Source organism: Microbulbifer pacificus, from assembly GCF_002959965.1.
Taxonomy (GTDB): Bacteria; Pseudomonadota; Gammaproteobacteria; order Pseudomonadales; family Cellvibrionaceae; genus Microbulbifer; species Microbulbifer pacificus_A.
Window position 1 is genome coordinate 353,529 of the sequence record NZ_PREV01000026.1, and the last position, 57,671, is coordinate 411,199.

A 57,671-nucleotide genomic window follows, 5' to 3' on the forward strand; every position below is an offset into this window, starting at 1 on the left:
TTTCGCGCAGAGTGGCTTCACCATTACCGAAGAACAGGTCACCGGTCTGGAACGTGGTATCGAAGTCGCCTTCGGTGAGTCCGTGGTAATTCAGTTGCAGATCCGGCACCTGCTCACGTGCCATCAAGCCCAGTGGATCGAGAGTGGCCTTCTTGTGGCCGCGGTGACGGTAGGAATTGATCAGCTGCAGAACTTTGATCTGCTTGCGCTCGTGCTCGACATTGATAGAGCCGGCGCCGGGAGCGGATAGCGGGCGGGTACGGTTTTTCGCCAGCAGTTCAAAATGCTGACGAATGGCAGCATGTGAGACATCACCGCCATTGACCCGCGGCAGGCTGTCAAAGTAATTGCGCCATTCTTCCGGTACACCACTGGGGTCGTGCAGATAGGTCTCGTAGAGGTCTTCCACGTATCCGGCGTTACCACCGGAGATGTGCGAAGTCCGCCAGAGCTCCTCCATAGTGCTTTCGTGCATTAATGCCTACCTCAATTGACGACGCGCACCCTTGAATTTCGCGCCGCTCTTTCCTGTCTTTTCACTCACAAAAGGGGAGGTGCTGAAAAGACACCTCCCCTTCTTCGTATAGGCCTGACACCTGCGCTGTTGTCGGCCTAATTGTGATTATTTTTGGTGGGGTAACCCACGCTATACGGCGCGGGTTATCAGCATATTGCGGATATGGCCGATGGCCCGGGTGGGGTTCAAACCCTTCGGGCACACGTTCACACAGTTCTGGATGCCGTGGCAGCGGAATACGCTGAAAGGATCATCCAGTTTTCCGAGGCGTTCGTCGGTGGCGGTATCGCGGCTGTCCGCCAGGAAGCGGTACGCCTGCAACAGACCCGCAGGGCCGATGAACTTGTCGGGGTTCCACCAGAAAGACGGACATGCGGTGGAGCAACAGGCACAGAGAATACACTCGTACAGGCCGTCCAGCTTTTCACGCTCTTCCGGCGACTGCAGACGCTCAATGGCCGGAGCCGGCGTGCTGTTCTGCAGATAGGGTTCAATCTTCTTGTACTGGGTGTAGAACTGCTCCATGTCCACCACCAGGTCGCGGATCACCGGCAGACCGGGCAGCGGGCGCAGTACCAGCTTGCCTTTGGGGGCGGCCTGGGAGATCGGCATGATACAGGCAAGACCGTTCTTGCCGGAAATATTCATACCGTCGGAACCGCACACGCCCTCGCGGCAGGAGCGGCGGAATGCCAGAGACGGATCCTCGGCTTTCAGCAGTTCCAGCACATCCAGCACCATCAGGTCCTTGCCCTGAGTGTCCAGTTCATAATCCTGCATGTAGGGTGCAGAATCGGTTTCCGGGTTGTAACGGTAGATGCTTACTTTCAACATTGTCTTTCCGCTCCCGAATTAGTAGGTACGCGCTTTCGGCTCGAAAGCTTCCACGGTGTTGGGGGCAAAGTTCACCGCACGCTTGCCAACACGCTTCTCCGTCGGGAAGAACATGGAATGGCACAGCCAGTTTTCGTCGTCACGCTCCTGGAAGTCTTCGCGGGCGTGGGCGCCGCGACTCTCGGTGCGCACTTCCGCAGCGATCGCAGTGGCTTCGGCCACTTCCAGCAGGTTCTGCAGTTCCAGCGCTTCGATACGCGCGGTGTTGAATGCGCGGGACTTGTCGTCCAGACGCACGTTGGCGATGCGCTCGCGCAGGCTTTCCAGCTTTTTCACGCCTTCGGCCATGTAATCGCCGCGGCGGAATACACCGAAGTGATTCTGCATCACGTTCTGCAGCTCGGTACGCAGGCTCGCGGCAGATTCGCCGTCATTCGTGGTTTCCAGACGGTTCAGGCGGGACATGGCCGCTTCGATATCGGAATCGCTCGCCTCACGGGCCTCGATACCTTCGCGCAGCGCCTTCTCGATGAACAGGCCGGAAGCGCGACCGAATACCACCAGGTCCAGCAGGGAGTTGCCGCCCAGGCGGTTGGCACCGTGCACGGATACACAGGCCACTTCGCCACAGGCGAAGAAGCCGTCGACGATCTGATCGTTACCGGAGGCGTCCTGGGTCAGAGCCTGACCGTGAATATTGGTCGGGATACCGCCCATCATGTAGTGACAGGTGGGTACAACCGGAATCGGCTCCTTGACCGGGTCTACGTGAGCAAAGGTCTTAGCCAGCTCACAGATGCCCGGCAGGCGGCTGTGCAGCAGCTCTTCGCCCAGGTGATCCAGCTTCAGGAACACGTGGTCGGCGTTGGGGCCGGCACCGCGGCCATCGAGGATTTCCAGCACCATGGAGCGGGCAACCACGTCGCGGGATGCCAGGTCTTTGGCGTTGGGCGCGTAGCGCTCCATGAAACGCTCGCCGTCCTTGTTGATCAGGTAGCCACCTTCACCGCGACAGCCCTCGGTGACCAGTACACCAGCGCCGGCGATGCCGGTGGGGTGGAACTGCCACATTTCGATGTCTTGCACCGGGAAGCCCGCGCGCAGGGCCATGCCCACGCCGTCACCGGTGTTGATGTGCGCGTTGGTAGTGGACGCGAAAATACGGCCGGCACCACCGGTGGCGAATACGGTCGCCTTGGACTTGATGAAGACCACTTCGCCGTCTTCGATACAGATGGCGATCACACCTACAACCACGCCGTCCTGGTTCTTCACCAGATCCACCGCGAACCACTCGTTCAGGAATACGGTGTTGTGCTTGACGTTGTTCTGATACAGGGTGTGCAGCAGGGCATGACCGGTACGGTCCGCCGCCGCGCAGGTGCGCGCCGCCTGACCACCGCGGCCGTAGTCCTTGGACTGACCACCAAACGGACGCTGATAGATTCGGCCTTCTTTGGTGCGGGAGAACGGCAGACCCATGTGCTCCAGTTCGAACACGGCTTCCGGGCCCACGGAGCACATATATTCGATCGCGTCCTGGTCACCGATGTAGTCGGAGCCTTTAACGGTGTCGTACATGTGCCAGCGCCAATCGTCATTGGGGTCATCACTGGCGATCGCACAGGTGATACCGCCCTGGGCGGAGACCGTGTGCGAACGGGTTGGGAATACTTTGGTGATGACCGCGGTCTTGAAACCGGACTGGGCCATCTGCAGGGCCGCACGCATACCCGCGCCGCCGCCGCCAACTACGATACCGTCAAAGGTAATTGTTCGCATATTCGACATGTCTTACACACCCCACAGAATTTCAATGCCCCACACCGCGTAGAACACGGCTACAGCGCCCAACAGCACCTCGACCAGAATACGCAGCACGGTGGCTTTGCCACCCATCATGCGGTTGGTGAGGTAGTCGGTCACCACGGACCAGAGACCGATCCAGGCGTGAGCAATTGTGGAGATCAGAGCCACCAGACTGAAAACGCGTACCCAACGCTGTTCAAACAGCGCGGACCAGCTGGCGTAGCCGAAGTCTTTGGAGAGAAAAATGAAACCCACTATAAAGAGGGTATAAGCCACCAGCACCACGGCACTGACGCGCTGAATGAACCAGTCGTAGAGACCACTGCGACCGAAACCTGTAACTGCCTTTACCATACGAAGACCCCCGCCAGCAGAATGAGCGCTACAGAAAGCACCAGCACGATGATGGCACCGCGGCGGCCACCTTCCAGGCTTTCACCAATACCCATATCCATGATCAGGTGACGCACACCAGCGATCAGGTGATAGATGAGCGCGGCGAGTGAGGCCCACAGAACGAGCTTTGCCGGAACGCTGGTAAAAAACTCAGTTACTTTCTGGAAACCCTGCTCGGATTCCAGACTGGAATCCAGCATGCACAGGAGAAGTGCAACGACAGCAAAGAGCACCACACCGGAAATACGGTGCAGGATCGAAACCAACGCTGGTGCAGGGAGCTTAATAGTAGAAATGTCTAAATTGACAGGTCTGTTTTTTTTCACAGGAAAAACACCTTGTTGCCCTGAAAGACGGGGCGCCCGTTAAATTTGTGTAGTCCGGGCGAGCTTGCTGATCACTATCCACACAACCTGTCGAGGTCTTGTACAAAGTGGCCTTACCACGGCGCAAGCCGCGCGGATTATAGGCATTCAGATTTCAAAACACAACGAACGGCGCCCGCTCAACGCCGGCTTTATACCAGCTGCAATTCGCGCCACTCTACAGACCAAGGTATGAAGCGCACTTCTCATTCCCACTGAGGGCGAGCCGAATTTAGACGCCAGAACTCCCCCCCCCTACAGGCAAATTCCCTGCCACCTGAGCCTGGCGCAACAGATCCTGCGGCCCGCTCATGGGTCAACCGATCCGATTTGGTTTGACAATTTGGGGCGCGGCACTTAAGTTTGGCCGCGCTCAAAAGCCCGCTAGCCCCATATCCGCGTCCGGATGCTGCCAAAGAAGGCCCTCCGAGCCCGCAGAATCCGGCACTTCCCGGGTTTTGCCTGTGCACAGATAACGCCTGGGATACACCTTCCTATAAAAAGGTGATCACAGATGAGCGCGGAGCACGCCCCTCCCGGGCCGTAGAATCGCTGAATTGATTCAGTGATTTGTGTGGAAATAAAAAGCTGGCAACAGAATAGTTTTTAGGAGTCCACAATGTCCGACAAGAAAGCTCAACTCACGGTCGACGGTATCGACGCCCAAATCGACCTGCCGGTCTACTCCGGTACCGTCGGTCCCGACGTTGTCGATATCAGCAGCCTGGCAAGTAAAGGTCTGTTCACGTTCGACCCGGGCTTTATGTCCACCGCCTCCTGTGAGTCCAAAATCACTTACATCGACGGCGCCAAAGGTGTACTCCTGCACCGCGGCTACCCCATTGAGCAGCTGGCGGAGAAATCCGACTACCTGGAAACCTGCTATCTGCTGATGAATGGCGAATTGCCCACCGTCGAGCAGAAGAAGGAATACGTCAACGGCATCATGAACCACACCATGGTGCATGAATCCCTGGTCAACTTCTTCAAGGGCTTCCGCTACGACGCCCACCCGATGGCCATGATGTGTGGCGTTGTCGGCGCCCTCGCCTCCTTCTACCACGACTCCCTCGACATCACCGACCCCGAGCACCGCAAGATCTCGGCGGATCGCCTGATTGCCAAGATGCCGACCCTGGCCGCCATGTGCTACAAGCACAGCAAGGGCCAGCCGTTCATGTACCCGGATAACAGCCTCAGCTACTCCGAGAACTTCCTGCACATGATGTTCGGCAACCCCTGCGAACCGAGCAAGATCGATCCGATTGTGGCGAAGGCCATGGACGTGATCTTCCTGCTGCACGCGGACCACGAGCAGAACGCCTCTACCTCCACCGTGCGCCTGGCAGGTTCATCCGGTGCCAACCCCTTCGCCTGTATCTCCTCCGGTATCGCCACCCTCTGGGGGCCGGCGCACGGTGGTGCCAACGAAGCGGTTCTGAACATGCTGGAAGAAATCGGCGACGAGAGCCGTATCGACGAGTACGTCGCCAAGGCCAAGGACAAGAATGACCCGTTCCGCCTGATGGGCTTCGGCCACCGTGTATACAAGAACTTCGACCCGCGCTCCCGTGTAATGCAGGGCATCTGCGACGAAGTCCTGGGTGCGATGGGTGCCGAGAACGATCCGCTGCTGCGCATCGCCAAAAAACTGGAAAAGATCGCACTGGAAGACGAGTACTTCGTCGAGAAGAAACTCTACCCGAACGTGGATTTCTACTCCGGTATCATCATGAAGGCCATCGGCATCCCCACCGACATGTTCACCGTGATCTTCGCCACCGGCCGCACCGCAGGCTGGATTGCGCACTGGAACGAGATGATCTCCAATCCGTACAAGATCGGCCGTCCGCGCCAGTTGTACACCGGCTACGCCGCACGCGACTACGTGGCCCCTCAGGACCGCTAAGACGGACCGTTGTCCGGCTCCGTCTAGAGCGCGTAAAACCCGGCAATTGCCGGGTTTTTTGTGCCTGCCGTTTTATACCCCTGTATCTCAGGCACAACAAAACCCCCGCACCTTTCGGCGCGGGGGTTTTGCGTCTCTTGTCAGCGGGCGTTACGGCAGATTGTGCACGTGGCTACCCACCGGTCCCGAGAAAATGCCACCGTCGTTCATATCCCAGTTGATGGACCAGGTCATCACACCGTTAAAGGTGGGATAGGCCTGACTGGGGGTCAGGGTGGCGCAGTTCAGCTGTTGGGTCAGACAATCCAGCGCGCGATTGATATTCGCGGTGGTCGCAAATCCGCTGCTTGCCGCACTGGGCCCGGAGGGGAGTGCCAGCCCAACCTGATCCGGGCGCAGTCCCTCAAAGAAGCCTGCGCTTCCGTAGCCCAACGGGAAGCCCTCAATCAACATCAGCGCGGAGGCCACCATCATGTCCACCGAGCCCGCCGCATAGGCAGAGCCACTGTACGGTGTAGAGAGACCGCCATTGTTGTAGAGCTGCACGTGGAGCAGGTCCAGATCGTCGCGCAACTGGTCGATCATTGGCAGGTAAGCACCCCAGATACCGGTGTAGGAAACATACCCACCCTGCACATAGGGATGCTCCGGCGCCATGGACAGATACATACCCGGGTAGAGCTGCTTCAGCTGCTTGACCGCTTTCACCATATTCTGGATCACCGGTGCGCCGTGCATGACACCGGCACCGGACTCCAGATCGATGTCGATACCGTCAAAACCGTATTCATCAATCATCGCTGCAGTGCTGCTGACGAAGTTGGCTACGTTCTCGTCGGTGTTCAAGGTCACGGTGCCTTTCTCACCGCCGTATGACGCCACCACGATTTTTCCAGCGGCACGCTTGGCGGCGACGTCAGCAATAAATTGCTGCTTGTCGAGACCGGGATCCAAATTGAACGCAATACTGCCGTTACCCGCGTCGTCCACAAAGGCCACCACAATCACATCCCACACATCGGATACTTCACTGATGCGGTACAGGCCGGAACCATTGTTGAAGTTGTGCCAGTAGCCCACCAATGCATGTTTCGGCAGCAGACCACTGTTGCCACCAGACGAGCTACCGGAGGAGCCGGAGCCACTGGACGAAGAGCCGGAAGACGAGCTGGCTCCGCTGCTGGAAGAAGAACTCGAGGAGGAGCCACCGCAATCCCCTACCTGACTCCAGGCATCCTGCCAGTGCATGCCGACTCCCGGCTCATAGGCCCAGGCTGCGGCGGAAGAGCACCAGCCGGCGATATTGCATTGGAATTCCAGCCCCACGTTCTGTACCACTTGCCCCGCGGTATAGCTGGTGCCGGCAACATACTGCAACGAGGTACAGGAGCCGCCGCCAGATCCGCCACCAGAGCTGGAAGAAGACGAACCGGATGAGGAGGAGCTGGAAGATGAGGATGAGGACGAACTCGAGGAACTGGAGGAAGACGAGCTGGAAGAGGACGAGCCGCCATCACAGGCACCATCGTAGGCCCACACATCCCAAGTCCCCGAGTGAGTGGCCGGGTTTTCGTTTTGTGTCCACCACTTTGCGGTATACGCATTGCCCAGATGCTTGACCGTATCATTCCCAACATAAATTCCGGCACTCTGCCAGTCCGGACGCGCACTGCAGTCTATGGCTGCCACCTCGACAGAAAACACCCCGAGTGCTAGCAGACCTATTAATTGCCTTTTCATAACGTTTCCCTAAGTTATTTTTATGAGGCTTATCGAAAAGAGCAGAGGGCGCCGTAGCGCCCTCTGTTTACTGCTGTAACACTTAATTACAAGTTGCGTCGCCGATTTCTTCCCAATCGGAAGAAGTACTCGGCTCCTGGCCTTGGGTCCACCACTTGGCGCGGTAACGCTTGCCGTTATGGTTGACCTCGTCACCACCGTTGTAGGCCGTGCTGGCATTCCAGGGTACTTCCACGTCACTGATCAGCTTCCAGTCCGCGGCGCTGAAGCCCGGTTCCTGCTGGGTCCAGTACTTCGCTTCCCAGACCAGGTCGTCGTGGCTGACCTGATTACCGCCGAGGTAGGTACTGCCGGACTGCCACGCAGGATAGTTACCCGCATTCGGGTCGGTCATGTCGCAGCCGCCACTGCCAGTGTTGTTGATTACACTTACGGTCACATTGGCACTGGCACTGTCGATCCCATCGCTCACAGTTACCGTCAGGGTAAAGTCCGTATCTGCTTCTACCTGAGGTGCAGTGATGGTAATGGTGGCACCAGACCCAGTAGCCATACCGCTCCAGGTGTAGGTCAGTGAATCGCCATCGGCATCGGTACCCACTGCGGTGATCGAGTCAGTGGCGCCTTCCTGAATGGTAACCTGAGCCGGAGCGGAGACTTCTGGAGGCGTATTAGCATCCGGCGGCAGCAGGAAAATACTGACTTGATCCGGGGTGTCATCACTCAGCAAGCCATCACTTACGTTCAGCTCAAAAACCAACTCCTGCTCAGCGGAAACCTCGGCCGCAGTGAAACTCGGAGTCGCAGCAGACGTATCGCTCAAAGTTACTGGCGTACCCGCGATCTGAGTCCAGCTGTAGCTCAATGTGTCTCCATCCGGATCACTGGAAGCACTTCCATCCAGGACAACGCTTGCCGGCGTAATAACGATCTGATCAGCTCCCGCGTCGGCACTCGGTGCCTGGTTGGGCTGATCGGCGAGCACAGTCACCGTTATCTGGTCGGTATCGCTGGCGCCACTATCGTCGGTAACCGTCAATTCAAACACTAGCGCCTCATCGACGGTCACATTCGGAGCCGTGAAACTAGCGAACACCGTATTCGCATTCTGCAGGCTTACACTGGTACCGGAAATCTGGACCCAGCTATAGGTCAGCGGATCGTTGTCCAAATCACTGGATGTACTGCCATCCAGCGTAACACTTGCACCACCATCAACAGACTGATCGCCACCGGCGCGCGCGGTTGGCGTGCGGTTGTTCTGGCCACCGCCGTGTCCCAGGCCTTCGTGCATGGCATTGAGAATGTCCCCGTTGTCTGCATCGATTTCCCAGGAAAACAGGCCTGCCAGGCTGTGTGCTTGGACATAGGCCCCCTTCGCCACCACGGAGCGATGGTTGTCGTAGGTGATCAGGTCACCAGTGCCTGGCTTGAACATATACGGCGCTTCAGCGGTTTCATCGTAATACTCCTCCCACTCACCGGTGGCAAGGCGTGCAACAATATCGCGATAGTCCACCACACCAGCTTCCCAAGTGCCGTTAACCGCACCAGTAGCCGTACCCGTCATGTGATCGCCACCGGTCCAGCCGGAAACACCGGTCCAGCCACGACCATACATGGCAGCCCCGACAACCAGTTTTCCCGGATCAACACCGAGACTCAGCATATTCTGGACACCGTTATTGGTGGTGTAGTCAGTGTCCGGGCGCCACGTCGGTGCATATAACGCTGTCTGGTGACCCAGTACGTCGTTGCTCCAGCCGCCATAAAAGTCGTAGGTCATCATGAAGAAGTAGTCCATGTACTGCTGTACAGCGAGGTAGTCCACATCTTCGATCTTGTCTGAGCCGGCGCCGATGGCGGAGGTCAACTCGTACTGACGTCCGGTGTCCTGCTCCACCTCGTCCAGCATCGCACGCAGATCGCGCATCAGCAGACGATAGGTTTCGCCATCAGTAGCAGTATTGCCAAGGTTCGGGTTCGCCCCCTGGCCACCCGGGTATTCCCAGTCGATATCCACACCATCGAAGAATTTCCAGGTGCGAATAAACTCTTCGACAGAGTCTACAAATGTTTTTCTCTTGGCCGCATCACCGAAGAAAAAGAAGGGGTCAGACAGTGTCCAGCCGCCGATAGAGGGGAGAATTTTCAGATCCGGGTAGGCTTGCTTCAGCGCCATAAGCTGGCCGAAGTTACCTTTGTAAGGATCGGAATAGGTTTGCCCATTCTGGGATTTCTGCACCGCGGCAAACGGATCGTGCAGGGAAACCTTAAAGTCTTCACGGCCAGCGCAAGAACGCTGCAGCGCGGCGAAGCTGCCTTCGATTTCTTTCAGGCTGTCATTAATACCGTCACCGCCACAGATGGGCACAAAGCCATAAATGATATGGGTCAGGTTGTAGGCAGGAATCTTGTCCACGGAGAATTTACGCCCGTACACTCCCCACTCCACAAAGTAAGTACCTACGACCGAACCCGAGGTATTAGTGTACGGCTGGTTGTTTTCACCTGCGGTGAGAGTAATCGGATCCAGATGGCTGCCGTCGGTGTCCGCCACCACGATATCCACCGCGGTGGAAGTAGCGCAGCCATCGTCATTACAAAGGGCAACCTGGAGTTCATACTGACCGCCTTGGGCGACTTGCAGTGTCGCGCTGCCGGTCTGAGTGGCCCCACCGCTGATACTCTGCTCCAGCACAACCTGGCCATTTAACAGGTACTGAGCGGTAGTGGCAGGATCGCCCGACCATTTAGACCAGGACACCGGTACTTCGGCATAGTCGTTTACAGTAATCAGCTGCTCGTAGGCAGTAGCCGCATCGTCCACTTCAATGATGGCAAAGCTGGTGTCCATCCAGTCGATGGTGGGAGCGCCTGGTGCGGCGATTGCGGAGGAACTGGTAAGACCGAGCGCTAACAGCGCACGACACCAGTGGCTTGGTGTGAGCCCTTTCATTGATTGTTCACCTTGTCGTTATCTTTTATTGATCAGGATCTATATCAACGGGGGCTGTTGATTGTTTGTTCCGCCTTACCTCGACGGGCTTCTCTCGCCCCCGATTGAACGGCATACAACTACTAATGCCGGTACTTCTTGTTGTTATTTAACTCATCACTTTGGAACAGGGTACTTCAGGCGCCCGGCTGGGATACGGGCATATGACATCGCTGTCATTTCTTCATAAAAAGATGACAGCGATGTCATATGATGTTCACATTACTCCGCTAGGGGCTGTCTTTACCAGAGCCGTAAGACATCAATGAGAGTTTAGTCACAATATACCCTGATATTTTGGCGCATTTTGCTGCGTGCAACACACTTTGCGCCGGCGTATAAAGGGAGAAATTAGAAAACTGCAGAGTCAATAACCTGGCGAAACGAAGAGCGGCCGATAAAACATCGACCGCTCACCCCACAATACCCAATCAAGCTGACTGAAACTTCCCGCTCGTACACTCGCTGAAATCAATCTCAGACCAGTGGTCACCCGCTGTGGGCCTATTTACGGTATATGTTCAGCCTCCGTTACGGACCGCTTCTTCTTGGCACTCCGCCTCGTCTCGCGATGGGGGAGTCTTCCCGGGACAGTTACCAGTATAGTTTCAAGCCTTCACCGTCCAAATAAAGAAGAGGAACTATACTGAACCTAAAGCGACTGAACCTAATATGTGCGCGAAAGAGCGCCTGCAGCTGCATTTCACAGATAACAAAATTTTAATAAAAGGCAAGGAAGCCATGTCATTGACCGTATTACTCGCTCGCACGTATCTGGCATTGGAACAAGAGCTGTCCAAACTGCGTCCGCCTTACACTCTCTATTTTTCACTTTGCGATGCTAAGAGCAGAGCCAGGGTTGTTCACGCTCAGGGGCAGAGTTTTATACAAGCCTGGGAAGCGTGCAGAGTGCAGGCGCTGAAGATTGAAAAAACTGAGAAGCTGGATATCTGCTGGCTTAGGATTGACTGGGTGTTCGCCAGCAAAGAAAGCTCTTGGGAAAAGTTAAAAAAGGAACTCGCGCTTACCAAACGCAACTATTTCCGTCGCGGCCTCGCTCTGGACCCCGAATTCAAAATCAGCTTCCTGGAGCAGGAGTTGAACGCCAATGCGATGCTCTACGGAGGAAATCAAACTTCTCACGCCGTAGTAAACGAGAAAAATTTTTCTGCTTTTGCAAGAAAACGTTATGGAAGCTCCGTAAGTCTGGATTTTTCCCCAGACAAACCTGTTTACATCCTGCACACCAAAGGCATTTTTTCCAGTCGCACGGAAGGGCCTTTGATACTTAATGGTCCTGGCCGCGATATGGGCCGAAGAACCATTCAGGCACTTGATGAATATAACGTATACGAGTTGATCCACAACAGCAGCAATTACCTGGCCAGCCAGGTAACACAAAGTGGCCAGTTCCACTACGGCTGGCACCCTTGCTTTGACCGGCCAATCAGAGCCTATAACAACCTTCGACACGCCAGCAGTATCTACTCGATGCTGGAGGCCTGGGAGGTCACTGCAGATGAACAACTTGGGGCTTCCATACATAAAGCTCTCGACTACCTCATCAGCAATCTGATCAAAAAAACTAAACTCCCAGATGGCGCTACTGCAGCATTTTTAGTAGAAACCAATAATGAAATAAAGTTGGGTGGGAACGGTGTTTGCTTGCTCGCACTTTCGAAATACACTGCATTGACTGGCAAGGATCAGTATCTTTCTCTCATGGAGCAATTGGCGCTGGGCATCTGTCACATGCAAAACCCGCAAAACGGGAAGTTCGTACATGTGCTGGAATATCCTTCACTCAGAGTAAAAGAAAAATTCAGAATCATCTATTACGATGGAGAAGCTGCCTTTGGCCTGATGCGCCTATATGGACTTACCAAAGACAGCCGCTGGCTTAGCGCAGTAGAAAAAGCATTCGATCACTTCATCAATGCCAAACACTGGCAAGCACATGACCACTGGCTCAGCTACTGCGTCAATGAACTAACCCTTTACAAACCAGAAGAAAAATACTTTAAATTCGGTATCGATAACTTTTCTGACCATCTAGATTTCATTCTGAAACGCATCACTACATTCCCAACCCTTCTGGAATTAATGATGGCTGCAGAAAAAATGATAACAAGGCTAAAGAACCAGAATAGATTCAAGCATCTTATTTCCAGAATTGATTTGCAGAAATTTTATGAGGCTCTCGAATTTCGTGCCCACTACCTTCTAAACGGCCATTTTTGGCCGGAGTCTGCGATGTATTTCCAAAACCCAAAAAGAATACTGGGTAGCTTTTATATACGACACCACGCCTTTCGAGTCAGAATTGATGATGTAGAGCATTATTTATCAGGGTTTGTTTCCTACCGACAATATCTTCTTGAAAAAAAGAAAGTAATTGCAGTCGAAGCACCCGCGCATACCATCCAGACGGAACCTGCAGCTTTATCCGACAACTGGGACGCAGAGAGCCTCGTGCACGCCACATCCGGGGCATGGATCATCCCGCCCAAGACACCCAACTGGCGCGCCACTGGATTATGTATATTTCCACCGGGAATGCGCCCGGGAAACATAGTCGTAGTGAGATCCCCAAATGGAGACAGGTTTATACCACCAAAGCAACTGGGCTCATTGCCGTACATCCCCCAGGCTATCATCACTGACGATCCAGAATTCAAAGCGAACCCTTCAATACCAGTACTGAAAGTATCAAAACTCCGCAATGCTATTCTGGGAATGGGACGGTATGCCCGAAGCCGAAATCAGGGGACGATTATTGGCATTACCGGAAGCTCGGGAAAAACCACGACAGTCGCACTCCTTCATCACTTGCTGCGTCCTTGGGGTAACATCGGAAAAACAGAGCACAATGCCAATCTTCCTCTCGGCATTTCCTGGAATCTGGCATCCATGCCATGGGGTGCACCTTTCACGGTACTTGAAATGGCCGTTGGCAATATGAAGTTGAATAGCGAAATCGCAAAACCGGATATCGCCATCATAACCAATATTCATCCTGCCCACTTGGAATATCACAGCAGCACGGAAGAAATAGCCAGAAAAAAAAGCAGGATTTTCTCAGGAATGAAGCCAGGAAGCATAGCTGTCATCAATCGAGACATACCGGAATGGCCAATCATAGAAGCCGAAGCGAACAGTCACAGCTTGAAAATTGTGACATTTGGAGAGCACCCACTTAGTCAGTACCGACTGAAAGAATATGCAGCGGATACCGGACGAACAGTTACTGATGTGAACGGTATCGATGTCGAGTTTATATCTGGAGCACGGGGCCAACATATGGCCATGAATTGCCTTGCATGTATCGCAGCGATCCACTCACTCGGCCTGGGATTAGAACCTGTACTACCCCTGATCCCCCTCTTCAAGCCACTGTTAGGGCGCGGCAATTCTTCGACAGTCCAGATACATGGAAAGCGGGTTCGGCTTATTGACGAAGCCTACAACGCCAACCCTGCGTCCATGAAAGCAGCCCTGCTTCTCGCAGGGGAAACCACTCTCTCCAGTAAAAATGCGAAGAAAATACTGGTGCTGGGCGATATGCGAGAGCTCGGAGAAAATTCTCAAAAATACCATGGAGACCTTGTTCCCCACATCAAGAAAACGGGGGCAGCCAGGGTTCTTTTACTTGGCAAGGAAATTGGAAACATTCATGAAAATCTCGTTAAAGAAGGAGTAAACAGTTCCGTTCATCCGGATTCATCACATATCAAGAGGGAAATACTGAATTCAATTGAAAACGAGGATCTTCTTTTTTTTAAAGGATCTCACGGCAGCGGCTTGCATTTGCTCGTTAAAGAGTTACTCGAACTATGTAGCGAACCCAGCACCTGAACTCTCGGCCAACCCCCAAAAAACTGTTACAAAAAGCAAAATTACCCTATAAAAAATTGGTATTTTGAAAACATCATCCAACAGCTTTCCGAAAAAAAATTCGAGGAAACCATCACACGCTAGAAATCGGTTGGAATCATGTTTGGCTAGGCACATCAGAGTTCGGAGGCCTACCAGCCCAGAAACCCTTTTCATTGAAAAATGATGAAATGGATGCGCATTTATAATCACACAACTGTAGCAATGACGCTCACTCTTCAGAAATCGGTTTTTTTTAAACTAGAGACCTGCAGCTCCTGGAACTTCAATTGAATACATCCTCCCCTACTCACCCTATAGATCTAACAGCAAAAAGCGCAATTTGCGTTCTTTTGAGTAAGGGGGCAGATAAACCATTCCTGTCCATTTATGAAAAGCACGCAGATTTAGCAATCACGCCAGCCTCAATCACAAAATTGTTGACTGCATTAACCGCCATTAAAATAGCAAGCGAAAACAAAATACCAACATCCTACAATTTGACAGTTTCGCACTCCGACAATGCAGGAGGATCTGGAAGAAATTTGGTACCTGGAGATAAAATTTCATTCCTGGATGGAATAGCCAACCTACTACTTACTTCTTCCAACATAACTGCCAACGTCATAGCAAGAGAGTTTGGATCCATTCTTCAAGTCATGAATCCAAAAACCTTATTAAATCCAGTCAATCGTTTCGTCGAAGAAATGAATTCAGTGTCAAATCATCTTCAGATGAAACACTCAAAATTTTTCAATCCTCACGGGCTAGACACCAAGGGACAAAGATCAACTGCTCGCGACATTTCTGTTTTGACCGCAATCTGCCTAAAACAGAGGTTAATCAATGACACATGGGGAAAAGAGCAGAAAATCATCAATATATCAGGACCAAATAAACGAAAATTAGTAGCAAGATCTATTTTCAGGGAGTCCACTGCCAGAGTCATACCAGACTTCTCCATACCACAGTTCTTGGGCGGAAAATCCGGAACGCTCTACCCATCACTATTCAATTTGGCAGCTGTTTCTGAGATAAATCCAGATGACAATATAATCTCTGTGATCATTGGCTCACCATCACCGACCGATCGCTATTCGGACTATCTCAAACTGGTTCAGCTGGCAAATTCAATATTGCGACCATGAGCTCAATATTCAGTTACCAAAGTACTGAATAGACATAAAAAAATGCCGGGCTCAATGGCCCGGCTTAACAAATGATCAGTCTAAGACATCAGACAACCTGAATACCCGTTTCCACCCAAAGCTCTTTATTGGGATCGTCTACAGAAATATAGATGCTGTAGTCAATTCCATGTGCCAAGCCGGTCTCCAGTTCAGTCCATGCACCGAGTATTTCTACGGTATCTTCCCCATCACCATTGATGTAGAAATTTTCATCACCACTCGAGATGGATACCAAGTCTTCCAATCCAAGGGAAAGCGTAACCGCGTTTTCCTGGTCAAGATCAATCGCATCAATATCGGAAAACTCGCCTACGTAGTCGCTCAGAGTAATGACGGCTTCACCACCTTGCCAGTACAGTGTTTCAAGGCCAGATTCAGAGCTTTGTACAACAAACTCGCTATCCGCAGATTCCTCAACATCTTCGCTAGACTCCGCTGCAAAGGAAGTCATTGCAAACCCTTCCGACATGCTTTCAACACCTGCACCCGACGGTTCTAACGTGATCGTCAGGGAGCCACCTACAACTGCGCCCGTCACCGGGTGTACCAGCTGATAATTAAAGACTTCTTGAGAAGTCATGTCGAAGAATGTTCCATCTGGGATGTAGGTGTAATTACCGTCAGCATCAATTGTCAGTGAGCCAAAGTCACCGTCAACAACCACTGAATCGGTTACATCTACAAAGCCCATACCCGCATCTATCTGAAGTGTGCTGAACTCGGAACCTTCCACATCGTTATCGAACAGGTTACCAACGGCGTTAACGGCACTTTCGATCTCGAATTGGTCGAGGTGAACGACATCAACGTCAGTGGCAACATTAAGTGTCACTGAGGCCAGACCGGATTTGGTCGCACGCACTCGATAATCCCCTGCCGTGAAATTCACGGTAGAAAGGTCAATCGAAGCCACCGTACCAAGCCCCCCGATGACGATGTTGAAGCTATCGCTGGCCACCGTCTCCCAGCTACCAGAGCCCGGTGATGTCTCCCTCTCCAAGAATACCTCTCCACTCGCCAGAGCCGCGAGAAGTACCTCGACTTCGATGCTTCCGGAAACTTCCATATTTTCGGAGATAGTAAACGTGTCACTGATATATTCTTGAGAGCCGATTCCCAGCAGCTCACCATCGGAGTCAGTGAAGTAACCCTCCGTGACTGCATTGGCCCACACAACCGACGCCTCCGCCACATCATCCGACGCAGAGAACTCCATCGTCGCCGGCATAGACGGGTCTTCCTCATCCCATGTCATTTCGACGCTTTCACTATCGATCTGGACATACAGTGTCGCCATCGCAGTGGCACCACTGACTGGATCGACAAGCGTGTACTCAAATATATCTACCTGGCCAATACCGGAACCGTCGCTGTCAAATGGTGTGTAGGTGTAAGAACCGTCCTGGTCGATCTGAAGGGTACCGTATGTCCCGACGATGCTGGACCCGCCCATGACAACGGTCTCACCATTGACACTTACTACGGAGGTTCCCGCTTCGTCGTTATCCAGGACATTACCTTCAACGGCTATCCCTTCGTAACCGGTGATAACGGTATTGTCGAAGTCGGTACCACTCACGGACAGTGAGCTGAGCACTGTCGCCACAACGCCGTCAGCAGCTATGAATGCGCGATACTCACCACTGCCCAATCCCTCGATCGTAACGCCGTCACCGCCACCTCCCAGCAAACCGATTTCAAGTATCGAGGCCTCATCCTCGGAGTTGTCAACGGCAGTCCACATTCCCGTGGCTTCGTCCCATTTCTGCACAACGATGCGAAGATCCCCGAGCAGCTCCAAAGACAGAGTGGAGTCAAATTCAAAGGTCAGATCCTGGGTGTGCCCCGGTTCGATTTCGAACTCCAGGGCCGATGTGCCAAGCACACTCGCCTGCAAATCGAGTCCGATCAGATTCAGATAGAAATCGAGTAAACCGTAATCGGCAGAGCCATGATCTGCGGCCGACTCGGCGCCCAGAATATTCAGCAACGCCGTAGCTACCTCATCGACACCATCCAACGACTCAACACTCACCGGACCGAGCGATCCTTCGGCGCTGGTATTGCCCGCTTCGTCGGTTTGACGAACCAGGACATCGCCGTCTTCGTACTCCCCTTCCGGCAGAGTGAAGCTGTTGCCGGTGCCGGTGTTCCAGGTATCCCCACCGTCGGTGGAGTATTCCCAGGTGGCGTCGGGTTCCAGGCCACCGACGGTGACACTGCCATCGCTGGTGATGCCGTCGCTGTCATCGACCCCGGTGTCGCTGGTCAAGTTGGCGGTCGGCGCATCCGGTGCGGTGGCGTCGATGGTGACCGGACCGAGCGATCCTTCGGCGCTGGTATTGCCCGCTTCGTCGGTCTGACGAACCAGGACATCGCCGTCTTCGTACTCACCTTCCGGCAGAGTGAAGCTGTTGCCGGTGCCGGTGTTCCAGGTATCCCCACCGTCGGTGGAGTATTCCCAGGTAGCGTCGGGTTCCAGGCCGCCGACGGTAACGCTGCCATCGCTGGTGATGCCGTCGCCATTGTCGGCGCCGGTGTCGTTGGTCAGGTTGGCGGTCGGTGCATCCGGTGCGGTGGCGTCGATGGTGACCGGACCGAGCGATCCTTCGGGGCTGGTATTACCCGCCTCGTCGGTCTGACGAACCAGGACGTCGCCGTCTTCGTATTCCCCTTCCGGCAGAGTGAAGCTGTTACCGGTACCGGTGTTCCAGGTATCCCCACCGTCGGTGGAGTATTCCCAAGTGGCGTCGGGTTCCAGGCCGCCGACGGTGACACTGCCGTCGCTGGTGATGCCGTCGCTGTCATCGACCCCGGTGTCGTTGGTCAGGTTGGCGGTAGGTGCATCCGGTGCTTCGGTATCAGAATCAGCGTCGGCATCAGCGTCCGCATCCGCATCCGCATCCGCATCCGCATCGGCATCGGCATCGGCATCGGCATCGGCGTCAGCATCGGCATCGGCATCGGCATCGGCATCCGCATCAGCGTCGGCATCCGCATCAGCGTCGGCGTCGGCGTCGGCGTCGGCGTCGGCGTCGGCGTCAGCATCCGCGTCAGCATCCGCGTCAGCATCCGCGTCAGCATCCGCGTCGGCGTCGGCGTCGGCGTCGGCGTCGCCATCGTCTGGCACGACTTCCTTAGTCACTTCAATGATCAGGTTTGCAGAGAGCACCTCATTAGTCTCGGTATCCACAACGGTCACAACAAAGCTGTCTACACCCACACTGCCTAGTTCCTCGTCCGGCGTATAGATGTAGCTACCATCGCTCTGGATTACCAAAGTTCCATATTCACCCTCAATTTCTATCTCACCGCCGGTGGGTGTAACCACGTTACCGTCGAAGGTGACCGACTGGATTTCAAGATTGTTAGTGTCCCCACTAGCAGACTGATCAATGAAATTTCCTTCCGCGTTCTGACTACCTACGATCGTCTCAACTTCCACTAGATCCGTGGCGGTCACGTCGATAGTACGGGTGATGGCAACACCAACACTGATCAATCCAGGATCAGGAACCAGTGTTGCACGGTATTCACCTGCATCCAGATTCTCCAGCGTTACCTGACCAGAAGTACCGCCCAAGCCAAGTACACTGAGTGAAAGCAGACCGCCATCGAGATTATTCTCACTACTCTCAACTCGGACCCATTCTCCATCTTCAAAGCGTTCGACAATCAAGACATAGTTGTCCAGAACACCGATACCCAGTGCTCCGTCGATTTCAAGGTCGAACACCGTCTCGTTTGTATCTTCACTCAGTTCGAACTCAACAAGCGGTTGGCCTGAACCGATATCGAGACTCACAAGGTCTGCAATGCTGATCCCAAGTAGATCGAACTGACTGTCGCTGTCTGTATCAGGCTCAGCTTCCGGATCCAGGCTCAGTTCACACTCTAGAACCGCATCATCATTAACATCGACTAGCTCGAAGTCGGCATCCGCGTCAGCATCGGCATCAGCGTCGGCATCGGCGTCGGCGTCAGCATCCGCATCGGCGTCGGCGTCGGCGTCGGCGTCGGCGTCGGCGTCAGCATCCGCATCGGCGTCGGCGTCGGCATCGGCATCGGCGTCAGCGTCGGCGTCAGCGTCGGCGTCGGCGTCGGCGTCAGCATCCGCATCGGCGTCAGCGTCGGCGTCGGCGTCAGCATCCGCATCGGCGTCAGCATCCGCGTCGGCGTCAGCATCCGCGTCGGCGTCAGCATCCGCGTCGGCGTCGGCGTCGGCGTCAGCATCCGCATCGGCGTCGGCATCGGCGTCAGCGTCGGCATCGGCGTCCGCATCTGCGTCGGCGTCCGCATCGGCATCCGCATCCGCATCGGCGTCAGCATCGGCGTCAGCGTCGGCATCGGCATCGGCATCAGCATCGGCATCGGCGTCAGCATCGGCATCCGCATCCGCATCCGCATCGGCGTCAGCATCAGCATCAGCATCAGCATCGGCATCGGCATCGGCATCGGCATCGGCATCGGCATCGGCATCGGCGTCAGCATCGGCATCTGCGTCGGCATCGGCATCTGCGTCGGCATCCGCATCCGCGTCGGCATCGGCATCGGCGTCGGCGTCGGCGTCGGCGTCGGCGTCAGCATCGGCATCTGCGTCGGCATCCGCATCCGCATCCGCGTCGGCATCCGCATCGGCGTCAGCATCGGCGTCGGCGTCAGCATCGGCATCGGCATCGGCATCGGCATCGGCATCGGCATCGGCATCAGCGTCCGCGTCGGCATCGGCATCCGCGTCAGCGTCCGCGTCGGCATCCGCATCCGCGTCGGCATCCGCATCCGCGTCGGCATCCGCATCGGCGTCAGCATCGGCATCGGCATCGGCATCGGCGTCGGCGTCAGCGTCAGCATCGGCGTCGGCGTCGGCGTCGGCGTCGGCGTCAGCGTCAGCGTCAGCATCGGCGTCGGCATCGGCGTCGGCGTCGGCATCGGCATCGGCATCCGCGTCGGCATCCGCATCGGCGTCAGCATCGGCGTCGGCATCCGCATCCGCATCCGCGTCGGCATCGGCATCGGCGTCCGCATCTGCGTCGGCGTCAGCATCGGCATCGGCATCGGCATCGGCATCGGCATCGGCGTCAGCGTCCGCGTCGGCATCCGCGTCAGCGTCGGCGTCGGCATCGGCATCGGCGTCAGCGTCGGCGTCGGCGTCGGCGTCGGCGTCAGCATCCGCATCGGCGTCGGCATCCGCATCGGCGTCAGCGTCGGCGTCAGCATCCGCATCGGCGTCGGCGTCGGCATCGGCGTCGGCGTCGGCATCGGCGTCGGCGTCGGCGTCAGCATCCGCGTCGGCATCGGCGTCGGCGTCGGCGTCAGCATCTGCGTCCGCATCCGCATCCGCATCCGCATCGGCATCGGCATCGGCATCCGCGTCAGCATCGGCGTCGGCATCGGCGTCGGCATCGGCATCGGCATCGGCATCGGCATCGGCATCGGCGTCAGCATCGGCGTCGGCGTCGGCGTCAGCATCGGCGTCGGCGTCAGCATCGGCATCGGCGTCAGCGTCGGCATCGGCGTCAGCGTCGGCATCGGCGTCAGCGTCCGAGTCATTGTCGAGGTCGCGGTCATCGACAGACGGAGGCTCACCGACGGGGGTTGGTGTATCTACAGGATCAACTGAAGGCGGGGAGGACGGGGGAGGAGGCGGAGGAGCCTGGATTACATAGGTCGGAATATTCGAGTCATCATCGACACTATCTTTAATTAGATATATTCCGAGCGCCGCCAAGCCTGCCCAGAATACGGGAAGCAAACAGAAGCCTTCACTTCCCTCGCTATTTAACGTCTGTGCAATTTCAGAGCCGCTGGCCAGCGCTAGCGAGAAGCTTGAACCATCCTCGTTATAGTGCGCAAGTTGGACTTCACCGGTATCAGGATTTTCCAGGAAAATGTCACTCTGGACCCCCTCTGAATTGGCGGCAAAAAAATTCGCGATGGTAATTATCTCACCCGACTTCAGTTGGACGATGAGATCTGTACCCGACCTGGAAAATGAAATTACATCTTCTTTTGCTAGAGGAAGCCTGATCAGCCCCGGTGAATTTAACAAAATATTGCTAGAGTAAAACTCACTCAAAGAGCCATTGAATTTATCAATGATGTGGCCGCTCATCCTGCTCATCTAACTATTACCTTTCCTTGTCCTTCTCAGGCACCTTCGTGATCTGAAGGCGCTATTTCCCTTCGCCAACCATGGCTACACTGACGTCAGATCAAACTGCCATTACCAGGCACAAGCCCGGTGTAACTGGCATGTATTTCACTTCGCGGAATACAAAGGACAAGCAATCCAGAACGGATATTTCTTCAACTGCAAGAAAATACAGAACCCCGTCTACCCTTGCTTCCGGAATGACCTTCATCCCAAAGGTAGACAGGATTCGTAAAAGTGATGGAAGAATTGGGCAAGACTCTGAAATTTGGCGCAACTTTCTTGCTGATCGGCTCAACCCGCTGACTGATCATTCAAAAAAATCAGGCCCCCACCTCTGAACATGTGAAATATGTGAAAAACATGCGTCTTACCTGTTTCCACGAAGTATCTGTGAAGAGAAACAGCGCCACCATACACTCCATCAGCGAATCAATCGGATATGTAACAACTGGAGTTACTTATGCAGTTCCGGGTAATGAAACGTATTGCTGTTTTCTCTGCGCTAACGCTCTCCTTAACCACCGTTGGCTGCGCCAACATGAGTGATACCGACCGCCGTGTCGGTACCGGTATTGGTATCGGTGCGGTAACGGGTGCGCTGGTTACGGGTGGTGATATCGGCGGCGCCGCAGTGGGTGCGGCCCTGGGTGGTGTCGGCGGTTGGCTCTACGATCGCGAGAAGAAAAGACGCTACTACTATGACAGCCGCGGTCGTCGCGTTTACGAGCGTTGAAAACCTGTTGACGTTCTTTGGCAACCAGGTTTTTCAGCAACAATGGGTCCGGGAGTCGGGCCCATTGTTGCTTTCGGAACAACGTATTGTGCTCACTTGAGAGGCTTGATCAACCCGTCCAGTCCTTCGATCTTGATTTCCAGCGTCAATGCCATCAGTTCTCCAAGCCTGCCACTGGGAAAGCCCTTTTTCGCGAACCACAGCAGGTATTCCTCCGGCAGATCGATCAGCGACCTCCCCACATACTTTCCAAAAGGCATTGGCGTACGGGCAATATCCAGTAAATCCTGCTTTTCAAACACCGCCCTCTCCTGATTTCACCGGCACAAATTGCTGCACATTCTACACTTTGCTTGGCTTATCCCGACGACTTCGCGGTTTGTTTCAGCAAGGATTCGTATGCCCGGGGTTCTGTGGCAACATGCCGGTCACATGGCCGCCGATTGCGGCCGTTTGTTTTTTGAGCGAGACATATAAGAGAAGACTCTAGGTCTAAGGAAATACCGTGAAAGACAAAATATTCGCCCACCGTATGGGACTGGCTTTGGCCATAGCTCTACTCACCGCCTGCGGTAAACCCGCCACCAACGCCACGCCCGAGGCGACCACAGCCGACAGCATGCCCGCAGCCAGCGTATCGGGGACTGATACATCTGGGACCGACAGTGTTTCCACCGAAGGTATGTGGATGCCGCGCCAACTGCCGGAGCTGGGCGACAAGCTGAAAAGTCTGGGCCTTGAGCTTGACCCGAAGACCATGACGGATCTCACCCAGTTCCCGATGAATGCGGTGGTGAGTCTCGGCGGCTGTTCCGCGAGCTTCGTTTCCCCGCAGGGTCTGGTCGCCACCAACCACCACTGCGCCTATGGCTCCATTTCCTATAACTCCACCGAAGATAACGACCTGCTCACCAATGGCTTTCTCGCCAAGTCTTTGGAGGAAGAACTGCCCGCAGCACCCGGTTCGCGGATCTATGTCACGGTTGACATGAACGAGGTCACCGACAAGATCAACAGCAAACTCAGCGACGACATGGACGGCGCCACCCGTTTTAACGCCATTGAAGATGCGGAAAAGGCCCTCGTGGCCGAGTGCGAATCCGATCCCGGCCACCGCTGTGAGGTCTACAGCTACTACGGTGGCGCCAGCTATTACCTGATCAAGCAGCTGGCCATCCGCGACGTGCGCCTGGTACACGCCCCCGCCTCTTCGATTGGCAAGTTCGGCGGCGATATCGACAACTGGATGTGGCCGCGCCATACCGGCGACTACTCCTTCCTGCGCGCCTATGTGAGTCCCGACGGCAAGCCTGCAGACTTCTCCAAAGACAATGTGCCCTACAAACCCAAACATTTTCTGAAAGTCGCCACCAAGGGCCCACAGGAGGGGGACTTCGTTATGGTCGCCGGCTATCCCGGCAGTACCAACCGCTACCGCACCGCGGAAGAAGTCAGCAACAATTTCAGCTGGTACTACCCCACCATGCAGAAAGTACTGGCGGAGTGGTCCGAGGTCATCGGCAAAGCAACAGAAAACAACAAGGACGCCGCGCTCAAATACGCGAGCCTGGTAGCCGGCCTCAACAACTACTCGAAGAATTTCACCGGCATGATGGAAGGTTACAACCGCAGCGATCTGCTACAGCGCAAACAACAGCTGGAAAAAGACCTGCAGGCATGGATCGAAGCCAATCCAGAAGCCAATAAAAAATACGCGTCCGTCATCAGCGATCTGCAGAAACTGGTGAGCGAACAGCAGTCCACGCAGGAGCGTGACCTGCTGCTGGGCTATATGAATCGCTCCGCGATGCTGAGCACCGCCCAGCGTCTATATCGTCTGAGCCTGGAAAAACAGAAGCCAAATATGGAACGTGAACCGGGCTATCAGGATCGCGATATGACGCGCTTCACGGAAAGCCTGCAACGCATTGAGCGCAACTTCGAACCGTCCGTAGATCAGGCCGTGTGGACCTACTTTATCGAGCGCTATAACGCCCTGCCCCAGGATCAGCGCCTGAAAAGTTTCGACGACTATTTCTCCGGCAGTCTGAGTGGCGACGCGCTGCAGAAAAAACTCTCAGCCATGTATGAGAGTACCGGTCTTACCGACACCAAAACCCGTCTGGCATGGATGGATAAATCTCCCGAGGAGTTCCGCGCGAGCGACGATCCCTTTATCCAGCTGGCAGTGGCCACCTACGACGACCGTCTCGCTATCGAACAGCAAGACAAAGCGATGGATGGCAAGTTCGCGGATGTACGCCCGAAATACATGGACCTGCTGATCGCCTACTACAACGAACAGGGCAAACCGGTATACCCGGACGCCAACAGCTCCCTGCGCCTGACCTATGGCCTGGTAAAAGGTTATACGCCTCCCGCCGGCACCATCAAAGGCCCTGCCGACGGTAACGACGGCAAGAACGGCTTTGTCCCCTTCACTACTCTGCGCGGTATCGAGGCCAAGTACACGGGAAAAGATCCCTTTGATGCGCCGAAAGCCGAACTGGAAGCGATCAAGAACAAAAACTACGGCCGCTTCTATGATGAAAAGCTGGATTCCGTTCCGGTCAACTTCCTCACCACCGTGGATATCACCGGCGGCAACTCCGGCTCCGCGACCATGAACGGTAAAGGTGAGCTGATCGGGCTGGTATTTGACGGCACCTACGACAGCATCAACGCGGACTGGGACTTCAACGACAACACCCGCGCCATTCACGTGGATGTGGAATACATGCTGTGGGTAATGGAAAACATAGACCACGCCGAGAATCTGCTGGAAGAGATGGGCGTGGCGGCACCGGCGAAGGGGAATAAACAGTAATACTGAATCCACCCTCCCGGGTAGCACCGGGAGGGTAATCGGTTCGAACAGATTATCGACCGGCAACACCTCACCGGTCGCCAGCATCAGCGTCCGGCCCGAAAATTACAAAAGCTGCGTCTTGGTTTTACCACAGCGCTGGCAACAATACTCCGTTACCAGCTTTCCCTGTTTCACATCAAACTTGCGTTCGGTCACCACCTTCCACTTGTGGAAACCATCGCGACACAGGCTACTGCCCTTGTGCTTTTCCCAGGCCGTCTTGCGCTTGAATGGCAGTACATCACCCATGATTTTCCTATACCTCACCGCCAGCCGCATGGGCGGAAGCCCAGGCCCACTGGAAATTGAAACCACCGAGCCAGCCGGTCACATCGAGTACCTCGCCGATGAAATACAACCCCGGCTGCTTCATACTCTCCATACTGCGCGAGGAGACTTCATCGGTGTTCACCCCACCGAGTGTCACTTCCGCGGTACGATAGCCCTCGGTACCCTCGGGGATCAGCGTCCAGGTCTGCAGCTTTTCCCCGACCTCCCGCAGCTCACCGTCGCTGTACTGCTTCAGCGGTTTGCTCTGTAGTTCATTGCGCTGCAGGAAAAACTGCACCAGTTTTTTGCTCCAGAACTCGGCCAACAGCGTGTGCAGAAAGCTCTCCTGCTTTTTACCGCGCTGCCCGATCAGCCACTCGCACAAGTTCAGCCCCGGCACCAGATCAAATTCCACGGGCATGCCTTCTTTCCAATGGCTGGAAATCTGCAACACCGATGGCCCCGAGAGGCCTTTGTGGGTAAACAGCATCTGCTCGTGAAAGCTGCCATCGCCACAGCGGGCGGTGACCGCCAGGGAAGTACCCGGTAACTCCTTCTGACGCTCCAGCGAACGTTTTTTCAGGGTAAAAGGCACCAGCGCCGCACGGGTGGGCACGATGCTGTGGCCGAACTGGCGGGCTATGTCGTAACCAAAACCGGTTGCGCCCATGGTGGGAATCGACAGGCCGCCGGTGGCGATCACCAGGGATTCACACACCACTTTTCCGAGAGACGTGTGCACTTCAAAACCTTTCCTCCTGCTCTCATTCGCAAGAGGTTCGATACGCTGAATTTCACAGCGGGTACGAATCTGAGCTTTGGCCTCGCGGCACTCGGCGAGCAACAGATCGACGATATCCCGGGATTTGTTGTCGCAGAACAGCTGGCCGAGGGTTTTCTCGTGGTAGGGGATTCCGTGCTTTTCCACCAGCGCAATAAAATCCCACTGGGTGTAGCGGGCCAGGGCGGATTTACAGAAGTGGGGATTTTCGCTGTAGAAATTGTCCGGTGCGGTGTACAGGTTGGTGAAATTGCAGCGGCCGCCGCCGGACATCAGGATTTTTTTGCCGACCCGGTTCGCGTGGTCCAGCACCAGTACACTGCGGCCGCGCTTGCCCGCCACCGAGGCGCACATCAGGCCGGCGGCGCCGGCGCCGATGATCAGTACATCGGCCTGGGTGGGGAAGTCGGTCATTGTCGAGTATCAGATCAGGTCTTCGGCAGAGTCACACCGCGCTGGCCCTGGTATTTGCCGCCGCGATCCTTGTAAGACACATCACAAATCTCATCAGACTCGAAGAACAGCATCTGCGCCACGCCTTCGTTGGCATAGATCTTCGCCGGCAGGTTAGTGGTATTAGAGAATTCCAGCGTCACATGCCCTTCCCACTCCGGTTCCAGCGGGGTCACGTTGACGATGATGCCGCAGCGCGCGTAGGTGGACTTGCCCAGGCAGATGGTCAACACCGAGCGCGGTATACGGAAGTACTCCACGGTACGGGCGAGTGCAAAGGAGTTTGGCGGAATAATGCAGTAGTCGCCTTCCACATCCACAAAGCTGTCCTGGTCGAACGCCTTGGGGTCTACGGTGGCGGAATGCACGTTGGTGAAAATCTTGAACTCGCTGGCGCAGCGCACATCGTAGCCGTAACTGGACGTGCCGTAGGAAATCAGCCGGTCGCCGGATTGCCCGTGACGAACCTGGCCCGGCTCGAAGGGCTCGATCATGCCCTCGTTCTCAGCCATGCGGCGAATCCACTTATCGGATTTGATGCTCACCCTGCCCCCTCGCTTCTCACAAATGTCTGGTCATAAAAAAGAGGCGGAATCATAGCCGTTTTGCCCTGTGCAAAAAAGTGTCAGACATTGCGACCACCCCCTCGCCCCGCCCCATATCCACGCTTGCCGACCCTGGATAACTACTGTATAAATTACCAGTACACACTGTATAGGTAACCAGTGGTCCCGAGTTGAACAGCCTGTTAAACAGCCAGCGCGGAGCGAACCGATCGTGAACAATGCCGAAAACCTTATGCAAAACAAGCAGTTGAGTGAGCAGGCCGCCGGCCAGCCGGCACAGCCACTGCAACAGCTGCTGACCCGGCCGGATATCTGGCAGCTGGCCAACCGTCAGCGTCAGCCCCGTACCGGCATCAGCACCGGCTACCGCGGTCTCGATGCATTGCTCGCCAGTCACGGCTGGCCCCGCGGCGCCAGCACCGAGCTGCTGGTGGACAAGGCCGGTATCGGCGAGATCAACCTGATCCTCCCCGCACTGGCAGAGATGACCCGGCAAAACCGCATGGTGATCCTGATCAACCCGCCCCACATCCCCTACGCACCCGCTCTGGCGCAGGCCGGGGTACAGTTGGAAAAACTGTTGCTGCTGCACCCCCGCGGCCAGCGGGACCAGCTGTGGGCGGCAGAACAGGCCCTGCAGTCCGGCGCCTGCGGTGCACTGGTCAGCTGGCAGGGCAAGGAAGTACTGGCAGACAAGGATCTGCGACGTCTGCAACTCGCCGCCCGCGAAGGGGATTGCCTGCACTTCCACTTCCGCCCCGGCTCCAGCGCCAGCAGCCCCTCCCCCGCCGCCCTGCGCCTGCAACTGCACAGCGACGGCGAGCAGCTGGCCCTGCAACTGTTGAAGCAACTGAACGGCAAGTCCGGCCAGCGCCTGCACCTGGCCCGCAACCCGGACCTGACCCGCAGGGATCAACCCCTGCACTGACCGCCGGGAACATCAAGCCCCCGCTGCCCCAAACCACCCGTAGGAGCCTGCTTGCAGGCGAACAGGAGAAGTACGCAGTAGCCTTCGCCTGCAACCAGGCTCCTACAAATGCGAATCAGGAATCGACAATGCTCTGGCTCTGCATCCAACTGCCCAAACTCCCGCTGGAAGCCCTCACCCGCGCCCACCGCGCCGGTGACACCGCACCCGTGGCCGTTTCCCAGAGCAACCTGATCATCGAATCCAACCCTGCCGCCAGCGCCCTCAACATAGAACCGGGGCTCAGCATTGCCACCGCCTGCGCCTACTGCCCGGGCCTGCAACTGCTGGAGCGGGATACCGAACGCGAGGCACAGCTGCTGCAACAACTGGCCCAGTGGGCCTACGGTTTTACTCCGGTGGTCTCCCCCCGCACGGGCAATCCCGACAGCAAAGCCCAGAGTGAGTCACCCGCGTGCCTGTTCCTGGAACTCGGCGGCAGCCTCAAGGCCCAGGGTGGCCTCGCGCCCCTGCTGCAACAGCTCGGCAAGGAGCTGCACAAAATGCGTATCACCCACCAGATGGGCCTCGGCCACAGCCCCAGCGCCGCCCACCTGCTCAGCCAGCTGCCGGAGCACCGCCAGTGGCTGGCACAAACCAGTACCCCGCCCACACCACAGCAGTGGAAGCAGTGGATCAGTTTCGCCCCCAGCAAACTGCTCGACTGCAGCAACAAAGCCATCGCCAAACTCTATGCCTGTGGCATAAAACGGGTCAGCCAGCTGCTGGCAGTCCCCCTGTCTGAAGTAGGCAACCGCTTTGGGCGCGACTTTATCAACTACCTCGCCCGCCTCAATGGCTCACGCCCAGACCCGGTGCCCGGCTACCAGCCCCCCGCAGAGTTTCACAGCGAACTCTTGTTCCCCAGCCCTCTGGATAACAGCGAGCAGCTGCTATTTCCCGCCGGCCGTCTGGTGCGGGAGCTCTGCCGGCAATTGCAGCGGCGTCAGCTGTACAGCCCGGCTCTGTACTGGGTGCTGGACTATGGAAGCCGTGGTAGCGAGGAAGTGAACGTGGAGCTGTCACGCCCGCTGTTCGACCCCCAGCGGCTGATCGCGCTGACCAAGTTGCAGCTGGAGCGGGTGAAACTGAAAGAGCCGGTACAGGCGCTGGCACTCCGCTGTAAACAGCTGCGCCCACTGGAAACAAAAATGTTGCGAGAAGATTTTTTCGAAGAGGGCGGCAGCCAGCACGAAAGTTACCAACTGATCGACAAACTCAGAGCCCGCCTCGGCCACCAGGCGCTCTCCGGGATAACACTCAAGGAAAGCTACCTGCCCGAGCAGGCCTGGACCAGCGCCGATAGCCTGAGCCTGCAAAGCAAACGGCACGGGCACCAACTGCACCCGCTCAGTGCCCCCCGCCCCAGTTGGCTGCTGGCACGCCCGGACCGAATCCAGCAGCGGGAACACAGCCTGTTTTACGACGGTGAACTGCAGTTATTGCAGGGCCCGGAGCGCATCGACGGCTACTGGTGGCAACACCACCGCCACGCCCGCGACTACTACATCGCCCGCGGTCCCCAGGGCAGTTTGTACTGGGTATTTCAGGACCTGACGTCAGAGGACTGGTTTCTGCATGGGGTTTACTCCTGATCGTTTTTCCCGGTCTCTTCCCCATGCCGTTTTCACAAAATCCGACACCGCATATTTTCGCAGGCCATGCAGTACGCCGAACTCTTTTGCCAGAGTAATTTTTCGTTTCTCCAGGGAGCCTCCCACCCGCAGGAGCTGATCAGTACCGCCCATCGGCTTGGCTATCAGGCCATCGCCATTACCGACGAGTGTTCCATGGCCGGCGTGGTGCGGGCCTATGCCGAGCTGGAAAAACTGAAAGCGAAAGGCAGTACGCTCAAGCTCATCTGTGGCAGTTTCTTTCGCCTTACAGACAGCCATCAGCGGCTGGTTTTACTCGCCCCGGACAAATCTGCTTATAGTGAAATCTGTCGCCTGATCAGCACCTCGCGCCTGCGAACGGAAAAAGGGCGGTACCGCACGGGCCTCGAAGATATTCTCAACCACAGCAAACACACACTCTGCCTGTGGCTACCATCCACCACACTACTGGAAATTCCACAGGCACTGAAGGAGCACTTCCCGGAGCGCCTCTACATCGCACTCAATAACCGCCTGCAGCCAGAGCAAAACCTGCGACAACAGCAACTGATCGAGTTTGCCCACAACCAGAGACTGCCACTGGTCGCCACCAGTGCGGTACTGATGCACAGCCGCAGTCGCAAGCCACTGCAGGATGTGCTGAATGCCAATTACCACAATTGCACCCTGGACGAGCTGGGCTATCGGCTGGAACAGAATGCCGAGCGTTATCTCCGCACAATGCAAGAAATCGCCGGTCTGTACCCGCAGGATGCCATCGCCAACACACTCGCCATCGCCCGGCGTTGCCGCTTCTGTCTCTCCGAACTGAAATATCAATATCCGGCGGAGGTGCTGCCAGCAGGAAAAAACGCCAGTAGACATTTACAGGAACTGGTGCAAGAAGGGATTAAAGTCCGCTGGCCCGGTGGCCCCAAGCCTCATATACAGCAGCAGATTGTCACCGAACTCGAACTGATTGCGGAGCTGCAATACGAGCATTACTTTCTCACCATTCACGATATCGTCCAGTACGCTCGCAGCCAGCACATTCTGTACCAGGGCCGAGGTTCCGCCGCCAATTCCGTCGTGTGTTACTGCCTGTTCATCACCGAAATAGACCCGCACAAGATCGGCCTGCTGTTCGAACGTTTTATTTCCCGCGAGCGTAATGAACCGCCGGATATCGACGTGGATTTCGAGCACGAGCGGCGTGAGGAAATCATCCAGTACATTTACCGCAAATACGGCCGCACACGCGCCGGCCTCGCCGCCACCAAAATCACCTACCGTTTCAAAAGCGCCCTGCGGGATATCGGCAAAGCGCTGGGATTGAATGCTGCCACTATTGAGCGCTTACAGGCGCAGCGCACCTGGTGGGACAAACGGGAAGACTTCCCCGCACAGATGCAGAACGCCGGTATCGATCCCGGTGGGACTACAGGCCGGATGCTGCCGCTCCTGCTGCAGCAGATCTCTGGATTCCCGCGACATCTGTCCCAGCATGTGGGCGGTTTCGTCATCACCCAGCAGCCACTCAGCGAACTGGTGCCTCTGGAAAATGCCGCCATGGAAGACCGCACCATCATCCAGTGGGACAAGGAAGATATCGAAGACCTGAAACTGATGAAGGTGGATATCCTTGCCCTCGGTATGCTCACCGCCCTGCGCAAGTCACTTACCTACATGGCCCTGTACGGCAGAAAAATGACGCTGCAGGACATCCCCCCGGACTGCAAAGCAACCTATGAAATGATGTGCCGCGCCGATACCGTCGGCGTCTTCCAGATCGAGTCCCGCGCGCAGATGAGCATGTTGCCGCGGCTGCAACCACGCACTTTTTATGAACTGGTGATTGAAATCGCCATTGTCCGCCCCGGCCCCATTCAGGGCGGCATGGTGCACCCCTATCTGCGCCGCAAACAGAAACTGGAACCTGTACGTTACCCGCACACAAACCTGGTTTCGGTACTTGAGCGCACTCTCGGTGTGCCGATTTTCCAGGAGCAGGTCATCAAGCTTTCCATGGTCGCGGCCGGCTTTAGCGGCGGTGAAGCCGATGAACTGCGCCGCGCCATGGCCAGCTGGGGCAAGAACGGCAACCTGCTGGTCTTTCGCGAAAAGCTGGTCAACGGCATGCTCGCCAACGGCTACGAACGCAACCTCGCAGAACAGCTGTTTGAGCAGATGAAAGGGTTCGGTGCCTACGGCTTCCCCGAATCCCACTCCGCCAGCTTCGCCCTGCTTGCCTACTTCTCCGCGTGGATCAAACATCACTACCCGGCGGCCTTCTACTGCGGACTGCTGAACAGCCAACCCATGGGGTTCTATGCCCCCGCACAGCTGGTGTACGACGCCCAGCGCCACCACGTCAACGTGCTACCCATCGATGTTCGCAGCAGCCACTGGCACCACAGTCTGGAATTTGCCGATCAGGGAAAACAGGCTCCCAGCCTGCGCCTCGGCATGCGGCTTATCCCCTCTCTACAGGAGGCCACCGCGAACAATATCGTCCACGCCCGTGAGCAATCCCCATTTAGTGACATGGCAGACTTCCACCAACGCGTACCACTGCCCCCGGAACAACGCAGCGCGCTCGCCAGCGCCAACGGTTTTCAAAGCCTGTCGCAAAACCGCCAGCACACCACCTGGGACACGCTGAGCCATCAGCTGGACCAGCTGGCAAGCTACCATATTCCTTCGGAAAGCAGCCTCGAAGACAACACCTATAACGACTATCAGAGCACAGGGCTCACGCTAAACGAACACCCCATCGCGCTGCTGCGCAGGCAACACCAGTACCGCAAGCTCACAAGAGCCTGCGACCTCCCCAATTGTCGCGATGGTCAGCCAGTAAAACTTCTCGGCCTCACCACCTGCAGGCAGAGGCCCGGCAGTGCATCAGGCGTCATGTTCCTGACACTGGAGGATGAAACCGGTGTGGTCAATGTGGTGCTATGGGAACAGGTACAAAAACGCTACCGGGCCGAGATCAAAGGGGGAAACATCCTGATCGTTGAAGGGCGGCTACAGATCAGCACGAGCCCCGGAGAGCACCCCTTGTCCGTGATTCATCTGGTGGGGCAGAAGTTGTACTGCCTCGAGTGGGGGCATATCCAGAGCGTCAGAAGTTTCCACTAATCTAGTGGCCCCAAGTACCCGGCAAGCGGGCTACCCGGCTGGAATTTCACCGGGCACCGGAGGCACCCTGGCATCCGATGATTCTGACACTTCCTCCGGCGCGATCAGGCTGACAATTTGCCAGTCCGCCTCAAGCGCTAACTCGTCGGAAATAGTGCAGATATGGATTTTCCCATGTGGATCCACCGCGTACAGACGCGTGGCGCGATTGCCGTATGTCTTGTAGTAATCGTCGAGCGTAAAGGACTCCGTCAGGCGTGTGGTCCGAATCACCGCCCCTTTCGCCACCAGGCTGGCAAGGCGGCCGTAGGTAGCGTTCTCGGAAAACAGAGCCAGTTTTTCTCGATATTCCTGCGACATCCGGTGGCTGGCCCGCCCCTCCTGCACCCCCTCGCGCAAACCGAGCACCGTGTCCTTTCCGAGCACATGCTCGTAGTGGTATGTCACCAGCGGATTGAGCTGCCGGTAGGGAGACAGCACCAGCACCTTGCCCACGGCGGACAGATCCATCGTCAGGCTCGCGTGCTCCGAAATCGGATTGCCGTAATACGTGGGGATATTTTCCATGCGCGCCTCACGGATAGCGTCCCAGTTGGTATCGGCGATCCGCACGGAGACCCCCTTATCCATCAGATCCTTCGCCAGCATGCGCGCGAACTTACCGCCACCAAAAATGAGATAGCCGCTGGGGAAGGGGGCGCGGACACCCAGCAGCTTCGCCACCGTCTTCGACGTCAGGCTCTGCAGAACCACCGTGGCGATAATCACCAGAAAAACCAGCGGCACCAGCAGCTCGGATTTTGGCAGCCCAAGGGTATCGAGCTTCAGGGCAAACAAGGCGGACACCGCCGCGGCCACAATACCCCGCGGCGCAATCCAACTGAGCATGGCCAGCTCACGCCAGCTCAAACCGGAGCCGGGCGACGACAGGAAAACCCCCACAGGTCGGGCCACAAACATAATCGCCGCCAGCACCAGCAGCGACCCCCACCCCAGCTGTGCCAGGGTAAAAAACTCCAGCCGCGCCGCCAGCAATATAAACAGCGCGGAAATCAGCAGCACACTCAGGGTTTCCTTGAACTCCAGAATGTCATCGACATCCAGGTTCTTCATGTTCGCCATCCAGATGCCCATCACCGTCACCGTCAGAAGACCCGACTCGTGCGTCATCAGGTTGGAGGCGGCGAAGGCCCCAAGCATCAGGGTCAGCACTGCGGTATTACGCAGATAGTGCGGCACCCAGTTTTTCCTGAGTAATGCCCCCAGGAAATAACCCATCAGGGAGCCAACCCCGAAACCGATCACAACCACCTTCAGGAAAGTGAGCAGCGCATGTTCAAACGCACCGTGAGACGCGACGATATATTCATACACCAGCACCGCCAGCAGCGCGCCCACAGGATCGATCACAATGCCCTCCCAGCGGAGGATATTGGAGATCCGCGCATTGGGCCGCACCGAGCGCAGCATCGGTACGATTACCGTGGGCCCGGTCACCGTAACAATCGCACCGAACAGCGCGGCCAGATGCAGCGGCATCCCAAGCGCGTAATGCGCCGCGGGCGTAGCGATCAGCCAGGTCACCAGTACACCCACCGAGCACAGATTGCGCACCATCGTGCCGTGCCCGGCAATATCAGAGAACTTGAGCGTCAGCGCCCCCTCAAACAGGATGATCGCCACCGCCAGCGACACGACAGGAAAAAGCAGATCACCGAACAACGCATCCGGATCGAGCACCCCAGCAATCGGCCCGAGCACAAGGCCCGCCAGTAACAGCGGAAGAATGGCCGGCAACTTCAACCGGTAAGCAAGAAACTGGCAGGCAATTGAGACGAGCCCCACCAACACCAACAGTGCCATAGGGTTCGAGAAAATCTGTTCCATAGAAAGCGCAGGCCAATTGCAATAAGAAATGACCCAGCAGGTTATAGACTGGCGAACCACCCGGCAAGCCGGGCCTTACTTCGTCAACTGGTGATCACTAGTGCCGGTTATATTTGGCCTGCATATACAACTGGTCTTTCAGACGCGCACGCTGGACCTTCAGTTCTTTGAAATGGTCATCATCCGTAGCCACACCCCGCTCCTCAAGACCACGAATCACCTTGTCCAGCTTGTGGTAATTGTCGCGGTCGTTCTTGAACTGGATACTGTCCTGGACCAGGTGGCGGATACTGTCGGCGAGATCGGGAAACTCGGTTTCCAGGGTGCGGGAAGGGATGGCCATTGGCAGTAGCTCCTTGTGATTGGTGCTTCATCGGCGAATTGTAGTCTCCGGGCAACAAGTAACCACAGGGTAAAGCCGCTCAATACGCGCAATAAACAGCAGAAGTAGAGTTTGACCAACACCTTCCGACTTGACCCGCACGGTCAAATACCCTAGAACACCCTAACACCACCCACGAAAGACTTAGCCAATATGACCACAGGCGCCGGGGACCGACAGCACGACTACCTGGAACAAATCCGCCGATTCCTGTCACAACAAGACGGCCTCGCCGCCGCCTGGCTTTACGGCTCCCGGGCCCGCGGGGAATACGGAGACAACAGCGATTTTGACATTGCCGTCGCCCTCAACAATTTCGAAAAAACTTACTCAGAACGCCGCCTACTGCCAGAAATCATGGCACAAGACCTCACCGCGCAACTGGGGCACCTCGTGCAAGTAGTCGATATCAGCCTTGCCCCGATCACCCTCGCCATCAATATTCTCGAAGATGACCATCCGCTGTTGATCAAGGATGAATTGCGTTACTGCCGGGAAACCAACCGAATTTACGGACTCTGGAACGATCACTGCTGGCATAAGGCGGAAACGCACAAGGAAAAGGCATGAACTACCAAGCCTATTGCGATGCAATAAATGAACAAGTGGATATCCACTCAAGACTGCTAAAGCAGATCAGTGAAAAGCAGACCCTCGGGCTCCTGGAACGCACCGCTGCCGAACGCAGCCTGCAAATTCTTGTAGAAGCCGCCATTGGTGCCGCCAAACATACCAGTAGGAAGCTCAAGCTCCCGGAACGCACCGAGGCCGTCAGCAGCATTATTCAGTTACTGGAAAACCAGCCATTAGACGACGTAACCCCTCAAGAAATGAAAGGCGCCGTAGGCATGCGCAATGCCATTGTCCACGACTATCTGAACCTGGACTGGGAGCTGATACAGGAAGTGATCACTGAGAAGAAGTACCTGAAACTCGGGCAGTTCGTCAGGCACTGTTGCGTACTATTACTCCGCGACTAACCCGATCTACCAGCGACTGCAGTTCCTCATCTTCCGCCATCCGAGTCTTTATACGGCGCACGGGCCTTATACCGGCCACGGAACAACGGCCCGTCCCGCTTTTGCAGACGATTGAAACGCTGGGTTTAAACGCCATTAATAAATATGCCGCATCGCACGGCTGAGATTGCCTTCGGGGGTATGCAATAAAAGATGGTAGTGATTGCCCATCAGGCAATAGGCACGGACCTGAATGGAGAATCGTCGGTGCACCCCCGCCAGAGTGTCGAGGAACGCGGAAAAACAATCCGCATCGAGAAATGTGCTTTGCCGAGCTAGGCCGCGATTCATCACGTGGTACCAGGCTCCGGGGTATTCCAGTCGTAAAGGTCTGCTCACGAGGTTAAAAAGAGCTGAATTCTGTTATGTCGAGATTTGTCCCCTAATTTTTAATCTGACCTGACCCAGATTTGCTTCCGCTAATCTAACCCCATAACAAAAAACCCCGCGGATGCGGGGTTTTTCGATGACTAACTGTCAAAGTCAAGACTTAGCCACTAGCCTTCGGTTCTTTAGCTTACGGAACAGTTAATTGAACGGCCCGCTGTAGTACAGCCAGTTCCGCTCATCACCCACTTAACAGCTTGGTTAGCGTTAATCGTAGGAGTAAGAGTTACTACCAATTTGGTACCAGAAGTATCAGTAGCGGTAGTAGTCAAAGTTATAACACCATCAGCCACCGCAAGCTCATCAACGTAGTTGATAGTTGCACCAGCATTACCGGTTGCAATAGCTCCGCCGATACCATAAGCACCGGCATCACAGTCTCCCAAGTTGCCGCGCTCAGCAATGCAAAGAGAAATTGTGGTTTTATAAGATGCAATACCGGCAACTGCACCAGCTACCTTTGTACGCTGTTGGTAGTCAGAATATGCTGGCAGTGCTACAGCAGCCAGAATACCAATGATCGCAACAACGATCATCAATTCAATAAGAGTAAAGCCCTGTTGCTTTTTCATTGTAACCGTCTCCATACAGACTGTTGTTTTTGGATGAATCCCGTGAGGAAATCGGGAATTACGATACCCGCAATACGGTAAAACGCGCAAGCGCGAAAATTGCACTGAAGTGGCGGTTTGAAAGGAAAGTCACGCGGCGAACGATTAAAAAATAGGCGAACACGTCAATTATCGCTCAATCAATAGAATTCGGTGACGAATTTTGTCAGTAAACTTCTGATGTTCGAGACGGAGTCCTAACCAAACCTTTGAGTGAAAAATATCAACCTATTGGCTGCCGAAACTGGGGGAAACTTTCCGATATCTCACGGCTAAAGGCAGGCAACAAACCTAGTTCACAGGATGCAACCCCGGCCCTTCAGGGTCATTGGCGGGTGCTTTTATATTCGCTATATTGATCGACCTTCTGGCAGCACCAAGATTTTCCTTGCACTCCCAGAGACTTACGTCCAGCAATTAAACTAAAGTAAAACGTTTCCCGGCGCACGGTAACCATAAGTTCTATGAGCACCCCCCCACTTAGTGGCCTGGCCAAGCGGCTGGTACTCGACAATGCCCTGGACGAGACTACAGCCCAATCTGCCATCAAGGCCGCCAAACGCGAAGGCCACAGCTTTGCCCAGCATGCGGTGGACGCCAAGCTGATCAAAAGCCGCGAGCTGGCCAATATTGCCTCCACCGCCTTCGGCTCGCCGCTGTTTGACCTGTCCAGCTACAACTTTGATCTGCTGCCCAAAGATATCGTCGACGAAAAACTGATCAGCAAGCATTTTGCCCTGCCTTTGTACAAGCGCGGCAACCGCCTGTTTGTGGCGGTGGCGGACCCTACTAACCTGGCGGGACTGGACGAGATCAACTTCAACACCGGCCTCAACACCGATGCGGTGCTGGTGGAAGCAGATAAACTCTCCAAGGCCATTGAAAACTACCTGAACAACAGCGACGTAGGTGGCGGCTTAGAGGGGCTTGACGACGAAAGTCTCGATGGACTCGATGTTGAAGCCTCTGAGACCCGGCGGGAAGACGAGGCTGACCCCGGTGGCGATGAAGCACCAGTGGTGCGCTTTGTCAACAAGGTATTACTGGATGCAATTCGCACCGGCGCATCGGATATACACTTCGAACCCTATGAAAAGCTCTACCGGGTGCGGCTGCGCACAGATGGAATTTTGCACGAGGTAGCGCGCCCCCCGATCCAGCTGGCCACCCGCATCTCCGCGCGTTTGAAGGTTATGTCAAAGATGGACATTTCCGAGCGCCGCGTACCGCAGGATGGCCGCATCAAGATGAAACTGTCGAAGACCAAGGCCATCGACTTCCGCGTAAACAGCCTGCCCACCCTGTGGGGAGAAAAAATCGTACTGCGGATTCTGGATCCCTCCTCTGCCAAGCTCGGTATCGACGCATTGGGCTACGAGGAGTTCCAGAAGAAGATCTATATGGATGCCCTGGCGCAGCCTCAGGGTATGATTCTGGTTACCGGGCCCACCGGCTCCGGCAAAACCGTATCCCTGTATACCGGCCTGAATATTCTGAATACGCCCGAGCGCAATATCTCCACCGCGGAAGACCCGGTGGAAATCAATCTGGAGGGCATCAATCAGGTCAACGTCTCCAACAAGGTGGGGCTGAATTTTGCCGAGGCGCTGCGCTCCTTCCTGCGCCAGGACCCGGATATTGTGATGGTGGGCGAAATCCGGGATCTGGAAACCGCGGAAATTGCCATCAAGGCTGCACAAACCGGACACCTGGTGCTCTCCACCCTACACACCAATTCAGCACCGGAAACCCTCACCCGCCTGATGAATATGGGGGTTCCCACCTTCAACATCGCCACCTCGGTAAGCGTAATCATTGCCCAGCGGCTCGCGCGACGGTTGTGCGGAGAGTGCAAGAAACCCGCGGAATTGCCGGAAGAAGTACTAAAAGAAGAAGGCTTCGATACAGTCACCATCCCCAGATCCGATTGGAAGATATACCAGCCGGTGGGCTGCGAGCACTGTTCCAAGGGCTACAAGGGGCGCGTGGGCGTGTATGAAGTGGTTCGCATCACTGACGGAATTTCGCGCATTATAATGGAGGGCGGCAATTCCATTCAGATTGCCGATCAGGCAAGAAAGGAAGGCTTCAATAACCTGCGCATCTCAGCGCTGCGCAAGGTGGTGATGGGCGTTACCAGCCTCGAAGAAGCTAATCGGGTCACCAAAGATTAAAATTACAGGCCTGATGCCTGAACAATTGATAAGAAAATCGGGAATCTCACCATGGCCAAAGCCGCCACAGCAACTGCCTATACGTACAAAGGTGTTGATGCCAAAGGAAACGTAGTTGAGGGTGAAATCAATTCGTCCAACCCGGCATTGATCAAAGCCCAGTTACGTCGCCAGGGAATTATTGCCAGCAAGGTACAGAAAAAGCCCAAGCCTCTATTTGGCGGAAGTAAAAAAGTAAAACCTGGCGACATTGCCATCTTCACCCGCCAAATGGCCACCATGATGAAAGCCGGGGTACCACTGGTACAAAGTTTTGAGATTGTCGCAGACGGCCTAGACAATGCGGGCCTAAAAGAGCTGATCAATAAAATTCGCGATGACGTGGCTTCAGGGACCGCCTTTGCCGACGCGCTGCGCAGGCATCCACTCTACTTCGACGATCTGTTTTGCAACCTGGTCGCCTCCGGCGAGCAGTCTGGTGCGCTGGAAACCATGCTCGACCGCATAGCAACCTACAAAGAAAAAACTGAGTCACTGAAGAAAAAGATCAAAAAGGCCATGACATATCCTATTGCGGTCATGGTTGTAGCTGTAGTTGTGACAGCTATTCTGCTAGTAAAAGTTGTACCTCAGTTTGCGACCACATTTCAGGGCTTTGGTGCCGATCTACCGGCTTTCACCTTATTTGTTCTAAGTATTTCAGAGTGGATGCAGGCCAACTGGTTCTTCGCCTTTCTTGCCATTGTGGCGGGCGTTGGCGGCACCTTAGAAGTAAAAAAACGCAATAAAAATGTTGCCAATTTTTTTGACAAATTAGCACTCAAACTGCCAATTCTCGGGCAAATCGCCTACAACTCGATAGCCGCACGATTTGCACGCACGCTTGCCACTACCTTTGCCGCCGGTGTCCCACTAATCGACGCGCTGAAGTCCGTTGCCGGAGCAACCGGTAATGTAGTGTATGAAGATGCCACATTGAAGATCCGTGATTCAGTGGCTACAGGTGTACCACTTAACGGCGCAATGCGAGTGTCCGGCTTATACCCCACTATGCTGATACAAATGACCGCGATCGGTGAAGAGTCCGGTGCACTGGATGAAATGCTCGGCAAGGCCGCGGACTTTTATGAGGAAGCAGTGGACAACATGGTGGACAATCTTACCGCGTTAATGGAACCTATGATTATGTCGATCCTCGGTATACTAGTTGGTGGACTGATGATCGCCATGTATCTACCCATTTTCCAGCTCGGTCAGGTTGTCTAAACAAACGAATTCACAATGCTCGAATATATTTCTTCCCACCCAGCGCTGCTTATTAGCAGCGCTTTTATTTTAGGCCTGCTTATCGGCAGCTTCCTTAATGTCGTCATCCACCGCCTCCCCATCATGATGGAGCGGGAATACAAGCAGGATTTCTACAGCTATTTTGAAAAGACACCCTCTGCCGACGAGCAGAAGCAGCTTTCCGAAACCTACAACCTGGTGCTCCCCCACTCCCACTGCCCTAAATGCAATACAGTGATCAAGCCCTGGCAAAACATCCCCATCATCAGTTACCTGCTGCTGCGTGGTAAATGTGGCCACTGCGGTACCGCGATTTCCAAGCGCTACCCGCTGGTGGAGCTGGTCACCGGGATTTTGACGGCCATTGTTGTGTGGCAGCTGGGTTTTACCTGGCAGGCGCTGGCTGGGGTGTTTTTTACCTGGGCGCTGGTGGCGCTGACAGGGATTGATTTCGACAAACAGCTGCTGCCAGACAATATCACCCTGCCCCTGCTGTGGGTGGGGCTGCTAATCAATATCTGGGGCGTATTTGTACCGCTGCAGGACGCCGTCATCGGTGCGATTGTCGGTTACCTGTCCCTGTGGGCTGTATTCCATCTGTTCAAGCTGGTTACCGGCAAGGAGGGTATGGGTGCGGGGGACTTCAAGATTCTCGCGGCCATTGGTGCCTGGTTTGGCTGGCAGTCGGTGCTGCTGGTGATTCCGCTTTCCGCGGCCGTAGGCGCGCTGGTGGGAATTGTCTGGACGCTGGTTTCCGGGCGCGACAAGAACCTGCCCATCGCCTTTGGACCCTATCTGGCCGGCGCGGCATGGATTGCCATGCTGTGGGGCGAACAGATTGTGGGCTGGTATTTCCGTATATCCGGACTGAACTGAGTGGCTGATTCCGTGTTTATCGTGGGGCTGACCGGCGGTATCGGCAGTGGCAAGTCAGCCGCCGCGGCGCGCTTTCGGCACCACGGGGTGAATGTGGTGGATGCGGATTGGGCGGCACGGGTGGTGGTGGAGCCGGGGCGGCCGGCGCTGGCTGCCATTGAAGAACATTTCGGGCCGTCGGTGATTCAGGCAGATGGCACGCTCGACCGGGCGGTGCTGCGCAAGCTGGTGTTTACTGATCCCGCCGAGCGGCGCTGGCTGGAGCAGCTGACGCATCCGCTGATCCGCGAGGAAATCGTCAGTTCTCTGGCGGGCAGTGCGCAAACGCACTCCGCACCCTACGCAATCCTGGAATCCCCGCTGTTGATCGAATCCGGCCAGTCAGAGCTGGTGCAGCGGATCTGTGTGGTAGACCTGCCAGAGGCGATGCAATTAGCGCGCGCCAGTGCACGGGATGCCAATACCCCGGAGCAGATCCGCAAGATCATGGCAGCGCAACTTTCACGGAAGACACGGTGTGCAAAAGCAGACGATATTCTGGATAATAGCGGCTCGCTCGAATCCCTGAATGCACAGGTGGACGCGCTTCACGGGAAGTACGTTCAACTGGCATCCCAATCCTGATTGTTGTTATTTCCATGTCTGACCGCTCTTCTTCCGACACACCAACCCTCGCCTGCCCTACCTGCAAGAAGCCCATTGAGTGGAGCGAGAAGTTTCCCCACCGTCCGTTCTGCTGTGAGCGCTGCAAGCTGATCGACCTGGGGGAGTGGGCCAGCGAGGGGCACAAGATACCGGGGCAGCCGGTGTATGACGATGTGTTGAGTGACGATTTGGACCCGGCCAAAACTCGGCACTGATACCGGGAGTGCCGAGTTCCTGTTCAACAATCAGTGCTGGTTTCCTACCCGCGCGCGTGGAGTGGTAATTTCAACGCTTGCGTTTAACTCCCGCTCTCCTAAGTGGTCATTTTCAATAAACGCCGGACCAATCGCCCGGCAGCCCGGCAGCGGCCGAGGCTTGATACGTTGGTCGATAAATGCGGCCACGTCTTCCTTGGGGGCGCGGTGGTCGCCGCCCTCTCTGGGTTGTAATTTGTCTCGGTACTCTGCTCCACTCCACATGTACAAGGTGTGTTTAGCTTCAATGACCTGTGTCTCCGTGCAGTGGAACAGAGGGAAGTGATCCTCCGAATTGTGAATGGTGGCCTTTTCCCGCTTCGCGGGCTCGGATAGCTCCACCACAATCGTGGACATGATGTTTTCCATCAAACGGAGGTAGTTGGTAAGGGGGGAGCGTTGTTTACGGTATGGGTTACCTGAGTTATACAGACTGCGCGATACATCAAATGTGGCGCGCAGGCAGCGGCGGTGGCCAATAGGGCATAACCAGTAAAATTCATCTGAGCCCATCCGCAACGGTTGGGCTTCAAAATAAAACCAATTTCTCCCATTGAGTTCCAACCATTGAGTATTCAGTGGTGCCAAGTAGCAGGGCCACAGGTACTCGGTGAGGTCAAAAGGATCTCGACTCTCACCATAACCCTCGTGGTAGCTGCCCAACCAACCTTCACTGAAGTACCCTCTCGCATAACGCAGCAGATCGTCACGACGAAACAAACTACAGTTAACCGGCAGCTCATCCACCTCTTCCACCACCAGTTGCACTTCCAAGCCACCGACACTTGCTCCATCCAACAGCGGTCTTCCGGTGAAGTTCCATCCGCTGCTCCAAATGGTTACACGACGATCCGCGCGTTCGCTACCGGCCGGTTTATGACTGGGAATATGGCGGTCATATTCAATTAATTCGAAAGTGCCAGTTGCATCCAAATCAAATACGGCTGGCTCTTGCCCAAGTGCAAATGACATATACGCGTTGGGTAATAGTGGGGGAGCCTGGAGACTGACTCGAGTTCCAGATAATTCTTTGACTACTGGGCGAGCCTTATGCCAGCTGGGCCCCTTAGGTTTTTTCTCGCTGCCAAACCACATAATATTATCCTGACACCGTTTGGGTTATGGCTTGTTGGGTTTATTGATCAACTGCTGGAGCTGATCCCCGGTACTTTTAAAGTAGTGATTGCGTGCACCAGGCAGTGAGGCTACGACTGTTGGTGTCAGTTTATGCAACGCTTTGACCACCGCCGCGGCCAAAGCTGCGGAACCGCCGGTTGAGGCAGCCAACCCTGCTGCCATGCCGGTCATCCCCCACTTTTTAATCAGGTAGTCACCGGTCTGCCACGCCAGGTTAACGCTCTTGCCCAAACGATCGCCCCGGGGAGTGTGATGGAGCAAATCATTGCCCGCGCTGAGCAATGGCGCCAATCCCAACTGTTCGCCGCCGATTGTCTGTGTCAAACCCGGCGCCGCGTTGTGCCATTTATCATCCTGAGTGTCCATATTCAGTTTCCGGCGCGCACGATCAGCGGTGAAACGACTGCGGGTGTGGTCACTGAGGAAGATCTTCTGCCGCTGTTGCAGGTCAACCTGCCCCCGTCCCAAGAATTCCATAGCTTCGATCAGTACCCATGCACCCTCACCATGGCTGGTCCATTCCACATGCAGCCCCTGCTGATGGGCTTCGAGCATGTGCTGGGCGAGAATGCGTGCGGCCTTCTGTTGCTGCTCCGATCCATAATTGCCAAGAGACTTCAGGGTTCGCCAACCGGCAATCCAGGCACCGGTCTCTGGTGGCACGTAAAGCAGCTGGAAGCCAGATTGCACCAATACGCTGAGCTTGGATTGATCGCCCCGACTAATATGGTTGGCCATTATTCGCACAGCGTCATTTGCTTGGGCAATCTGCCCGTTTATCCCAACCTTGACAGGCGATGTGGCACTTCCTTGTTGAGTTTTGGAAGGTATTAACTTTGGACTGGGCTTCTTGGGAAAAGTGAAGCGCCCTCTATTATTCGTCGCAATTTGCCACAATGCCGGATGTCTCTTTTCAGCAACATCCGCGGTAACCATCCGAATTGCCACTATTTCCACATCCGTCTGACAATCCCCGTAGTAACTGTTCAGTTCATACTCAATCTCAAATCCTCCGGCCACCAGCAAACGGCGTGTGGGGTGATTGGGTTTGAGCATGCTGTTGACGGGGCTGGCGGGGCCGCGGAGGCTGTCGACGGCTTTAATCAGGACCTGAGCATGATAGCCGGCGCTGCTCTGCTGGGTGCTGAGCTGGCGAAAGTTGTCGAGTATCTGCCTCTGGCTGCCGTTGGCGAAGATGGCGCGTCCGGAGTCGCGTTTTCCCCAGGCCTGGAGGGCGTTGGATGTTTGGGTGGCAGGCAGCTGTCCCATGGCAAATTCCTTCTGCGTACGGGGTTGTTCCATTGACTTGTTGCCGGTACCTCCGGCGTTCGCCGAAGATTAACAAACACGCCAAAACGCTGGCAAAAATAGTTGGGGTACTGTGGTTCCAGGTAGTGCAGGGAGCGCGAAGCTCCAGCTCCGCAGTTGGCGGGCTTGGTAATTATGGCGTTATCCGCAGTGCGGAGCCGGGCTCCGTGTTCCCGGTCCTATTCCGCCAGCCACAAACGGACTTTCAATCCCCATTTCGACGTCATTCCCGAAGTTACCGTGCTCACAATTCCTTCACGATCGACGATGGCAATGGTAGGGGTTACCTGCAGGCCCCAGCTGGCGCTGAGCGCGCCGGTGGGGTCGTTGATGGTGCGGAACATCAATTCGTGCTTTCGCTGGTAAGCGGCCACTTCTTCCGCACTGCCCGACTGCAGGGCTACGCTGATGATTTGATGATTTTCGGAAAGGTCGGATACCGCCGGCGATACTACGCGGCAGTAGCCGCACCAGGTGGCCCAGAAGTAGATCAGCACCGGTCCCTGTTCGGTCATGGTCTGCAGATCCAGTGACGCCCCGCTGATATCCTCTGCCGTCAGTTGCGGCGCTTTTCCTTTGGGCATATGGCGGCTGTGGTAGCCAGACACGACGGTGATAATCACGGCCGCCAGCGCCATAAATTTACCCAGCGACCACAGCGCACTTCGCCATTTCACGGCCCGAACCCCATTCACTTCCCGACCTCTTCACTCAGTAACCGCAAGTCCACCACCTCGATCTCACCGCGGATATACCGCCACTGCAGATTGAAACCACACAGCGCCATGCCATAAATCCGTTCCGGGTCCGGTTGCTGGTAGGCCGGCTTGGGGTCCTGGGCGAGGACTTGGTGAATCAGTGCCGGCAGGTCGGTACCCCAGTCGTCGCGGTAATCCCGGGCCACTGTGAGAATGGCTTCGGGGATGTTGACAGCGATGGATGGCGGTGCGGCTTCGGCGAGTTCACTGCGGGCATCTACCACAGCATCGGCATAGGGTATGTAGGGCTTGATGTCGAGAACGGGTGTGCCGTCCAGCAGGTCGGCACCGGCGACGATCAGCTCCACTCTGGGGGCTGTGCGCACTTCGATCAGACGCACCACAGACAGGCCGATATTGTTGGGGCGAAATGGTGAGCGGGTGGCGAAGACACCGAGCTTTTTGTTACCGCCAAGGCGCGGCGGGCGCACTTTGGGAGACCACTGGCCGGCGACCTCATGAAAGAGCCAGGTGAGCCACAGGTGACTGTGCTGTTCAAGCCCGGACACGGCATCCGGGTCGTTGTATGGCGGTAACAGTTCGATGGATGCGCGGCTGGCATCCGCCAGCAGGGGCTGGCGGGGGATGCCGAACTTGTCGCTGAAGCAGGAGTGGGTGGTGGCAACGGGTTCGATCTTCAATGGCTGCCCTTGTCTATCCCGCCCATACACAGGTATTTGATTTCCAGGTAGTCGTCGATACCGTATTTGGAGCCCTCGCGGCCGCTGCCGGATTCCTTGATGCCGCCGAAGGGAGCCATCTCATTGGAGATAATGCCTTCGTTGATACCCACCATGCCGTATTCCAGCCCTTCCGCCACGCGCCAGATTCGGCCGATATCGCGGGCGTAGAAATAAGAGGCGAGCCCGAATTCCGTGTCATTGGCCATGCGGATGGCTTCTTCCTCGCTGTCGAACTTGAACAGCGGCGCCACCGGGCCAAAGATTTCCTCCTTGAACAGACGCATGGTGTCGTTCACATCTGCCAATACTGTCGGGGTAAAGAAGCACTCACCCAGATCGCTGGGGCCACCTTCGCTCAAGGCCTTTGCGCCTTTACTAACGGCATCCGCCACCAGTTCTTTTACATCTTTTACCGCACCGGTATTGATCATGGGGCCGACTTCGGTGCCCTCATCAAAACCGTTGCCGACTTTCAGCGCCTTAACCGCGGCGGTGAATTTTTTGGCGAATTCTTCGTACACTCCCGACTGCACCAGAATGCGGTTGGCGCACACGCAGGTCTGGCCGGCATTGCGGTATTTACAGATGATCGCGCCTTTGACGGCGGCATCGATATCCGCATCGTCAAATACGATAAACGGCGCATTGCCGCCAAGCTCCATGGAGGTTTTCTTCATGGTTTCCGCGCACTGGGCCTGGAGCTGCTTGCCCACGGCAGTGGAGCCGGTGAAGGTGAATTTACGCACCAGCGGGTTGCTGGTCATCTCGCTGCCAATTTCCCGTGAGCTTTTGCCCACCACCACGTTGAATACGCCTTTCGGCACACCGGCCTTTTCGGCCAGAACCGCAAGGGCCAAGGCAGAGAGCGGGGTTTCCGAGGCGGGTTTGGCGATGAACGTACAGCCGACGGCCAGCGCCGGGGCAACCTTGCGCGCAATCATGGCACTTGGGAAGTTCCACGGCGTGATGGAGGCGGTGACACCCACCGGCTGTTTGACCACAACAATGCGCTTATCTCTGGAGGGCGGCGCAATCACATCGCCGTAGGCGCGCTTGGCCTCTTCCGCAAACCACTCCAGGTAGTTGGCGCCGTATATGATCTCGGTTCTGGCTTCACTCAGGGGTTTGCCCTGCTCCGCGGTAAGGATTTTCGCGAGGTCGTCGACGTTGTCGAGGATCAGGTTGTACCAGTCCCGCAGGATTTTCGCGCGCTCCTTGACCGTGCGATCGCGCCAGGCGGGCCAGGCGTTATCGGCAGCTTCGATGGCGCGGCGGGTCTCTATGGCGCCGCAGGAGGCTAGGGTGGCAACGACATCACCGGTGGCGGGGTTGGTGACGTCGAGGGTATCGCCGCTGTCGGCGTCGCGCCACTCGCCATTGATGTAGGATTGTTTGCGCAGCAGGTCGGGATTGTTGAGTTTCAGCATGAAGGGCTCCTTTCCTTATTCTTTCCTTATCCTTTTCGGTACTCTTTCGGGTACTGGCGAATCCGCGGCCGTTCGCCTGCAGGCGGGCTCCTACGGAGTTCAATAAAGGCAATCATTCGTCGGCAAGTTTAGCCTTGCGTCCAAATGATCGCCTTTGCCTAAAGGGTATTGCGCCGCCCCGCGTGAATCTCCGTGCTTATTTTTTCTTTTTCACAAACTTCATCAGGCGACGCTTCTTGGCTTTCTGGCGATCGCTGAGTTTGTTTTTCTTGCCCTCGTAGGGGTTTTTGCCGGTACGGAATTCGATTTTTACCGGGGTGCCGTGCAGTTCCAGTGCCTGGCGGAAGGTTTTTTCCAGATAGCGAACGTAGTGGCCCGGCACTTCGTCGGTCTGGTTGCCATGGATCACGATAATCGGCGGGTTCTTACCGCCGGCGTGGGCGTAGCGCAGTTTGATGCGGTTGCCGTTCACCAGCGGCGGTTGGTGCTCACTCACTGCCCATTGCAGAATCCGCGTGAGGTGATTGGTGGACAGTTTGTCGGTGGCGGACTGGTAGGCGGCCTCAATGGACTGGTACAGGTTGCCGACGCCGGTGCCGTGCAGAGCGGAAATAAAGTGAATATCCGCAAAGTCCACAAAGCGCAGGCGACGCTCCAGTTCGGTTTTTACATAGTCGCGGTGGTCTGGGTCAAGACCGTCCCATTTGTTCAGCGCCACCACCAGTGCGCGCCCCGCCTGGATGACGCTGCCCATCAGGTGCAGATCCTGGTCGACGAGGCCTTCGCTGGCATCGATCACCAGCACCACGACATTCGCATCTTCCACCGCCTGCAGGGTTTTGACGATGGAGAATTTCTCTACCGATTCCTTGACGTTCTTGCGGCGGCGGATGCCGGCCGTGTCGATGATGGTGTACGGCTTGTCGTCGCGGGTGTAGTTGATATACACGCTGTCACGGGTGGTGCCGGGTTGGTCGAACACCACAACCCGGTCCTCTCCCAACAGGCGGTTCACCAGGGTGGACTTGCCCACATTGGGGCGACCGACGATGCCGATCTTGATACCTGTGGCTTCTTCTTTTTCTTCCTCTTCCGCCGGAGCCGGCAGACCTTCGATCAGGCGCTCCATCAGCGAGCGCACACCGCGGCCGTGCGTGGCGGTGGTAGGGAAGAGTTCTCCGATGCCAAGCTCGTAGAATGGCGACAGGGCAATGTCCGGATTGACGCCATCCACCTTGTTGGCGACGAGGATGGTGGGCTTGGAGCGCACGCGCAGGCGCTCGGCAATCATTTCATCCGCCGGGGTAAGGCCAGCGCGGCAGTCCACCATGAACAGGACATAATCCGCCTCTTCGATGGCCTGCATGGATTGCTGCGCCATGGCGGCATCGATGCCCTCTTCCCCGCCACTGATACCACCGGTATCGACGAGGATCATTTTGCGGCCTTCAAACTCCGCTTCGCCGTACTTGCGGTCGCGGGTGAGGCCCGCATAGTTCGCCACCAGCGCGTCGCGGGTTTTGGTGAGGCGGTTAAACAGGGTGGATTTGCCCACATTGGGGCGCCCGACCAGGGCGATTACAGGCAACATAATTCGGGTCTACGTAAAGCAAAAATGGTTTTGCCAGAAATACGAACGCCCGCGAGAACGCGGGCGGTCCAGGTTCGCCTGCGAACAGGCTCCAACAGCAGGGTCATATCACCCTGAATTTTCGATCAGCGCTCCAGGCGCAGTGCGACCAGTTCGCCGTCATCCGACAGCGCAAACAGGAGGTCGCCATCCGCCAGCAGCGGAATACGCACCGGGTCGCGGTCGATCCGGGTACGGCCTACAAAATGACCGGTGTTGGGGTCCAGCGCGTGAAGGTATCCCTCCAGATCGCCAACCACCACCACATCGCCAAAATACGCCGGACCGCTCAGCTCGCGACGCAACAGTTCGTTGTTACTCCACAGGATCTGCCCATTACCCACATTGTAGGCGTGGACGCTGCCATCGGCGCCGCTCAGGAACACCTGGCCGGCACCTACCGTCACACTGTGGTTAGTTGACGCGTCGCGCGCCCACAGGCCGCGGCCGTCTTCGCGGGACAACGCCACCACACGGCCCTGGTAACTGGCGGCAAACACCAGCTCACCGCGCACCAGCGGCGCACCGTCGATATCCACCACCCGCTCGAGTTCCGCAGAACCCTGCGGAATGGCAACCCGCTGCTCCCAGCGCTCGAGGCCATCACTGGCGCTCAGGGCAATCAGTTTGCCGTTGTCGAGACCGGCGAAGACCATCCCGGCGGAAATTACCGGGCTCGCAGTGCCGCGCAGCGTCAGAACCGGCAGCACGGTGTTGTGCCGCCAGCGTTGCTCGCCGGTGCTGGCATCCAGCCCCAGCAGCTTGCCGTCGACGGTCTGCACCACGACCATACCGGAGCCCACCGCCGGGGTGGACACCACCTCGCCACCCAACTGGGTTGCCCAGCGCTGGCTGCCATCGTTCAGATCGAGGGCCACCACCTTGCCGCGGTAATCTGCCACTACGGCGATGCCGAGACCAACACCGACGCCGCCACTGATGGACTGGTCAATATCCGTGCGCCACAGGCGCTTTCCGCTGGCGCGATCAAAGGCGTAAACATCGCCTTCACTGTTGGCCGCAATCACCTTGCCGTCGATGATGCCGGGTTTCAGCATCGCGTACCGCAGGGCGTCGATATCACCGATATTGTTCGACCACACTTCACGCAGCCGGACGCTCTCGTGAATTTCCGTCAGTTCTACAGGATCTGTATCTTCCTTCTCTTCGTTGGAAGCACAGGCTCCGAGCATCGCGGCCAGAGCCACGGCGACGATCCGGTTAAGCGCCTTGTGTGTGCCGATCATTGTGCATCCTTCTCCGTTGCTGCTTCGGTTGTCTTATCTGAGTCAGACTCTGACACCGGCTGCTCTTCCTGAGTTTCATTGTTCTGTTCCGGCGCTTCGCCGAGGCTCTGGATCTTCAGATCGAGCAGGCGGGAACCGGCGGCCTGTTCCGGCAGCAGCTGCGCGCGGGCTTGCTGGTAGGCGGCACGGGCGGCATCTTTATCGCCCTGCTGCACCAGAATGTCACCGCGGGTTTCCGCAAACAGCGCGGCGAAGGCGGCGGGCACGTCCCCTTCCAGCAGTTTGAGTGCTTCGTTGGTTTCACCGCGCGCACCTTTCACCGCTGCCAGACGGCGCTTGGCGATGAACTTGAGTGCATCGTCGCTGGTGTTATCCAGCGCCCACTGCAATTGCTTCGACGCTTCTTCCAGATCATTTTTCTCAACCGCCAGTGCCGCCAGTTGCAACGCTGCCTGGCTCGCATAAATACGGCTGGAGAAGTTATCTTTCAACTCGCGTGCCAGAGACTGAGCGGTAGTCAGCTGTTTGTTGTCCGGCTGCCCTTCATTCGCGCTCACCGCTTCCACAAAGCCCTGGTACAGATTGGAAGCCACTTCCGCATCGGCGCGTTGCTTGCCCTGCCACCACTGCCAGCCGAAGTAGGCCACCAGTGCCAGTATTACACCGGTGACAATGCCGGTACCGTTTTCTTTCCACCAGCGCTTGAGCGATTCAATCTGTTCTTCTTCGGTCAAATGGTCAGCCATTTCTTATTCGCCTTATTTTGAACGTCTTTATCAGGGAGAATTTCTATTCAGGCCTGCAGGATTTTCGGCAGGTCCGCGAGCGCTACCGTCTGCTGCTCAGCGTCCGCGCGCAGGGATTTAACGGTCACCCGCCCCGCCGCGGCTTCGTCTTCGCCGATGATCAACGCGTATTCCGCCTTGCTCTTGTCGGCCTTCTTCATCTGGCTCTTGAAACTGCCGCCACCGCAATGGGTCTGCAGCCGCAGCCACGGAAGCTCGGTACGCAGTTGCTCCGCCGCCGCCAGGGCCGCGGATTGTACATCACCTACCGCCACCAGATAGGCATCTATCTGCTGATCCAGGGAGTCCGGCAGCACATCGAGGGTTTCCAGCAACAGTACCAGACGCTCCACACCGAGACCGAAGCCTACGGCGGGTGTGAACTTGCCGCCCATCTGCTCGACGAGACCATCGTAGCGGCCGCCGGCGCACACGGTGCCCTGAGCCCCAAGGCTGTCGGTCACCCATTCAAAAACGGTTTTGCCGTAGTAGTCGAGGCCTCGCACCAGGCGCGGATTCACTTCATAGGCCACACCGGCGGCGTCGAGGAAGGCGCGCAACTGCTCAAAATGCGTGCGAGACTCGTCGTCGAGGTAGTCCTGCAGGCACGGCGCATCCGCCAGCAGTGCCTGGGTATCCTGATTTTTGCTGTCGAGAATCCGCAGCGGGTTCTTGTCGAGGCGACGCTGGCTGTCTTCATCCAGCTGATCCTTGCGTGCGGACAGGTACTCCACCAGTGCATCGCGGAAGGCCGCGCGACTGGCGCTGTTGCCCAGCGAGTTGAGCTGCAGGGTCACATGCTCGGCCACGCCCAACTGCTTCCACAGGCGTGCGGTCATCATCAGGATCTCGGCATCGATATCCGGGCCTTCAATGCCGAATACTTCCACCCCGAACTGGTGGAACTGGCGCAGGCGGCCTTTCTGCGGGCGCTCGTAGCGGAACATGGGGCCGAAGTACCACAGGCGCTGTGGTTGGCTCAACAGGCTGTTCTGGATGGCGGCACGCACGGTGCCGGCAGTGCCCTCCGGACGCAGGGTGACGCTGTCGCCGCCCTTGTCGTCAAAGGTGTACATCTCTTTTTCGACAATATCGGTGGCTTCACCCACGGCGCGGGCGAACAGCTGCGTCGCTTCCAGAATCGGAGTGCGAATCTCGCTGTAGCCGTAGCGGGCGAAGAGCTCGCTCAAGGTGCTTTCCACGTACTGCCACACCGGAGATTGGGTGGGCTGCAGGTCGTTCATGCCACGGATGGCGCGAAGTTCTTTCAACGGTAGTCCTTAACGTTTTGCTATACATGGGCGTGCCGAGCCTCCGCTCCGCACCCCGGAATTACTCGGTGGTTTCCCGGGCGATGATGCTCGCTTCCTGTGCCGCCTTGGCCGCGGCCTTTTCACGGATCAGCTTTTCCAGATCATCCACCAGGTTGTCGTTCTTGAATTTGCGGTCCGGCTGGCCGTCAACATAAATGGCGTGGCTCGGGGTACCACCGGCGAGGCCGATATCCGCCTCTTTCGCTTCACCCGGGCCATTGACGATGCAACCGATTACCGCCACATCCAGCGGCGTGGTGATATCTTCCAGACGGGTCTCCAGCTCGTTCATGGTTTTCACCACGTCGAAGTTCTGGCGCGAGCAGCTGGGGCAGGCGATAAAGTTGATCCCCTTGGTACGCAGACGCAGGCTTTTCAGCAAATCCCAGCCCACCTTCACTTCTTCCACCGGGTCCGCCGCCAGAGATACCCGCAGGGTATCGCCGATGCCGTCCAGCAGCAGCGCGCCGAGGCCGATAGCGGATTTCACGGTACCCGCGCGCAGGCCACCAGCTTCGGTAATACCGAGGTGCAGCGGCTGGTCAATCTGGGTCGCGAGTTTGCGGTAGGCGGCGGTGGCCATAAAGATGTCGGAGGCCTTCACGCTCACCTTGAAGTTCTGAAAATCCAGGCTGTCGAGGATATCCACGTGGCGCAGGGCGGATTCCACCAGGGCGTCCGGCGTAGGCTCGCCGTATTTCTTCTGCAGGTCCTTTTCCAGGGAACCGGCGTTGACGCCGATACGGATCGGAATATTCAGGTCCCGCGCCTTGTCCACCACCGCGCGAATGCGGTGTTCGCGGCCGATGTTGCCCGGGTTGATCCGCAGGCAGTCTACGCCCAGATCCACCACCCGCAGGGCGATGCGGTAGTCGAAGTGGATATCCGCCACCAGCGGCACGCTGACCTGCTTTTTGATCTCTCCGAAAGCCTCGGCGGCTTCCATGGAGGGCACGGAAACCCGCACGATATCCGCACCCGCTTTCTCCAGCCGCTGGATCTGGTCCACCGTAGCGGCTACATCGCAGGTTTCGGTGTTGGTCATGCTCTGTACGGAAATGGGTGCACCACCACCGACCGGCACATTGCCCACCATGATCTGGCGTGACACGCGGCGAACTATGGGTGACTCGAACTGCATAACAGAACCTGCGTTGGCTATTGAGCGGGTATTTCGGCTTCGCAATCAGCGGGTAATTGGCGAAAAACGGGGAGGATTATAGAGAGAATGGGCGCAAACCTACAGAGGCTGCGCCCTTACAGGCAGATCATATTGGTTGGAATCAACCACCCACACTGAGCTTGCGGGTGCGGCGATTGCCGATGGGGGCGCTGTCGACGGTCTGGCCGTCAAAAGTGACGGTAGCACCCGCGGCATTACCCAGCATCACACTGAACGGCGCGCGGCCGCTCAACTGCACCGTAGAGCCCGCAGGCTGCAACTTGGAAATCATCTTGTAGCCGGTGGCATCGGTCACCTCCACCCAGGATTCCTCCTGAAAGGAAATCACCAGGCGCGGCTCCGCCACTGGATTCTCTGACGGAGCGGCAACAGGGGCCTCCCCCTGTGCCTGAGCGGCCAACACCGGAGCGACGGCGGCAGGCGCTTCACTCCGCTGAACCACCGGCGCCACCGCCGCTTCGCGCACCGGCGGCAGCTCCGCAAGCGCGCCCTCCAGGTCGCTCGAATCACTTGCCTCGGCAAGCTCGGCATCGGTTTCAGGTGCACCATCACCGATATCCGGCGCATCACCACTGGATTCGACAGTATCGTCCTGCGCTTCGGGCACTGCCAAGGCAGAAAATTCGAGATCCTCGGCGGTCTGAGCCATATCGGGCTCTGCGCCATAGCTTGATGCTGTCGCCAGCAATTCGCGGTCATCGCGATCCTGCGCGTTGCCCAACTGGACAAACTGGCGCCCGCCAGCCGCCTGCTGATCAAACCACCAGTAGCCGCCGCCCGCAGCCATGGCGAGCACCAGTACAAAAGGAACAAACAGGGAACCCCCCTGCTTTTCCCGACGACTGGTCATCACCGCACCGACCGGGGCGCGCACCGGCTGTGGCGCGACTTCCGCGGGTACCTGTCGTGCAAAAATCTCCATGACAGCCGCAGTATCGAGCCCCAGCTCCTTGCACAGATTGCGAATATAGCCACGCACATAGGTGGCGCCGGCAAAGCGCTCGAAGGCGTCCTGCTCAAGCGCTTCGAGCTTGTCCGGGGTCATGCACAGGCGGCGGGCAAGTTCGTCACCGGTGAGGCCCGCCTTTTCACGCGCCTCTCGGAGGGTGGCGCCGACGGTCATCGCGGGCGCCTCGGACGAAGTGTTTACTTGGTCTGAGAACTGGTTACTGCTGCTCATTTTCGGCCATCATCTGCTGGTATTTCAGCGTTTCCGCTGAATAGGGAAAGAGGTTTTTCAGCGCCAGGGCATAACTCCTTTCCTTGTCCCGATTGCCGAAGATTTTCTCGATGCGAATCCCCAGCCATAGGGATTGCGGAACCTGCCGGTTCTTCTCACTAAACCGGTCCAGATACTGTTTTGCCTGGGTGTACTCACCCTTGTCAAACTTGAGCTCCGCCAGCTCCAGCTGCGCCATCGACATATTCGGGCTCAGGGAGAGCGCCTTTTTGAACGCGGCCTCGGCGGCCTCGCTCTCACCGAGACGCAACTCGGCGCGGCCGAGGTTGGCGAGCGCGTATGAGCGGCGGTTATAAGTGAGGTCTTCCGATGCCACCTGGAACTGCTCCTTGGCATCGCGGTAACGCTCCTGCTGGTATAGGAAGGCACCGTAGTTGACCCGCGCCATGGAAAACTTGCTGTCGTAGCGCAGGGCCTTCTTGAAATGGGACTCCGCCACTGCATTCTCGCTGTCGGCCTGATACAGCAGCGCCAGACCGTGGTGGGCCTGTGGATCTTTCGGGCCCAATTCGAGTGCCTTCTGGAAGTGATGGCGAGCCAGCTCACGGTTGTCACTGCCGCTCTGCAGATAACGCAGACCGAGCTGGACGTGGGTCTCCCGCGCCTTGTCGAGGTCTACCGACTTGCTGGGGCCGCTGCTGACACAGCCGCCCAACAGCAGGGTCAGGAGGAGTCCGGCAAACGCGGCCGGGCTGGAAATTCTTGCAAACACGAGCTTCACCTTGTCGTTATCGGGTGCGATTACCACGGGCGCACGCCGAATTCCGGCAATGCAAATATCAGGCCTGTCCGACGATCCGCACCGGGCGTTCCGCGTTGCGGTAACGCTCCGAGCGACGGGTGCGGTCGTTCACCTGACCGGCCAGCTGGCCACAGGCCGCGGCGATGTCGTCGCCCCGGGTGGTACGCACGGTTACGGTATAGCCTTTGTCCAACAAAATCTGTTGAAAACGTCGCAAAGCGTTGTTGCTGACCCGCTGATAGTCGGACAGCTCAAACGGGTTGAAGGGTATCAGATTTATCTTTACCGGCACATCACGCAGCAGCTCCGCCAACTGCTCGGCGTGCTCCGGGCGGTCATTTACCTCCCGGATCATGGTGTACTCAATCGTCATCTTGCGATGATTGTCCGGCATGTTCTCGATATAGCGCTTGGCGCTGTCGAGCAGCATGGCGATGGGGTACTTCTTGTTGATCGGCACCAGCTCGTTGCGCAGCTCGTCGTTGGGTGCGTGCAGGGAGATGGCCAGACTTACATCGGTCACTTCCGCGAGGCGATCCAGAGCCGGCACCACGCCGGAGGTGCTCAGGGTGACCCGACGCTTGGAAATACCGTAGGCGTTGTCTTCCATCATCAGGTTCATGGCGTCGACCACGTTATCGAAGTTGAGCAGGGGCTCGCCCATACCCATCATCACCACGTTGGTCACCTTGCGCGGCCCTTTCGGCTGCAACTGACCAAAGGACTTACACGCGATCCACACCTGGCCGATGATCTCGGCGGCGGTCAGGTCGCGGTTGAACCCCTGCTTGCCGGTGGCGCAGAAGCTGCAGTCGAGGGAACAGCCCACCTGGGAGGACACACACAAGGTGCCGCGCTCGCCGTCGGGGATGAATACGGTTTCGATCACGTTGCCGCCGCTCACCTCGATCAGCCACTTGCGGGTACCGTCGGCGGAGTCCATCTGTTTCAGGACTTTGGGGGCACGGATCTCGGCCACATCCGCCAGCTTCGCGCGCAGCGCCTTGCTGACGTTGGTCATCTGCTCGAAATCGTCGGCGCCATTCTGGTGAATCCACTTCAGTACCTGTACCGCGCGGAAGCGCTTCTCACCGAGACCGTCAAAGAACGCCGCGAGCTTGTCCACAGACAGGCCCAAAAGGTTCACTTTCTCGGTTTGCTCGGTAGCAGCTTGCACTATTTGTACGTCGCTCATGAATTCACCTTGCACCGGATTCGGCGCTGAAAATGGGTGCGTCTGTAGGAGCCTGCTCCAGGGATGGCTGCTTGCGAGCTCGCCTGCAAGCAGGCTCCTACAGCGTTAATTGCCGGAAAGCAGCTATTAACGCGCGCAGATTTCTTCGGCAGAGAAGAAATAGTTCACTTCACGCTCGGCGGAAGTGGTGGAGTCGGAACCGTGTACCGCGTTGGCATCGATGCTGTCGGCAAAGTCCGCGCGAATGGTGCCGGCTTCGGCTTCTTTCGGGTTGGTAGCGCCCATCAGGTCGCGGTTGGCCTTAACGGCGTTCTCACCCTCCAGCACCTGAACTACCACAG

46 protein-coding genes (2 of these 46 cut by a window edge) are annotated in these 57,671 nt (G+C 56.6%); 16 read left to right on the top strand and 30 right to left on the bottom strand.

The annotated features are described in order from the left end of the window. The 5 genes from C3938_RS02045 to sdhC all read right to left on the bottom strand — a co-directional run. Positions 1-475 carry the 5' end (the start) of a 2-oxoglutarate dehydrogenase E1 component gene (locus tag C3938_RS02045; protein ID WP_105101605.1) on the bottom strand. Its footprint begins 2,351 nt before the window's first position, so 475 of the gene's 2,826 nt are visible here — the first part of the coding sequence; it begins with the start codon at positions 473-475; its stop codon lies beyond the left edge, outside the window. 171 nt (positions 476-646) lie between these two features. After that, positions 647-1,351, bottom strand: coding sequence for a succinate dehydrogenase iron-sulfur subunit (locus tag C3938_RS02050; RefSeq protein WP_105101606.1), 705 nt, complete (start codon positions 1,349-1,351; stop codon positions 647-649). A gap of 18 nt (positions 1,352-1,369) precedes the next feature. Further along, complete coding sequence (gene sdhA / locus C3938_RS02055) at positions 1,370-3,142, bottom strand: succinate dehydrogenase flavoprotein subunit (protein WP_105101607.1); 1,773 nt, start codon at positions 3,140-3,142, stop codon at positions 1,370-1,372. Between the two features lie 3 nt (positions 3,143-3,145). After that, complete coding sequence (gene sdhD / locus C3938_RS02060; protein ID WP_105101608.1) at positions 3,146-3,514, bottom strand: succinate dehydrogenase, hydrophobic membrane anchor protein; 369 nt, start codon at positions 3,512-3,514, stop codon at positions 3,146-3,148. Further along, positions 3,508-3,882: a succinate dehydrogenase, cytochrome b556 subunit gene (sdhC, locus tag C3938_RS02065; protein WP_105101609.1), complete on the bottom strand. Its 375-nt coding sequence runs from the start codon at positions 3,880-3,882 to the stop codon at positions 3,508-3,510. The genes sdhD and sdhC overlap by 7 nt, the downstream gene beginning before the upstream one ends. 658 nt (positions 3,883-4,540) lie before the next feature. On the opposite strand from sdhC, the gene gltA reads away from it, so the two are divergent. Further along, positions 4,541-5,830, top strand: a complete 1,290-nt coding sequence (gene gltA, locus C3938_RS02070) for a citrate synthase (RefSeq protein WP_105101610.1) — start codon at positions 4,541-4,543, stop codon at positions 5,828-5,830. A gap of 150 nt (positions 5,831-5,980) precedes the next feature. Here the strand turns inward: gltA and C3938_RS02075 are convergent, their stop codons facing one another. Then, on the bottom strand, positions 5,981-7,207 hold the full coding sequence (locus tag C3938_RS02075) for a chitinase (RefSeq protein ID WP_233998789.1): 1,227 nt from the start codon (positions 7,205-7,207) through the stop codon (positions 5,981-5,983). On the opposite strand from C3938_RS02075, the gene C3938_RS18145 reads away from it, so the two are divergent. After that, complete coding sequence (locus C3938_RS18145; RefSeq protein ID WP_233998826.1) at positions 7,188-7,361, top strand: hypothetical protein; 174 nt, start codon at positions 7,188-7,190, stop codon at positions 7,359-7,361. The two genes, C3938_RS02075 and C3938_RS18145, sit on opposite strands and share 20 nt — an antisense overlap. Before the next feature lie 291 nt (positions 7,362-7,652). Here C3938_RS18145 and C3938_RS02080 read toward each other — a convergent pair whose 3' ends face one another. Further along, positions 7,653-10,529: a glycosyl hydrolase family 18 protein gene (locus C3938_RS02080; protein WP_105101612.1), complete on the bottom strand. Its 2,877-nt coding sequence runs from the start codon at positions 10,527-10,529 to the stop codon at positions 7,653-7,655. A gap of 711 nt (positions 10,530-11,240) precedes the next feature. Between C3938_RS02080 and C3938_RS02085 the strand changes: the two genes are divergently transcribed. Together C3938_RS02085 and C3938_RS02090 are read left to right on the top strand one after the other, a co-directional pair. Then, positions 11,241-14,423 carry a UDP-N-acetylmuramoyl-tripeptide--D-alanyl-D-alanine ligase gene (locus C3938_RS02085; protein ID WP_105101613.1) on the top strand — a complete coding sequence of 1,061 codons (3,183 nt, stop codon included), beginning with the start codon at positions 11,241-11,243 and terminating at the stop codon, positions 14,421-14,423. A gap of 308 nt (positions 14,424-14,731) precedes the next feature. Continuing rightward, a complete protein-coding gene (locus C3938_RS02090; RefSeq protein WP_158681523.1) occupies positions 14,732-15,589 on the top strand; it encodes a D-alanyl-D-alanine carboxypeptidase family protein in 858 nt (285 codons plus the stop codon). Positions 15,590-15,677: 88 nt separating this feature from the next. Here the strand turns inward: C3938_RS02090 and C3938_RS17735 are convergent, their stop codons facing one another. After that, positions 15,678-21,752: a BapA/Bap/LapF family large adhesin gene (locus tag C3938_RS17735; protein ID WP_158681524.1), complete on the bottom strand. Its 6,075-nt coding sequence runs from the start codon at positions 21,750-21,752 to the stop codon at positions 15,678-15,680. Positions 21,753-22,245: 493 nt separating this feature from the next. Between C3938_RS17735 and C3938_RS02100 the strand changes: the two genes are divergently transcribed. After that, positions 22,246-22,518: a glycine zipper domain-containing protein gene (locus tag C3938_RS02100; protein ID WP_105101615.1), complete on the top strand. Its 273-nt coding sequence runs from the start codon at positions 22,246-22,248 to the stop codon at positions 22,516-22,518. 92 nt (positions 22,519-22,610) lie between these two features. On the opposite strand, the gene C3938_RS02105 is transcribed toward C3938_RS02100, so the two are convergent. Then, a complete protein-coding gene (locus tag C3938_RS02105; RefSeq protein ID WP_105101616.1) occupies positions 22,611-22,820 on the bottom strand; it encodes a DUF3820 family protein in 210 nt (69 codons plus the stop codon). A gap of 317 nt (positions 22,821-23,137) precedes the next feature. Between C3938_RS02105 and C3938_RS02110 the strand changes: the two genes are divergently transcribed. Further along, a complete protein-coding gene (locus tag C3938_RS02110; RefSeq protein ID WP_418903580.1) occupies positions 23,138-25,345 on the top strand; it encodes a S46 family peptidase in 2,208 nt (735 codons plus the stop codon). A gap of 105 nt (positions 25,346-25,450) precedes the next feature. Here the strand turns inward: C3938_RS02110 and C3938_RS02115 are convergent, their stop codons facing one another. The 3 genes from C3938_RS02115 to dcd are packed head-to-tail and all read right to left on the bottom strand — an operon-like array spanning position 25,451 to position 27,436. Next, the gene (locus C3938_RS02115) at positions 25,451-25,636 is read right to left on the bottom strand and encodes a hypothetical protein (protein WP_105101617.1); all 186 of its coding nucleotides are present in this window, start codon (positions 25,634-25,636) and stop codon (positions 25,451-25,453) included. Positions 25,637-25,643: 7 nt separating this feature from the next. Beyond that, complete coding sequence (locus C3938_RS02120) at positions 25,644-26,852, bottom strand: NAD(P)/FAD-dependent oxidoreductase (RefSeq protein ID WP_105101618.1); 1,209 nt, start codon at positions 26,850-26,852, stop codon at positions 25,644-25,646. Between the two features lie 14 nt (positions 26,853-26,866). Next, positions 26,867-27,436: a dCTP deaminase gene (dcd, locus tag C3938_RS02125; RefSeq protein WP_105101619.1), complete on the bottom strand. Its 570-nt coding sequence runs from the start codon at positions 27,434-27,436 to the stop codon at positions 26,867-26,869. Positions 27,437-27,668: 232 nt separating this feature from the next. Here dcd and imuA point away from each other — a divergent pair, with 232 nt between their 5' ends. The 3 genes from imuA to C3938_RS02140 all read left to right on the top strand — a co-directional run bounded on the left by imuA (position 27,669) and on the right by C3938_RS02140 (position 33,160). Further along, a complete protein-coding gene (gene imuA / locus C3938_RS02130; protein ID WP_105101620.1) occupies positions 27,669-28,385 on the top strand; it encodes a translesion DNA synthesis-associated protein ImuA in 717 nt (238 codons plus the stop codon). 128 nt (positions 28,386-28,513) lie between these two features. Next, positions 28,514-30,019: a Y-family DNA polymerase gene (locus C3938_RS02135; RefSeq protein WP_105101621.1), complete on the top strand. Its 1,506-nt coding sequence runs from the start codon at positions 28,514-28,516 to the stop codon at positions 30,017-30,019. Positions 30,020-30,085: 66 nt separating this feature from the next. Next, a complete protein-coding gene (locus tag C3938_RS02140; RefSeq protein ID WP_105101622.1) occupies positions 30,086-33,160 on the top strand; it encodes an error-prone DNA polymerase in 3,075 nt (1,024 codons plus the stop codon). 30 nt (positions 33,161-33,190) lie between these two features. Here C3938_RS02140 and C3938_RS02145 read toward each other — a convergent pair whose 3' ends face one another. Together C3938_RS02145 and C3938_RS02150 are read right to left on the bottom strand one after the other, a co-directional pair. Continuing rightward, positions 33,191-35,047: a cation:proton antiporter gene (locus tag C3938_RS02145; protein WP_105101623.1), complete on the bottom strand. Its 1,857-nt coding sequence runs from the start codon at positions 35,045-35,047 to the stop codon at positions 33,191-33,193. Between the two features lie 97 nt (positions 35,048-35,144). Continuing rightward, complete coding sequence (locus tag C3938_RS02150) at positions 35,145-35,390, bottom strand: YdcH family protein (RefSeq protein WP_105101624.1); 246 nt, start codon at positions 35,388-35,390, stop codon at positions 35,145-35,147. Positions 35,391-35,582: 192 nt separating this feature from the next. On the opposite strand from C3938_RS02150, the gene mntA reads away from it, so the two are divergent. After that, positions 35,583-35,999 (top strand): type VII toxin-antitoxin system MntA family adenylyltransferase antitoxin, encoded by a 417-nt coding sequence (mntA, locus tag C3938_RS02155; RefSeq protein WP_105101625.1) that lies wholly within the window; start codon positions 35,583-35,585, stop codon positions 35,997-35,999. Continuing rightward, positions 35,996-36,409 (top strand): type VII toxin-antitoxin system HepT family RNase toxin, encoded by a 414-nt coding sequence (hepT, locus tag C3938_RS02160; RefSeq protein WP_105101626.1) that lies wholly within the window; start codon positions 35,996-35,998, stop codon positions 36,407-36,409. Before mntA ends, hepT begins: the two co-directional genes overlap by 4 nt. A 135-nt stretch (positions 36,410-36,544) precedes the next feature. On the opposite strand, the gene C3938_RS18360 is transcribed toward hepT, so the two are convergent. Next, complete coding sequence (locus C3938_RS18360) at positions 36,545-36,787, bottom strand: transposase (RefSeq protein WP_418903561.1); 243 nt, start codon at positions 36,785-36,787, stop codon at positions 36,545-36,547. Between the two features lie 173 nt (positions 36,788-36,960). Further along, positions 36,961-37,407, bottom strand: coding sequence for a pilin (locus tag C3938_RS18325; protein ID WP_105103170.1), 447 nt, complete (start codon positions 37,405-37,407; stop codon positions 36,961-36,963). A 503-nt stretch (positions 37,408-37,910) separates the two neighbouring features. On the opposite strand from C3938_RS18325, the gene pilB reads away from it, so the two are divergent. The 5 genes from pilB to yacG are packed head-to-tail and all read left to right on the top strand — an operon-like array spanning position 37,911 to position 42,643. Continuing rightward, complete coding sequence (pilB, locus tag C3938_RS02175; RefSeq protein ID WP_199775470.1) at positions 37,911-39,620, top strand: type IV-A pilus assembly ATPase PilB; 1,710 nt, start codon at positions 37,911-37,913, stop codon at positions 39,618-39,620. Between the two features lie 51 nt (positions 39,621-39,671). Then, entirely contained in the window at positions 39,672-40,886 is a 1,215-nt protein-coding gene (locus C3938_RS02180; protein WP_105101628.1) for a type II secretion system F family protein, read from the top strand. Positions 40,887-40,901: 15 nt separating this feature from the next. Then, complete coding sequence (locus C3938_RS02185; RefSeq protein WP_105101629.1) at positions 40,902-41,783, top strand: prepilin peptidase; 882 nt, start codon at positions 40,902-40,904, stop codon at positions 41,781-41,783. Beyond that, complete coding sequence (gene coaE / locus C3938_RS02190; RefSeq protein ID WP_233998605.1) at positions 41,784-42,407, top strand: dephospho-CoA kinase; 624 nt, start codon at positions 41,784-41,786, stop codon at positions 42,405-42,407. Between the two features lie 14 nt (positions 42,408-42,421). Further along, positions 42,422-42,643: a DNA gyrase inhibitor YacG gene (gene yacG, locus C3938_RS02195; RefSeq protein ID WP_105101630.1), complete on the top strand. Its 222-nt coding sequence runs from the start codon at positions 42,422-42,424 to the stop codon at positions 42,641-42,643. 30 nt (positions 42,644-42,673) lie between these two features. Here the strand turns inward: yacG and C3938_RS02200 are convergent, their stop codons facing one another. The 14 genes from C3938_RS02200 to ndk form a co-directional block, all read right to left on the bottom strand. Further along, positions 42,674-43,777 (bottom strand): hypothetical protein, encoded by a 1,104-nt coding sequence (locus tag C3938_RS02200; protein ID WP_105101631.1) that lies wholly within the window; start codon positions 43,775-43,777, stop codon positions 42,674-42,676. 24 nt (positions 43,778-43,801) lie between these two features. Further along, positions 43,802-45,088 carry a hypothetical protein gene (locus C3938_RS02205; RefSeq protein ID WP_158681526.1) on the bottom strand — a complete coding sequence of 429 codons (1,287 nt, stop codon included), beginning with the start codon at positions 45,086-45,088 and terminating at the stop codon, positions 43,802-43,804. A gap of 218 nt (positions 45,089-45,306) precedes the next feature. After that, positions 45,307-45,804 carry a protein disulfide oxidoreductase gene (locus C3938_RS02210; protein WP_233998606.1) on the bottom strand — a complete coding sequence of 166 codons (498 nt, stop codon included), beginning with the start codon at positions 45,802-45,804 and terminating at the stop codon, positions 45,307-45,309. A 14-nt stretch (positions 45,805-45,818) separates the two neighbouring features. Beyond that, positions 45,819-46,526 (bottom strand): tRNA (N6-threonylcarbamoyladenosine(37)-N6)-methyltransferase TrmO, encoded by a 708-nt coding sequence (gene tsaA / locus C3938_RS02215; RefSeq protein WP_105101633.1) that lies wholly within the window; start codon positions 46,524-46,526, stop codon positions 45,819-45,821. Beyond that, positions 46,523-47,995, bottom strand: coding sequence for an NAD-dependent succinate-semialdehyde dehydrogenase (locus C3938_RS02220; RefSeq protein WP_105101634.1), 1,473 nt, complete (start codon positions 47,993-47,995; stop codon positions 46,523-46,525). The genes tsaA and C3938_RS02220 overlap by 4 nt, the downstream gene beginning before the upstream one ends. Before the next feature lie 196 nt (positions 47,996-48,191). Continuing rightward, positions 48,192-49,586, bottom strand: coding sequence for a ribosome biogenesis GTPase Der (gene der / locus C3938_RS02225; protein WP_105101635.1), 1,395 nt, complete (start codon positions 49,584-49,586; stop codon positions 48,192-48,194). A 125-nt stretch (positions 49,587-49,711) separates the two neighbouring features. Then, the gene (bamB, locus tag C3938_RS02230) at positions 49,712-50,872 is read right to left on the bottom strand and encodes an outer membrane protein assembly factor BamB (protein WP_105101636.1); all 1,161 of its coding nucleotides are present in this window, start codon (positions 50,870-50,872) and stop codon (positions 49,712-49,714) included. Then, entirely contained in the window at positions 50,869-51,618 is a 750-nt protein-coding gene (locus C3938_RS02235) for a YfgM family protein (protein ID WP_105101637.1), read from the bottom strand. Before C3938_RS02235 ends, bamB begins: the two co-directional genes overlap by 4 nt. A 47-nt stretch (positions 51,619-51,665) precedes the next feature. Beyond that, positions 51,666-52,928 (bottom strand): histidine--tRNA ligase, encoded by a 1,263-nt coding sequence (hisS, locus tag C3938_RS02240; RefSeq protein WP_105101638.1) that lies wholly within the window; start codon positions 52,926-52,928, stop codon positions 51,666-51,668. Between the two features lie 61 nt (positions 52,929-52,989). Next, on the bottom strand, positions 52,990-54,111 hold the full coding sequence (gene ispG, locus C3938_RS02245) for a flavodoxin-dependent (E)-4-hydroxy-3-methylbut-2-enyl-diphosphate synthase (RefSeq protein WP_105101639.1): 1,122 nt from the start codon (positions 54,109-54,111) through the stop codon (positions 52,990-52,992). A 142-nt stretch (positions 54,112-54,253) separates the two neighbouring features. Continuing rightward, a complete protein-coding gene (locus C3938_RS02250) occupies positions 54,254-55,333 on the bottom strand; it encodes a RodZ domain-containing protein (protein ID WP_105101640.1) in 1,080 nt (359 codons plus the stop codon). Next, positions 55,320-56,141, bottom strand: a complete 822-nt coding sequence (pilW, locus tag C3938_RS02255; RefSeq protein WP_233998607.1) for a type IV pilus biogenesis/stability protein PilW — start codon at positions 56,139-56,141, stop codon at positions 55,320-55,322. The genes C3938_RS02250 and pilW overlap by 14 nt, the downstream gene beginning before the upstream one ends. Before the next feature lie 31 nt (positions 56,142-56,172). Next, positions 56,173-57,330, bottom strand: coding sequence for a 23S rRNA (adenine(2503)-C(2))-methyltransferase RlmN (rlmN, locus tag C3938_RS02260; RefSeq protein WP_105101641.1), 1,158 nt, complete (start codon positions 57,328-57,330; stop codon positions 56,173-56,175). A gap of 126 nt (positions 57,331-57,456) precedes the next feature. Continuing rightward, positions 57,457-57,671: the 3' portion of a nucleoside-diphosphate kinase gene (gene ndk / locus C3938_RS02265; RefSeq protein ID WP_105103174.1), read on the bottom strand. It continues 211 nt past the right edge of the window; the window shows 215 of its 426 coding nt (coding positions 212-426); its start codon lies off the right edge, out of view — the gene reads right to left on this strand; the stop codon is at positions 57,457-57,459.

Excerpts from the sequence above, each read along its gene's own strand:
- gltA (WP_105101610.1), top strand. The coding sequence starts at position 4,541 with ATGTCCGACAAGAAAGCTCAACTCACGGTCGACGGTATCGACGCCCAA.
- der (WP_105101635.1), bottom strand. The coding sequence starts at position 49,586 with ATGTTGCCTGTAATCGCCCTGGTCGGGCGCCCCAATGTGGGCAAATCC.
- C3938_RS02135 (WP_105101621.1), top strand. The coding sequence starts at position 28,514 with ATGCTCTGGCTCTGCATCCAACTGCCCAAACTCCCGCTGGAAGCCCTC.
- sdhD (WP_105101608.1), bottom strand. The coding sequence starts at position 3,514 with ATGGTAAAGGCAGTTACAGGTTTCGGTCGCAGTGGTCTCTACGACTGG.
- yacG (WP_105101630.1), top strand. The coding sequence starts at position 42,422 with ATGTCTGACCGCTCTTCTTCCGACACACCAACCCTCGCCTGCCCTACC.
- C3938_RS02180 (WP_105101628.1), top strand. The coding sequence starts at position 39,672 with ATGGCCAAAGCCGCCACAGCAACTGCCTATACGTACAAAGGTGTTGAT.
- C3938_RS02085 (WP_105101613.1), top strand. The coding sequence starts at position 11,241 with ATGTGCGCGAAAGAGCGCCTGCAGCTGCATTTCACAGATAACAAAATT.
- C3938_RS02050 (WP_105101606.1), bottom strand. The coding sequence starts at position 1,351 with ATGTTGAAAGTAAGCATCTACCGTTACAACCCGGAAACCGATTCTGCA.
- C3938_RS02185 (WP_105101629.1), top strand. The coding sequence starts at position 40,902 with ATGCTCGAATATATTTCTTCCCACCCAGCGCTGCTTATTAGCAGCGCT.
- C3938_RS02100 (WP_105101615.1), top strand. The coding sequence starts at position 22,246 with ATGCAGTTCCGGGTAATGAAACGTATTGCTGTTTTCTCTGCGCTAACG.
- C3938_RS02120 (WP_105101618.1), bottom strand. The coding sequence starts at position 26,852 with ATGACCGACTTCCCCACCCAGGCCGATGTACTGATCATCGGCGCCGGC.
- bamB (WP_105101636.1), bottom strand. The coding sequence starts at position 50,872 with ATGATCGGCACACACAAGGCGCTTAACCGGATCGTCGCCGTGGCTCTG.
- hepT (WP_105101626.1), top strand. The coding sequence starts at position 35,996 with ATGAACTACCAAGCCTATTGCGATGCAATAAATGAACAAGTGGATATC.
- rlmN (WP_105101641.1), bottom strand. The coding sequence starts at position 57,330 with ATGAGCGACGTACAAATAGTGCAAGCTGCTACCGAGCAAACCGAGAAA.
- sdhA (WP_105101607.1), bottom strand. The coding sequence starts at position 3,142 with ATGTCGAATATGCGAACAATTACCTTTGACGGTATCGTAGTTGGCGGC.
- ispG (WP_105101639.1), bottom strand. The coding sequence starts at position 54,111 with ATGCAGTTCGAGTCACCCATAGTTCGCCGCGTGTCACGCCAGATCATG.
- C3938_RS17735 (WP_158681524.1), bottom strand. The coding sequence starts at position 21,752 with ATGAGCAGGATGAGCGGCCACATCATTGATAAATTCAATGGCTCTTTG.
- pilB (WP_199775470.1), top strand. The coding sequence starts at position 37,911 with ATGAGCACCCCCCCACTTAGTGGCCTGGCCAAGCGGCTGGTACTCGAC.
- C3938_RS02235 (WP_105101637.1), bottom strand. The coding sequence starts at position 51,618 with ATGGCTGACCATTTGACCGAAGAAGAACAGATTGAATCGCTCAAGCGC.
- C3938_RS02115 (WP_105101617.1), bottom strand. The coding sequence starts at position 25,636 with ATGGGTGATGTACTGCCATTCAAGCGCAAGACGGCCTGGGAAAAGCAC.
- C3938_RS02110 (WP_418903580.1), top strand. The coding sequence starts at position 23,138 with ATGCCCGCAGCCAGCGTATCGGGGACTGATACATCTGGGACCGACAGT.
- C3938_RS02220 (WP_105101634.1), bottom strand. The coding sequence starts at position 47,995 with ATGCTGAAACTCAACAATCCCGACCTGCTGCGCAAACAATCCTACATC.
- C3938_RS02140 (WP_105101622.1), top strand. The coding sequence starts at position 30,086 with ATGCAGTACGCCGAACTCTTTTGCCAGAGTAATTTTTCGTTTCTCCAG.
- C3938_RS02205 (WP_158681526.1), bottom strand. The coding sequence starts at position 45,088 with ATGGGACAGCTGCCTGCCACCCAAACATCCAACGCCCTCCAGGCCTGG.
- C3938_RS02150 (WP_105101624.1), bottom strand. The coding sequence starts at position 35,390 with ATGGCCATCCCTTCCCGCACCCTGGAAACCGAGTTTCCCGATCTCGCC.
- mntA (WP_105101625.1), top strand. The coding sequence starts at position 35,583 with ATGACCACAGGCGCCGGGGACCGACAGCACGACTACCTGGAACAAATC.
- C3938_RS18325 (WP_105103170.1), bottom strand. The coding sequence starts at position 37,407 with ATGAAAAAGCAACAGGGCTTTACTCTTATTGAATTGATGATCGTTGTT.
- C3938_RS02250 (WP_105101640.1), bottom strand. The coding sequence starts at position 55,333 with ATGAGCAGCAGTAACCAGTTCTCAGACCAAGTAAACACTTCGTCCGAG.
- C3938_RS02145 (WP_105101623.1), bottom strand. The coding sequence starts at position 35,047 with ATGGAACAGATTTTCTCGAACCCTATGGCACTGTTGGTGTTGGTGGGG.
- C3938_RS02080 (WP_105101612.1), bottom strand. The coding sequence starts at position 10,529 with ATGAAAGGGCTCACACCAAGCCACTGGTGTCGTGCGCTGTTAGCGCTC.
- C3938_RS02200 (WP_105101631.1), bottom strand. The coding sequence starts at position 43,777 with ATGTGGTTTGGCAGCGAGAAAAAACCTAAGGGGCCCAGCTGGCATAAG.